This is a genomic window from Nonomuraea zeae (assembly GCF_005889725.1).
GTDB lineage: Bacteria > Actinomycetota > Actinomycetes > Streptosporangiales > Streptosporangiaceae > Nonomuraea > Nonomuraea zeae.
In genome coordinates this window covers 1-54085 of record NZ_VCKX01000048.1, presented here as the reverse complement: position 1 = coordinate 54085, position 54085 = coordinate 1, and the positions used below count along the sequence as shown (strand labels likewise).

Below are 54085 nucleotides of genomic sequence, written 5' to 3'. Positions count from 1 at the left end.
GGGCCGGGGCGGGCGCGGGCTCCTCCTCCGCCAGCACGCGGGCGTGCGCCTCGCGCAGGTCCTGGCCGGGCTCGATGCCGAGCTCGTCGACCAACTGCCGCCTGATCGTGGTGTAGGCGTGCAGCGCCTCGGCCCGCCGGCCGCCGCGGTGCAGGGCGAGGATGAGCTGCTGCCACAGGTCCTCGCGGTAGGGGTGGCCGCCGATCAGCTCGCGCAGGTCGTCGATGGCGGAGGCGTGCTCGCCGGCGGCCAGCTTCATCGCGACGAGGTCCTCGGCCGCGCTGAGCCTGGCCTGGGTGAGCGAGCGCAGCCGCGTGTCCCACAGAGGGCTGGCGGGCAGGTCGCAGACGGGCTCGCCGCGCCATAACGCGAGCGCGCCGCGCAGCAGCCCGGCCGCCTCTTCGGTACGCCCGCAGGCCCGCGCCCTGGCGACCAGGTCCTCGAACAGCAGGACGTCGAGCCGGGCCGGCTCCACCTCGATCGCGTAGCCGGAAGGGTGCGCGGCGATGCTCGCCCCGGCCGCGCCGAGGACGCCGCGCAACGAGCTCACGTACGTGCGCAGGTTGGCCGTGGCGGAGGAAGGCGGGTTCCGCGGCCACAGGACCTCGATGAGCACTTCCGTGCCGACCACCTGGTTCGCGTCGAGCAGCAGCGAGGTCAGCAGCAGCCGCGGTTTGTTGCCCGCGATGCGCAGGATCCGGTCCCCGGCACGGACCTGTAGGGGGCCGAGAACACCGAAGTTGGGCTGATCAACCACTATGACCGCACCTACTCCTTAGCTGGAGGTATTGCAACCATTTGTCGGGTTGTCCGATCGAGCTGGCTGTGTCTTTATACCGATTTTGGATGTTCTTTGTACGCCGTACTCGCAATCTTGACCCCCAGCAAGCGCACTTCGAGAAGATCCACGCAGACCATGACCGGCGCCGGGCGAATCATGTCCGGGAGCCGTTAGGAAAGGATCCGTATGAGGCCCAGCAGGGTGCTTACGGTGGGGTTCGTTCTTATGTGCGGGCTCGTGGCCGGTCAGGCCGCCTCCGCCGCGCCGACGCCGGCACCGAGCGCGACGCCGACGGCCGCGCCTACGTCGACCCCGCATCCGAATGACCCGCCGAACACGGTTGACCCGCCCGCGGTGACGACCTTGGCCGCGCCGAGCTTCCAGTTGCCTTTCCCCTGTGGCCAGAGTTGGACCGGCAACTCCAGCGGGAGCAGCGCCCACCAGTCGTATGAGATCGACTTCAACCGGGGCAGCACCGCGAACGCCGACCTGGGCGACACCGTCTCCGCCGCCGCGGCGGGCACCGTCGTCATCTCGGCCCACCAGGGCTCCACGAACGGTTACGGCAACCTGGTCAAGATCGACCACGGTGGCGGCTGGACGTCGTACTACGCCCACCTGAACTCGCGTTCGGTCGCCGCCGGCGCCAGCGTCAAGCAGGGCCAGAAGCTCGGCACCCTCGGCAACACCAGCAAGCCGGGCAACAACATCAGCCCCCACCTGCACTTCGAGGTGCGCCAGGGCACGAGCTACCCCGCCAACATCCGCAAGGCCGTCTTCAACGGCGTCACCTTCGGCTACCCGAACCAGACGCTGACCTCGAAGAACAGCTGCGGCGGCGCCACGAACCCGCACACGGCCGCGTCGGTGTGCGGCAGCGGCTACAAGGTGGTCGACTCCGCGGCCCTGGGCACGGCGGGCACGGCCTACCTGCTCTACAACTCGGCCAACGGCAACAACTGCGTGGCCACGATCAAGAAGACCTCGCTGGGCAAGGCCACCGCCACCAGCGCCTATCTGGAGGTGCAGGGTAAGACCCGCGCCACCGACAGCGGCAACTTCGCCTACTACGCGGGTCCGGTTCGCGCGGCCGCGGCCGGCAAGTGCGTCAAGTGGGGCGGCAAGGTCGGCACGTCCGCCTATAACAGCCCCTTCGAGCACTGCGGCTAGAGCTTCCTGAGCGTGCGGGCGGTCGCCGGGCGGCCGCCCGCTCCCACACCCCCCGACCTGAATTCCTGAGGAGAGAACTGTGCTAGCCCGCCTGCGCCGCTCGGCCGTGCTGCTGACCGGCGCGCTGATCCCCGTCTCGCTGCTCATGGGGCAGCCGGCCGCGACCGCGTCCGCCGCCGACCCCATGGCCGGCGCGTTCGCCAAGGCGGCCACCACGTACGAGGTGCCGCGCGACCTGCTGGTCTCGCTCGCCTACGCCGAGACCCACCTGGACGGGCACGACGGCGAGCCCAGCGCCAGCGGCGGCTACGGCGTGATGCACCTGGTCGCCGCCCGCACGCTGGAGCGCGCGGCCACGATCACCAAGCAGCCCGTCTCGGCGCTGAAGAGCGACGACGCCGCCAACATCGCCGGCGGCGCCGCAGTCCTGCGCGCCTACGCCGACGAGCTCGGCCTGACCGCCACCGCCCGCAAGGACGCCGGCAAGTGGTACGAGGCCGTCGCCAAGTACGGCAACGCCACCTCGGCGGACGTGGCCCGCCTGTACGCCGACACCGTCTACGACCTGCTGAACGAGGGCGTGCGCGCCACCACCCCCGGCGGCGAGAGCATCACGGTGCAGCCGCGCGCCATCGAGCCCGCCCGCGGCCCCTACGCCAAGGCCAAGGACCTGGACGGCCCCACCACGCTCGCCGCCGCCACCGACTACCCGTCGGCCACGTGGGTGCCGGCCAGCACCTCCAACTACGCCGTCTCCAGCCGGCCCACCAGCGACGCGATCGACCGCATCGTCATCCACGTGACGCAGGGCTCCTACGCCGGGACCATCTCCTGGTTCCAGAACCCGGCCGCCAAGGTCAGCGCCCACTACGTCGTACGCTCCTCCGACGGCGCCGTCACCCAGATGGTCAGGGAGAAGGACCGGGCTTGGCACGCCGGCGACTACAACCGGCGCTCGGTCGGGATCGAGCACGAGGGCTTCGTCGACAACGCGTCCTGGTTCACCGACGCGATGTACCGGTCCTCGGCCGCGCTGACCCGCAACATCGCCGACCGCTACGGCATCCCCAAGGACCGCACCCACATCGTGGGGCACAACCAGGTCCCTGGCACCGACCACACCGACCCGGGCGGCTACTGGGACTGGACCAAGTACATGCAGTACGTCACCGGCTCGGGCGGCGGCACCACCAACCCGCACACAGCCGAGTCGGTGTGCGGCAGCGGCTACACGGTGATCGACTCCGCGGCGCTGGGCACGGCGGGCACCGTCTACCTGCTCTACAACACCGCCAACGGCAACAACTGCGTGGCCACGATCAAGAAGACTTCGATCGGCACGGCCAGCGCGACCAGCGCCTACCTGGAGGTGCAGGGCAAGACCCGGGTGACCGACAGCGGCAACTTCGCCTACTTCGCGGGCCCGGTGAAGGCCGCCGCGGCCGACAAGTGCGTCAAGTGGGGCGGCAAGGCGGGCTCGTCCGTCTATGACAGCCCCTTCGAACACTGCAGCTGAGAGCCCCGTGAGCGCGTGGGCGGGTCGCCGGACACGGCGGCCCGCCCACGCGGCGCGTCAGGGGCCGGTGCGGCCGCCGTCACCACGTGGCGGCCAGGCGCTCGGGCGCGGAGTCGTCCGGCACGGCGCCGGGCACGTGGGCCAGGTCGGCCTCGATGCGGGCGGCGGCCTGCCTGAGCTCGGGCAGGACGTCGCTCAGCAGGTCGGCGGCGGCGGCGCGGCTGGCGTGGGTGGCCACGTTGACGGCCGCCACGACCCGGCCGTCCCCGGCGCGCACCGGCACCGCGATCGACCTCACCCCCTCCTCCAGCTCCTGGTCGACCAGGGCGTAGCCGTCCGCGGCGGCCCGGCTGACGGCCGCGGCGAGGTCCTCGTGCGAGGTGATCGTGTGCCGGGTCAGCGGCAGCGGCGCGATCGCGGCCAGCCGCTCCGCTGGCCGGCCGGCCAGGAGCACGCGGCCCATGGAGGTCGCGTACGCGGGGAAGCGGGTGCCGACCGTGATGTTGACACTCATGATGCTCACCGTGGGCACGCGGGCCACGTAGAGGACGTCGTCGCCGGACAGCACCGCGGCCGAGGCCGACTCGTGGATCCGGCCCACCAGGTCCGCCAGGTGCGGCTGGACGATCTCGCGCAGGGTCAGCCCGGACAGGTGGGCGTAGCCGAGCTCCAGCACCTTGGGCAGCAGCACGAAGCGGCTGCCGTCGGCGGCGGCGTACCCCAGGCGCTCCAGGGCCTGCACCGCCCGCCGCACGGTGGCGCGCGGCAGACCGGTCACCCGTGAGGCGTCGGCGAGGGTCGCGCCGCCGCGCGCCGAGCCGAGCGCGACCAGCACCGCGAGGCCGCGCGCGAGCGACTGCAGACGTCCGTCGCCCGGCTCGGCCGCCACGCCCGTTCCGGCGACCGCCGCCGCCGTTGCCATTGCCGCCGTCGCGGCACGCTCGCCCGCCGCGTGAAGGTCCGACGCCGCGTGAACGCCCGGGGCCGCGCCCGAGCGCGCGTCCGGTGGTGTGGCGAGGGTCGCTTCCATGGCCGCCACCGCCTCGCGCATCCGGGGCAGGGCGTGGGCGACCAGGCCGGCGATGGTGTGCCTGCTGGTGTGGCTGACCACGCTCAGCGCGCAGACCGCCGTCCCGTCCCGATCCCGTACGGGCAGCGCGACCGCGATCAGCCCCGGCTCCACGAGCTGGTCGTCCTCGGCCCACGGCGCGTCCGGGTCGAGCAGGGCCAGGCCCGCCGCGCACCGGGCGGCCGGCAGCAGGTCCCCGACCCGGAAGACGATCGACATGGTGCGCCGCCGGGCGAACTGGGCGATGAACCGCACCCCGTCCCCGTCCTGGACGGCCAGCGACACCGACTCGTCCAGCTCCCGCGCCAGCCGCTCGGCCGCCGGCGCGAGGACGTCCCGGAGCCCGCCGCAGGCCAGGTACGCCTCGCCCAGCTCCATCAGGCGCGGCGCCAGCAGCACGTCGCGCCCCTCGGCACGGACGTAGCCCAGGTGGACGAGGGTGGCCAGCACGCGATCGACGGTCGACCTGGCCAGGCCGGTCGCGCGGACGAGGTCCGTGGCGCGGGCCCGCCGCCCGCTCGCGCGTACCACGTCCGCCGCCCGCACCGGGGCGGCCGCCGCGTCCGGACCACCGGCGGCCGGCTCCGGGCCGGCGGCCAGCACGCGCAGGACGGTCAGCCCGCGCTCCAAGGTTCCGGCCGCTTCCATCCGCGCCTCCAAGATCGAAGGAGCTTTTGACAGAAGCGCCTTCAGGTACACATACTCGACCACACGATAGTGAACTAAAGTTCGCTGAGCGAACACATCGGGTGAACGGAGTGTCGTGCGGAAAGACAAGCTGGTCGCCACGGCCGGGGAGGCGCTGGCCGGCGTGCATGACGGCGCCTCGTTCGCGGTCGGCGGATTCGGCCTCAGCGGCATCCCCAACGTGCTGATCCAGGCCCTCTACGACACCGGCGTGCAGCGCATCGGCGTCGTGTCCAACAACTGCGGGGTGGACGGGGGCGGCCTCGGCATCCTGCTGGCCGCCGGGCGCATCGCCCGCGTGACCGCCTCCTACATCGGCGACAACAAGGAGTTCGCCCGGCAATACCTGGCCGGCGAGCTGGAGGTCGAGCTGACCCCGCAGGGCAGCCTGGCCGAGCGGCTGCGCGCGGGCGGCGCGGGCATCCCCGCCTTCTACACCCCGGCCGGGGTCGGCACCCCCGTCGCCGACGGCGGCCTGCCGCTGCGCCACCACCCCGACGGCTCGATCGCCCAGGCCTCGCCGCCGAAGGAGGTGCGCGAGTTCGACGGCAGGCAGTACGTGCTGGAGCACGCCATCACCACCGACTTCGCGCTGGTGCGGGCGGCCAAGGGCGACCGCTACGGCAACCTGGTCTTCAACAAGTCCGCCCGCAACTTCAACCCGCTCGCGGCGATGGCCGGGCGGATCACGATCGCCGAGGTGGAGGAGCTGACCGAGCTCGACCCCGACGAGGTCCACCTGCCCGGCGTGTTCGTCCAGCACGTCGTGCCGCTCACCCCCGAGCAGGCCGCCGACAAGGCCATCGAGAAGCGTACGACGTCCGTCCCGCGGACGCCGGAGGGGAGCACGGCATGAGCTGGACCCGTGACGAGATGGTCGCGCGGGCGGCCGCCGAGCTGCGCGACGGCGACTACGTCAACCTCGGCATCGGGCTGCCCACCCGCATCCCCTCCTTCCTGCCGCCGGGCGTGGACGTGGTCCTGCACTCGGAGAACGGCATCCTGGGCGTCGGCCCCTACCCCGCCCCCGACGCGCTCGACCCCGACCTGATCAACGCGGGCAAGGAGACGGTGACCGTGCTGCCGGGCGCGTCGTTCTTCGACTCCGCGCTGTCGTTCGGCATGATCCGCGGCGGGCACATCGACGTGGCGGTGCTCGGCGCGATGCAGGTCTCGGCCCGCGGCGACCTGGCCAACTGGATGGTTCCTGGCCGGCTGGTCAAGGGCATGGGCGGGGCCATGGACCTCATCCACGGCGCGCGCAAGGTCATCGTGATCACCGACCACACCGCCAAGGACGGCTCACCCAAGATCGTCAAGGAGTGCACGCTGCCGCTCACCGGACAGGCGTGCGTGCACCGGATCATCACCGACCTCGGCGTGCTCGACGTCACCGCCGACGGGCTGAGGCTGGTCGAGACCGCGACCGGGGTGAGCGCGGCCGAGCTGCGCGACCGTACGGAAGCGGAGGTCCTGTCATGAGGACCGGCAGCACAGGCTCGCGCACGAAGACCGGCACCGGAGCAGGGGTTCCCGCATGAAGACCGTCTACGTGGTCGACGCCGTCCGCACCCCCTTCGGCCGGTACGGCGGCGCGCTGTCCGCCATCCGCCCCGACGACCTCGCCGCGCACGTCGTCAGGTCGATCGCCGAGCGCAACGACGTGGCGGCGCCCGACGAGGTCGTCCTCGGCAACGCCAACGGCGCCGGCGAGGAGAACCGGAACGTCGCCCGCATGGCCGCCCTCCTCGCCGGCCTGCCGGTCACCACGCCCGGCGTGACCGTGAACCGGCTGTGCGGCTCCGGCATGGAGGCCGTCATCCAGGCTTATCGCGCCATCGCGCTCGGCGACGCCTCGGTCGTGATCGCCGGCGGCGTGGAGTCGATGACCCGCGCCCCCTGGGTGCTGCCCAAGCCGGACAAGGCGTTCCCCGCGGGCGGGCAGGAGCTGATCTCCACCACGCTCGGCTGGCGCCTGGTCAACCCGGAGATGCCCGCCGAGCACACCGTGCCGCTGGGGGAGGGCGCCGAGCTGATCGCCGAGCGCCACGGGATCGAGCGCGCCGAGCAGGACGCGTACGCGCTGGCCAGCCACAAGAAGGCGGCCAAGGCGTCCTTCGAGCGGGAGATCGTCCCGATCGGCGAGGTGACCAGGGACGAAGGCATCCGCGCGGACAGCTCGATGGAGGCGCTGGCCCGGCTCAAGCCCGTCTTCCGCAAGAGCGGCGGCACCGTCACCGCGGGCAACTCCTCCCCGCTCAACGACGGGGCGGCGGCGCTGCTGCTGACCGACGAGGCGGGGCTGCGCGGCCGCGAGCCGCTCGCCAGGATCACCGCGAGCGCGGTCAGCGCGCTGGAGCCGCGCTACTTCGGGCTCGGCCCGGTCGAGGCCGCGACCAAGGCGCTGGCCAAGGCGGGCAAGTCCGCGGGCGACCTGGCCACCGCCGAGCTCAACGAGGCGTTCGCCGCCCAGGTGCTCGGTTGCCTGGCCGAGCTGCCCGACCTTGATCCCGCGATCGTCAACCCGGACGGCGGGGCGATCGCGCTCGGCCACCCCCTCGGCGCCTCCGGTGCCCGCATCACCGGTACGGTCGCCCACCGGCTGGCCGCGGCCGGCTCGGGCACCGGCCTGGCCTGTCTCTGCATCGGCGTCGGCCAGGGCCTGGCCGTCGTACTCGAAAGGTAGCGTCATGCCCGAACCCCTCACCCAGGCCGACATCGACGTCGAGATCGCCGCGCTCCAGGCGGCCGGCGGCGGCGACCACCCCGCCCGCGACTACGCCCCCTACCGCAGCACCCTGCTGCGCCACCCCAAGCAGCCGCTGGTGGCGCTGAAGGACCCGGAGGCGGCCGAGCTGTCCGGGCCGGTCTTCGGCGTCACCGACGTGACGCCCCACGACTCCGACCTGACCGTGCAGCACCTGAGGGAGCCGCTCGGCGAGCGGATCACGGTGACCGGCCGCGTACTCGACCGCGACGGACGCCCGGTACGCGGCCAGCTCGTGGAGATCTGGCAGGCCAACGCCTCCGGCCGTTACCTGCACCAGCGCGACGACCACCCCGCGCCGCTCGACCCCAACTTCACCGGCGTCGGCCGCTGCCTCACCGACGGCGACGGCGTCTACCACTTCACCACGATCAAGCCCGGCCCGTACCCGTGGCGCAACCACGTCAACGCCTGGCGGCCCGCGCACATCCACTTCTCCCTCTTCGGCACGGCGTTCACCCAGCGCCTGGTCACCCAGATGTACTTCCCGGGAGACCCGCTGTTCCCCTACGACCCGATCCTGCAGTCGGTCACCGACGAGCAGGCCAGGCAACGGCTGGTCGCCGCCTACGAGCACGACCTGTCCAAGCCCGAATGGTCGCTCGGCTACCGCTGGGACATCGTGCTGGACGGCCCCGCGGCGACCTGGATCGAGGAAGGCCGATGAACAACCCCACCCCCTCTCAGACCGTCGGGCCGTTCTACGGCTACGCCCTGCCCTTTCCCGGCGGCGGCGACCTCGTCCCGCTGGACGGCGACGCCATCCTCGTCCACGGGTGCGTCTACGACGGCGCGGGCGCCCCGGTGCCCGACGCGCTGCTGGAGTTCTGGCAGGCCGATCCGTCGGGACGGCTCGGCGGCGCCCCCGGCAGCATGCGGCGCGACCAGGTGAACGGCGCCGTGCTCGGCAGGCACGGCATGGACTTCACCGGCTTCGGCCGGGTCGGCACCGACGCCGACGGCCACTGGGCGCTGCGCACCCTGCCGCCGGGCAACGGCTACATCAGCGTCTGCGTGTTCGCCCGCGGCCTGCTGCACCACCTCTACACCCGCATCTACCTCGGGACGGACCGCTTCCTCGACTCGCTGCCCCCCGAGCGCAGGCAGACTCTGGTCCCCGTGACCGAACGCCCGGGCGTCCACCGCTTCGACATCCACCTCCAGGGCGACAAGGAGACCGTCTTCCTCGACTTCGGCTGAGCCGCTCCCATACCGACTGTGGTCCAGGTCTTGACGCCGTCCTTCCCTTCGCGGGCCCGCCGTACGGGCAGGTACCCGCAAGGGGGAAGGCATGACGGCGAAGACGAAGAAACCGGCGAAGGCGGCGGCCAGGACCGGTGAGGTGCACGACCTGCGCTCGGCGCTGGAGCGGCTGCGGCACTATCCCAGCCAGCTCATCGAGACGGACCATCCGGTCGATCCGATCGCCGAGCTGGCGGGCGTCTACAAGCTCGTCGGCGCCGGCGGGACCGTGGTGCGGCCGACCAGGACGGGCCCGGCGATGCTGTTCAACGACGTGTCGGGCTTCCCCGGGTGGCGTGTCCTCGTCGGGTTGATGGCCAGCCGGGAGCGGGTCGGGCTGCTGCTGGACGCTCCGGCGCGCCGGCTCACGCAGCGGATGGCGCAGGCGTACCGGAACGCGATGAGCCCCGTGGACGTCGGCGCGGAGCACGCGGTCTGCCAGGAGGTCGTGCACCGGGCCGGCGACCCGGGCTTCGACCTGCGCAAGCTGCTGCCCGCCCCGACCAACACCGAGGAGGACGCCGGCCCGTACTTCTGCCTGGGCCTGGTGCTCAGCAGCGACCCGACCGGCCAGGCCGGCACCGACGTCACCATCCACCGGCTGTGCGTGCAGGGCAAGGACGAGCTGTCCATCTTCTTCGCCCCCGGGCGGCACATCGACGCCTTCCGCAAGAAGGCCGAGGCCCAGGGCAAGCCCTTGGCGGTGTCGGTCAACATGGGGCTCGATCCGGCCGTCCACATCGGCGCGTGCTTCGAGGCGCCGACGACTCCGTACGGCTACGACGAGCTGGCCGTGGCGGGCGGCCTGCGCGGCAAGCCGGTCGAGCTGACCCGCTGCCTGACCGTGGACCAGCGGTGCATCGCCAACGCCGAGGTCGTCATCGAGGGCGAGATCCTGCCCGATGTCCGCATCGCCGAGGACCGCAACACCCACACCGGGCACGCGATGCCGGAGTTCCCCGGCTACAACGGCCCCGCCAACCCGGCGCTGCCGGTGCTGAAGGTCACCGCCGTCACCACCCGCCGCGACCCCATCCTGCAGACCCTCGTCGGCCCGGGCGAGGAGCACGTGAGCCTGGCCGGGCTGCCCACCGAGGCGAGCATCTACAACGCCTGCGACAAGGCGCTGCCCGGCTTCGTCAGCGAGGTCTACGCCCACTCCTCCGGCGGCGGCAAATTCCTGACCGTCATGAAGTGCAACAAGCAGAGCGCCTTTGACGACGGCCGCGCCCGGCTGGCCGCGCTGATCGCGTTCGGCACCTACACCGAGCTGAAGAACGTCATCCTGGTCGATGAGGACGTCGACATCTTCGACACCAACGACGTGCTGTGGGCCATGCAGACCCGGATGCAGGGCAACCTCGACATCATCGCCATCCCCGGGGTCGCCGGGCACGTCCTGGACCCGTCGCAGACCCCCGAGTACGACCCGCGCCTGCCGGCCAAGGGCGTCACCTCCAAGACCATCTTCGACGCCACCGCGCCGTACGAGCTGCGTGCCAAGATGTTCGCCCGCGCCCAGTTCCGCGAGGTCGATCCACGGCCCTTCGCGCCCGGCCTGTTCGGCGACGACGGGCAGGCCACCTCCAACGGCGCTGCTTCTCCGGACGGCCCCGCTTCTTCCGGCGGCGCTTCTCGCGACGGGACCGGCCACGACGGGGTCGCACCGGCGGCACGGGCCGAGTCCGGCCACCCCGGCTGATCGCCGCACTCCGCGACCCACCGCACCCACTCCGCGACCACCACTTGGAGCGACACACCATGCCAGAACAACGACGCATGCTGCTGGCCGTGACCGGCGCCGGCGGCACCCGCCTGGCCGGGCGGCTGCTGGCGGCCCTGGCCGGCGACTCGCGCGTCGGTCACGTGGACCTGATGATCTCGGCCAACGGCCGCAAGCTCATCGCGCACGAGCACGCCGCCGCCGAGAACGCCGACCCGGTCGAGCTGATGCTCGGCGGCCCGTCGGAGAAGGTGACGCTCTGGGACCCGGAGATCGACGCGGCCGGGCCGCCGTCCTCGGGCAGCTACCGCTGCTGGGGCATGATCGTCCTGCCCTGCGCGCTGGGCGCCGCCGCCAGGATCGCCCAGGGGGCGGCCAACACGCTGATCGAGCGCGCGGCGGACGTGTGCCTGAAGGAGCGCCGCCCGCTGATCCTGTGCGTGCGCGAGACCCCGCTCAACCTCATCCACCTGCGCAACATGGTGCAGCTCACCGAGGCGGGCGCGGTCGTCTACCCCATGATCCCGACGTACTACAACGTGCCGCAGAGCATCGAGCAGATGGACGAGGAGTTCGTCGCGCGCCTGCTCGGCTTCGCCGGCCTGGACCAGACCGACTACTACGAGTGGACCGGCGCCGCCGGCTCGGCCGCCTCCCGCGACCGCGCCAGGATCGGGAACGGGGCCACGTCGTGACCGCCGCCCGCGCACGATCGGGGGCCCGGCCGTGCGGTTGATCGTCGCGATGACCGGGGCCAGCGGCGCCCCGCTGGGCGTGCGCCTGCTGGAGCTGCTGCGCGAGTACGACGACGTGCACACCCACCTGGTGCTGAGCCGGTGGGCGCGGGCCACGATCGAGCTGGAGACGCCGTACGACGTCCGCGAGCTCGCCAAGCTCGCCGACGTCGTGCACGGGCCGGGGGACCAGGCGGCGCCCATCTCCTCCGGTTCGTTCCACACTGACGGCATGGTCGTCGTGCCCTGCAGCATGAAGACCCTCGCCGGCATCCGCACCGGCTACGCCGACGGGCTCATCGCCCGCGCGGCGGACGTGTGCCTGAAGGAGCGCCGCCGCCTGGTGCTCGTGCCCCGCGAGACCCCGCTCAACGAGGTGCACCTGGACAACATGCTGGCCCTGACCCGCATGGGCGCCACCATCCTGCCGCCTGTGCCCGCCTTCTACACCCGGCCCGCCTCCTTGCAGGACCTGGTGGACCACCTCGCGACCCGGATCCTGGACCAGTTCGGGCTGCCGGTGCCGGACGCCCGCCGCTGGACCGGCCTGCCCGACGCCCGGGGCCCGGAGGACGCACCCTGATCCCGGAGGACGCGCCATCAGCCGGGTCGGCCTGGCCCGCGCCGTCACGCTCGCAGGAAGTCCTCCACGATCGCGGCGAACTCTGCCGCCTGATGCTCCAGCGGGATCACACCGTCCTCGATCACCGCCTGCATGCTGCCGGGAAAGTACGCCGCCAGCCGCGCCAGCTCCGGCAGCGCGAACGGGTCCTGCCCCGCCCCCACGAGGAGCACCGGGCAGCGCACGAGCCCGGCGCGCTCCTCCATGCGGTACGCGCCGACGGCCTCGTGCCCCTTCTCCACCTCGGGCAGGACGGTGAGCGCGTCGCGGACGAACCGGTTGAGCAGCCGCCACGGATAGTACGGCGCCCGCGCGTTCCACAGCTCGGCCAGATGTGCCCCGTCGGGCTGCTCACTCGCCGCGTCGATCGGCGTCCGGCCCTTGCGGCGCAGGCGGCTCTCGTGATCCACCAGCGGCGTCGACGACAGCACCAGCCGCGACACGCGCTCGGGCGCGCCCGCCGCCACCTCCAGCGCCACCACGCCGCCGGTGTGATGCCCCGCCACGGCCGCCTCGGGCAGGCCGAGCGCGTCCATGAGGGCGAGCACGCCGGCCGCGTACGCCTCGATGGTGTGGCGCGGGGGAGGGGCGGAGTTGCCGAAGCCGAGCGTGTCCATCGCGATCGCGCGGCGGGTGCGGCCGAGCAGCGGCAGCACCTCCCGGTACTCGTCCCAGGAACGAGGGGTCTGGTGCAGCAGGAGCACGGGGTCGCCGGTGCCGCAGGAGGCGTGGTGGATCTGGCCGAACGGCGTGTCGGCATACCCGAACCTGATCATCGTGGCGCCTTCCGTGCAGGCGGCGGCATCCGCTAACAGCTTCCCGGATGACCACGCCCGCGATCAACCCGGAAGCCGGTCCGACACCGCTGATCGACCCGGAAGGACGGCGCCCGCCTCCCTGTGAACCGACCCGGAAGGCGGCCCGCCTCCTGGGACCAGCTCGGGAGGCGGGCCGCCGCCGGCGCGGGGACGGCGTGGACGGTCAGGCGCGGGCGGCGTCCTCCAGCGCCTTGATGTCGATCTTCCGCATGCCCAGCATGGCCCGCATGACCCGCTGCGCCTTTTCCGGATCGGGGCTGGACAGCAGCTCGGGCAGCACCCGGGGGACGATCTGCCACGACAGCCCCCACCTGTCCTTGAGCCAGCCGCACCGCGACTCCTCGCCGCCCTCGGTGAGCTTCGCCCACAGCTCGTCCACCTCCTCCTGCGACCCGCAGTCGACGAAGAGCGAGATCGCCTCGGTGAACTTGAACTCGGGCCCGCCGTTCAGCGCGATGAACCGCTGCCCGGCCAGCTCGAACGCGACCATCATGGCCGTCCCCGCCGGCCCGGGCCCGGCGTCCCCGTACCGCTGGACCTCAAGGAGCCGCGAGTCCTCGAACAGCGAGGTGTAGAAGGCGGCGGCCTCCTCGGCCTGGTTGTCGAACCACAGGTAGGTGGTGATCTTCTGCATCGTGACCTCCGTCAGGTGAGCGGGAAGCCCGGCTTCCCGTGTTGTCACCAACGCGTCGAACGCACCCGGCCCACATCGACACAACGAATCAAGATTTTTCCAGAATTCGCCAAGAGAGCCGGGCCAGGCGTGATGACGTGCGCAAACACCCGGCACGCGCCACCACGCCGCCGCTACCCGTGAGGTCTGTCCTCCAGCGGGTTCCGATGCCCGGCGGCTTTGGCGGATACTGCGGGAATGCGGTTGCTGGAGCGGGAGCCGTCGCTGGCGGCGCTGGCGGAGTACGCGGCAGAGGCGCGCAACGGCGCCGGGCGGCTCGTCCTGGTCTCGGGAGAGGCAGGCGTCGGCAAGTCGGCGCTGGTCGCCCGCTTCCAGCAGGACCTCCAGGACGGCGGCACCAGACAGGGCCACCAGCAGGACCTCCAGGACGGCGGCACCACACAGGACGGCCAGCAGGACCTCCCGGACAGTCGCCACATTCAAGAGCCACCGGACGGCCGCGCCCGGGACGACCTGCGAGACGCCCGCTGGTCATGGGGCATGTGCGACGGCCTGTTCACCCCACGCCCGCTCGGCCCGCTCTTCGACGTGGCCGACCAGCGCGGCGGCGCGCTGCTGGAGCTGTGCCGCACCGGAGCCGGCCGCGACGAGCTGTTCCGGGGCCTGCTGCGCGAGCTGACCGAGCCGGGCACGCTTAACGTGATCGTGGTGGAGGACATCCACTGGGCCGACGAGGCCACGCTGGACCTGCTCCGCTTCCTCGGCCGGCGGATCTGGAACGCTCCGGTGCTGCTCATCGCCACCTACCGGGACGAGGGCCGGGGAGCCGACGACCCGCTGCGCGTCACCCTGGGCGATCTGGCCGCGCAGCGGTCCACGAGGCGGATCGAGCTGGCGCCGCTGTCGGCGGAGTCGGTGGCGGTGCTGGCCCGCGGAAGCGGCTGGGAGGCCGCCGCCCTGCACCGGCTGACCTGCGGGAACCCGTTCTATGTGACCGAGGTCGTGCAGGCGGGGCTGACGCAGGTGCCGCCGTCGGCGCGCGACGCGGTGCTGGCCCGGGCGACGAGGCTGGGCGGCGACGTCCGGCGGGTGCTGGACGTGGCGGCGCTCACCGGGACCAGGGTGGAGCCGCGGCTGCTGGAGTCGGTGACCGGCTGCCCGCCGTCCGCGCTGGACGAGCTGCTCGGGTGCGGGCTGGTGGTCGAGGACGGCCAGTGGCTGAGGTTCCGCCATGAGATCGCCAGGCTCGCCGTGGCCGGGGCGATTCCGGCGCATCGCGTCCGCGCGGTCCACGGCCGGGTCCTGGCCGCGCTGGCCGATATGGGATGCGACGACGACGCCCGGATGGCCTTCCACGCCGAAGCGGCCGCGGACGCCGCCGCGGTCCTGCGCCACGCCCCCGCCGCCGCCCGCCGCGCGGCGTGGCTGACCTCGCACCGCGAGGCCGCGGCGCAGTTCGCGCGGGCGCTGCGGTTCGCCGGCGAGGCGGACGCCGCGACGCTCGCCGCGCTCTACGAGGGCCTGGCCGACGAGTGGGCGCTGCTCGACCGGTGGCCCGACGCGGCGCAGGCCGGCGAGCAGGCGCTGGCGCAGTGGCGGAAGACCGGGAACCGGCTGCGGGAAGGCGACGCGCTGCGCCGGCTGTCACGCGTCCTGTGGAACCTGTGCCGCGCCGACCAGGCGGTCGCCGCGGCCGAAGCCGCCCTGTCGGTGCTCGAACCGCTCGGGCCGAGCGTCGAGCTGGCCTGGGCCTACGCCACTTTCGCCAACCGGCGCATGCTGCTGGGCGAGCACGAAGCGGCCGTCTCCCTGGGGGTGCGGGCGAAGGCGATCGCCGAGCGGCTCGGCGCCACCGACGTGCTCAGCGACGTGCTCAACACCCTGGCGGTCTGCGCCGCGGCCACGGGCGGCGCCTGGGCCGGGCAGCTGCGCCGGGCGCTGGAGATCGCGCTGGCGGGGCGTCATCAGGACCAGGCGGGCCGGGCGTTCGCCAATCTCTGCGGTACGCATGTGAGCGAGCGGGAGTTCGCCGAGGCCGAACGGTACGTGACCCAGGGCCTGCCGTACTGCGACGAGCACGACCTCACCGCGTACGCGACGCACCTGCGCAGCGAGCACGCCACCATCATGGAAAGACGAGGACAGTGGGCCGAGTCGGCGGCGCTCAGCACGGAGCTCCTCGCCACCGACGCCATGTCCTCCTCCTGCAACCGGCTGTGCATCCTGCGCAAGCTCGGCGTGCTCCGGGCCCGACGCGGCGAGCCCGGCGTCTGGGAGTTCCTGGAGGAGTCGGCCGAGATCGCCGACCGCACCGGCGAACCGCAGCAGATCGTGCCCGTCCGGCTGGCCTGCGCCGAGGCACACTGGCTGGAGGGGAGCCCGGACCGTGCCCGCGACCAGGCCGAGCTGGCCGCGGACGCGTCCGGCGGATGCGACCACTGGGATCGCGGCGCCGCCGCCGTCTGGCTGCTGCGCACCGGCTCGGCCCGCTCGGTGCGCGGCGAGGTCGCCGAGCCGTACCGGCTGCACCTCGACGGCCATCTGACGAAGGCCGCGCAGGTCTGGATCGACCTCGGCTGCCCGTACGACGCCGCCCTGACCCTGGCCGACGTGCCGCGCGAACCGGCGCTGCGCCAGGCCCTTGACCTGCTCACCGGCCTCGGGGCGGCGCCCGCGATCCGGCTCGTCCGGCAGCGGCTGCGCGAGCTCGGGGTCCGATCGCTGCCTTCCGGGCCGCGGGCCACGACGAGGGAGCACCCGTACGGGCTGACCGAGCGCGAGCGTCAGGTGCTCGCCCTGCTCTGCGAACGGCACTCCAACCTAGAGATCGCCGCCGCGCTGTTCATCTCGGTGAGAACCGTCGGGCACCACGTCTCGTCCATCCTGGCCAAGCTCGGCGCACCGACCCGGAACGCCGCCGCCGACCAGGCGATCGAGCTCGGCCTAATTTAGGTATCGCGCCGCCGAACATAGGCAATGGCGACCGATCCCCCGCCCTTGCCCCCATCCGTACGGTCGGGGAACCGAGCATGGTCGAGGAGGGGGCATGGAAGCACGTATCAGCCGCGCCACGGGAGGAGCGGCGCCGGCCGGACGGGGCGAGGGGACCGCCACGACAGATCTGATCGCCGAGCTGCTGCGGTGCCTGGCGGACCTGTTCCAGGCCGCGGACCCGGGCGCGGGGAGCCGCCTGCTGGAGATCCGGGCACTGCTGGCGCAGCGCGACGACCTTCCGGCCCGGCCGGTCGACCCGGCGGCGCGAGCGGGCGACATGGTGGCCGGCCGGGTGCACGAGGCGCCGGTCGTGTCCTGCCGCCGCCGGGGGCGGCGCTGGCGCATCGAGCTGGCCGGCCGGACGGCGGACGTCCGCGACAGCGTGGGGATGAACCACCTCGCGGTCCTGCTGGCCAACCCCTGCCAGGAGATTCCGGCGCTCGAACTGGCCACGGGCTCCGCGCTCACCGACCGGCCGGCGGCCCAGGAGGCGGCCGGTGGCCAGCCGCTGCTCGACGATCTGGCCAAACGCCGGTACAAGCAGCGCCTGTCGCAGCTGCAGGCCGAGATCGAAGAGTTCGAGACGATGAACGACCTGGAACGAGCGGCCGCGGCGCGCGCCGAGCGTGACTGGCTGCTCGACGAGGTCGCCGCGGCCACCCGCCTCGGCGGGCGGGCCCGCCACTTCACCGGCAACGCCGAACGGGCGAGGGTCGCGGTGGGCAAGGCCATCAGGCGCACGCTGGACGTCATCGAGGAGGCCGACCCGCTCATCGGCGGCGAACTGCGCGCGACCGTACGGACCGGCATGCGCTGCTCCTACCGCCCCGCCTGACGCGCGACCGGCCCTGCCTGACCCGCGACCGGGCTGTGTGACACGACCGGGCCCCGGTCCCCGGCCCGGAGTTCGGGCTGGGGCCGGGGCCCGGGGTGGGACGCCTCAATCAGTGAGCCGCTTCGTACTGCTCCACGACGGTGGAGGCGATCCGGCCCCGCTCGCTCACCGGCAGGCCCTGAGCCTTGGCCCACCGCCTGATCTCCGTGGACTTCTCGCGGCTCATGGCACGCGATGAAGCGGCTGCCCCGCGCCGGCCGCGATGACCGCGCTCGGCACGGACGGCACGCGCCTTGGTGATGAAAGGCGCCAGGGCCTTCTCGAGCTTCTCCCGGTTCCGGCCGGACAAGTCGATCTCGTAGTTGGTGTCGTCGAGAGCGAACGTCGTGGTTCCCTCGGCGTCACTGCCGTCGATGTCGTCGATAAAGGATTCAACGATGCGCTTCGCCATGATGCTCCATTAGGTCAAGGTTGCAGGTACTGTAGCGCCCTTCAGCACATCATGCATCACTTGGGCTAACGCGCCGTCGAAATCGAACTGCGCGCGCCGCGTCGTCCTCCGCTCTTGTGCCGCAGTTCTGGCCGTTCCCTGGATTGCCGTTGAAGATGATATTCCGCGACAGCGCCGATGCGGGCGGAGATTCGTCTGTTGAAATGAAATTCAAGGAATGCTCAGCGTCCGGCAGTGGCGATGCCGGAGATCCGCGCGGCGAGGTCGGCCAGGTACGCCTGCCAGCCCCCGTCCCCGGGATCCGGCACGACGACGATGACGTGGTCGATGCCCAGGGCGGCCAGCCCGGCGCAGAGCTCGGCGCTCTCCTCGACGGTCCGGCCGTCGGGGATGCGCATGTGCAGGGTCTTCTCGATGTCCTCGTAGGGGCGGCCCAGGCGTTCGCAATGGGCGCGCAGCACGGCCAGCTTGTGGCGCACGTCGGCGCCGTACAGGAAGTTGCAGGCGTCGGCGTACTGGGCGACCAGGCGCAGGGTCTTCTTCTCCCCGCTGCCGCCGATCAGGATGGGCGGGCGGGCCTGCGGCGCGTTGAGCGTGCGCCCCAGCTGGTAGTGCGCGCCCTCGTACGGCCCGTCGTCCTCGCCCCACATCCGCCGGGCGATCTGCAGCGTCTCCTCCAGCCGCGTGAACCGCTCGGCCAGCGGCGGGAAGGGCAGGCCGAGCCCGGTGGCCTCCTCCTCGTACCAGGCGGCGCCGATCCCGAGCACGGCCCGGCCGCCCGAGAGCGCGTCCAGCGTGCTGACCTGCTTGACCAGCAGGCCGGGCGCCCGGTAGACGGCGCCGGTCACCAGGGCGCCCAGCGTGACCCGGCTGGTGAGGGCGGCGGCATAGGACAATGCGCCGTACGCCTCCAGCATCGGATCCGTCACGGCGCCGAAATTCGGGATCTGGAAGAAATGGTCCATCACCCAGAAGCTGTGCAGCCCCGCTTCGTCGGCGCCGCGGGCGACGGCCGCGAAACGCTCGGCGATGGCGGCGTCGCCGCCCGGCCAGATGAATCGAGGGCAGGACAAACCGAGTTTCATGAGTGGCTCCTTGAGTGGGCGCGCGGACCGCGGGACGCTTCTCCGGCGGTTTCCGGCAATGAAAAACCCTCTCGCCCGGGCGTCGCGCCCGAAGCCGAGAGGGCTTCGTATGGAGTGATTATCTCATGCCCGGCGGGTCACGGCAGATCCGCCCATGTGACGAGCCCGTGGCGGTGGGCGTAAAGGGCCGCCTGCAGCCGGGTGCTCAGCCCGAGCTTGGCCAGGATCCGCTCGACGTGGACCTTGACCGTGCCCGGCGCGACGACCAGCGCTTCGGCGATCTCGGCGTTGCTGTTGCCGGCGGCCAGGTGGCGCAGCACGTCGCTCTCGCGTGGCGTCAGCGTGGCCAGCTCGTCCGTGCGCGGGCGGGGTGAGGTGGCCGCGAACTGCTGCAGGAGGCGCGGGGTGACCTGCGGGTCCACCAGGCCCTGCCCCTCGTGGGCGACTCGTACGGCGTCGAGGATCAGGCTCGGGTCGCTCTCCTTCAGCAGGAAACCGACCGCGCCCGCCTGAAGGGCGCCGAACAGGTACTCGTCCAGGTCGAACGTGGTCAGCGCCACGACGGCGGGCACCGGGTCGAGGGCCAGGAGCTCGCGGATGGCGGCCAGGCCGTCCATGCGCGGCATGCGGATGTCGGTGAGGACCACGTCGGGCCGCAGCCGCCGGGCCAGCGCGACCACCTCGAAACCGTCCGAGGCCGTCGCCACGACCTCGACGCCCGGCTCCGACGACAGCAGCAGGCGCAGGCCCTCCCTGGTGGGCGCCTGGTCGTCGGCGACGATCACCCGAATGCTCATCACGGTCCTCCCCACTCGTCCATCGCGCTCCCCGTTTGGAAGCGACCCGTCACCGCCTGCTCCCCAGCCAGAAGCGACCCGTCACTGCCCGCTCCCCAGGGGGAAGCGGGCCGTCACCCGCCACCCGTGGGGTGCTCGCGGTCCCGCCGTGAGCGTGCCGCCCAGCAGCTCCGCCCGCTCCCGCATCCCCCTCAGCCCGCCGCCCTCGGGCCGGGCGGGCTCGCCGGGATCGGCCCGGCCGTCGTCCTCCACCACGGCCGTCACCTCCCCCTTCCCGTGGCCGACTCGCACCACCGCGCGGGTGACCCCGGAATGCCGCATGACGTTGGTCAGCGACTCCTGCACGATCCGGTACACCGCGTGCCGGACCTGCGCGGGCACCGGCTCGCGCAGCGGGTCGCCGGCCAGCCGCACGCGAAGGCCCTGCTGGGACAGGCGCTCGGCCAGCGCGCGCAGGTCGGTATGCGCCGGATCGTCGCGCAGCAGCCCCAGCAGCCGCCGGGTCTCCCCGAGCGCGGTGCCGGAGATGTCGGCGATCACCTGCAACGCCCGATCGGCGTCGGCGGGGGAGGCCCGCCGGGCGCCCACGGCCTGCAGCCGGATCGCGCTGAGGTGGTGGCCGACGACGTCGTGCACCTCGCGCGCGATCCTGGCACGCTCTCGACCCTGCTGGACGAGCACGGCCTGCCTGGCCTGGTCGTGCCGCAGGCGCAGGATGTGGCCGAGCGCGACCGGGGCGAGCCCGGCCGCCACCGAGACGGCCAGCCGGGACGGGTGGGACACCGTCTCGCCGAGCATCAGGTCGAGCGTGACCAGCCAGCACGTCGCGGCGACTGCGGGCAGCGCCCGGCCCCGCTCGCGGTGGTAGGCGGCCGAGCCGAACGCCGCCAGCGTCACCCAGACCCCGAGCTCCGGCAGGTGCAGGAGCCTGGCCAGCAGGACGGCCGCGCACGTGGCGAGCGCGGCCGTCAGCGGCAGGCGGCGGCGCAGCGTCAGCGGCGCGCACATCGCGCAGACCAGCGCCACCCACAACGGCGGCAGCCCGCCGAGGCCCGCGCCGCCCAGCAGCGGGAACCCTACGATGACCAGGGCCGTCAGGGCGGCCAGCACGGCGTCCTGCGCCACCGGCGGCCTCACCCGCCACGCTCGCGTCGCCCGCCACGCTCGCGTCGCCCGCCACGCTCGCGTCGCCCGCCACGCTCGCGTCGCCCGCCACGCTCGCGTCGCCCGCCACGCTCCCGGGGTCCGCCGTGCTTCGATCACGTTCTGCTCACCCCCGGGGGATCCTAGCCACCAGGTCGCCGGGGCAGCGCGCCCCGGACGGCGGCAGCGTCCCCGCGGTCAGGTAGTCGTGCACGTGCTTGCGCAGGCAGGTCCCGGTCAGCCCGGCCGCCCCCTGCATGAGGTACGCCGCGTGCCCGTCCCCGTGCCTGACCACGCGCGCCAGCGGGAGCTGCGCGGCCAGGTGCTCGGCGCCGAGATGCGGTGTGTTGCCGTCCGTGTCGCCGATCGCGGCCAGCACCGGAGGCGCGCCCTCCGCGCGCAGCGGATGCGGCGGGTAGGCGGGATCCCCGCCCATGCCCACGCAGCGGCCCACCTGGTAGCGGCCCTGCACCCAGCCGATCCGCGGCGCGGCCGCGCGCAGCCGCGACTCGACGGCCAGGAAGTCGCGGTAGCCGGGCGGATCCGGCATGAAGTCGTGGCAGAGCATCGCGCCCTGGGTGTGTCCGGGCCGCTCAGGGGGGAGCGGCCGCAGCTCGGCCAGGTCCGTCGCGTCACCGTCGAGGGCCCTGCGCAGCGCCGTGGCCAGGCGCGGCCAGGCGGGCGGGGTGAGCCCTTCGGTCACCGCGACGAGGAACGCCTGCTCGTTCACCGTCTGCCCGCCCGCCGGCAGCGGGGCCCGGCGGACGCGCGCCAGCAGGTCGTCGAAGACCTCGATCGCGTCGTCGCCGCCGAGCGCGCACCCGGCCGCGCACCAGTCGCGAAAGCGGGTGAGCTGCTGCTCCTGGGTGCGGGCGTAGGCCATCAGCCACCGCTCCAGCGACGGCTGGGCATGGTCGGGGATCCCGTCGAGCACCATCCGGCCGACCTTGGCGGGGAAGAGCTCCAGGTACGCCTGGCCGTACACGGTGCCGTAGGAGTTGCCCAGGTAGCGCAGCTTCGGCTCGCCGAGCGCGACGCGCAGCGCCTCCAGGTCGTGGGCCACCTGCCAGGAGGTCAGGCCCGCGTAGGCGGGTCCCATGGCCTTGCGGCAGGAGGCGTCGTAGGCCGCGTTCGCCGCGGCGTGCGCGCGCCAGCCCGCCTCGCCGGGCGCCAGGACCAGCCCGTCGATGCCGGGCTGCGGCACCGGGCACTCCACGAGCGCGTCGCTGCCCTGGTCCCCGAAGCCCCTGGGGTCGATCAGGACCACGTCGAACCAGGTGGTCAGCTCCGACACCACCGCGGGCATCGAGCGTACGGGCTGGATGGTCGCGCCGCCGCCCGTGTTGACCACGATCGAGCCGAGCTTGCGCGCGGGGTCGTGGGCCGGCATCCGCGCGGTGTCGACCTGGGTCTTCCGGCCGCCGGGCCGCCTCCAGTCGACGGGCACGGTCAGCTTGGCGCACTCCAGCCCGTCGCCGCACTTGCTCCAGACCGGCGCCGGGGCGGCGGCGGCCGGAGCCTGAAGGGTGGCCGCCAGCGCCGTCCCCGCGGCGAGCCAGGCCAGCGTTCTGTTCCAGATGCTCATGAACCGAATCTCGCGTGCGCGGCCCGCCGCCGCGTCTGCCGTACGGCATATCTTCGCCGCCGGGCCGGTCAGCTCACGCAGTCCTGGGTGAGCAACCCCAGGGACAGCTGCTCCAGCCGGCCCTTCTCGTCGGGGAAGAACGCGTAGTAGGCCTTGCGGTTGCCGGGGACGGAGACGTTGGGGATCCCGCCCGCCGAGAACCTCAGACGCGGATAAGCCCGCTTGACCTGCTTCATCGTCGAGCCGACGCCGATGCCCTCCGGGGTCTTGACGCCCTTCGGCGCGAAGATCACGGCCACGCCGCGCTTCCTGGAGATGTACAGGCCCGCGGTGCCCTTGCGGGTGGGGCGCGACTTCAGGGCCCAGGCGGAGCAGGACCCGGTCCTGGCCCCCCACCTGGGCACGATCTTCCCGGTGGCCCTGGCCTGTTTCAGGCTCATCCCGAGCCTGACGTCGCCGTAGCCGTACGGGCCCAGCGTGGTCGTCCCGGCGAGCGCGGGGGCGCCGGTGAGGAGCACCGCCCCGCCCGCCAGGACCGCGACGAGCACATGTCTCATGACGTCTCTCCTGCCACCGTGAACCGGACCTCTGTTTCGAGTGCCGTCCGCGACGAGAAGTTCGGCGTCCTGCCCGGCCGGTATGGGCTCCTCACATCGGGTACTCCAGGACGGCGGTCGCGACGGCCTCGGGCGTCATCGGGATCCGGTCCAGCGCGGGCCCGGCGGCCCCGGTGGCGGTGCGGACCGCGTCCCTGATGGCCGCCGCGATCGCGGCCGGCGCCGACAGCAGCGGCGGCTCGCCCACCCCGGTCAGCCCGTACGGCGAGTCGGGCCGCGGCAGTTCGAGGATGTCGAGCACGGTCGGCGGCATGTCCATCGTGGTGGGGATCAGGTAGTCGGTGAACGACGGGTTGAGGATCCGGCCGTCGCGCAGCCGGATCTCCTCCATCACGGCCAGCCCGAGCCCCTGCGCGATGCCGCCGTGCATCTGGCCCTCGACCGCCGCAGGGTTGATCGCCTTGCCGACGTCCTGCGCGCAGGCGATCTCCACCACGCGCACCGACCCCAGCTCGGGGTCCACGTCCACGACGGCACGGTGGGCGGCGAAGGCGTAGGCCACGTGGGCGTCGCCCTGGCCGGTCTCCGGGTCCAGCGCCTCGGTGGCCCGGTGGCGGTAGACGGCGGTCTCGTCCACGTCGCCCATGGCCAGCAGCTCCACGAGCGCGACGGAGCGCCCCGACGGCGCGGTCACCGCCTCGCCTCCGTACGCGAGGTCCACCGCGGGCTCGCCGAGCAGGACGGCCGCGCGGTCCAGCAGCCGGGCGCGGACGGCCACGCAGGCGGCGCGCACGGCGCCCCCCGAGATCCACGTCTGCCGCGAGGCCGAGGAGGTGCCGGCGTCGCCGACGGCCGTGTCGGCGGGCAGGATGGTGACCCGCCCGGCCGCCAGCTCGGTCCGCGCGATCTGCGCCTGCACGGTGACGAGCCCCTGGCCGACCTCGGCGGCGGCGGTGTGCACCTCGGCGACCGTCTCGCCCTCGTGGGCGAACAGGCGCACCCGGGCCGTGCCGTAGTCGTCGTACCCGGCGGACTTGCAGATGTTCTTCACCGACAGCCCGTATCCGACGCCGCGCACGAGCCCGTCGGCGCGGGTGGAGTTGGAGGTGCCGCCGGGAAGGAGCCGGGGATCGTCGCCCGCGGGCGGCGGCACGGGCTTGCCCGCGACCCGGCGCAGCAGCTCGGCGACCGGCGCGGGCCCCTCGACCCGCTGCCCGGTCGCCATGACCGAGCCGGTGCTGACGGCGTTGCGCAGCCGCAGCTCCACCGGGTCCAGGCCGAGGGCCGCCGCCAGCTTGTCCATCTGCGACTCGTGCCCGAAGCAGACCTGGACGGCGCCGAAGCCGCGCATCGCCCCGGCGGGCGGGTTGTTGGTGTAGACGGCGCGGCAGTCCACCTCGACGGCCGGCACCTCGTAGGGGCCGATCGCGAAGCAGCCCGCGTTCCCGGTCACGGCGGCCGACGTGGAGGCGTACGCGCCGCCGTCGAGCAGGATGTCGGCCTTGACGTAGAGCAGCCGGCCGTCGCGGGTGGCGCCGTGCTCGTAGCGCATCCGCGCCGGATGGCGGTGCACGTGGCCGGCGAACGACTCCTCACGCCCGTAGCTCATCTTCACCGGCCGGCCCAGCCGCAGCGCCAGCAGGCAGGCGTGGGCCTGCACGCTCAGGTCCTCCCTGCCGCCGAACGCGCCGCCGACGCCGGACAGCGTCAGCCGGACGTGCTCCTTCGGCAGCGCCAGGCAGTCCGCGAGCTGGTCCTGGTCCACGTGCAGCCACTGCGTCGAGCAGTAGAGGTCGACGCCCTCCTCGGCGGGCACGGCCAGGCAGGACTCGGGGCCGAGGAAGGCCTGGTCCTGCATGCCCACCTCGTACTCGCCGGTCACGACCACGTCGGCGGCGGCCGGGGTGCCGCGGCGGATGCGCAGGTGGCGTACCAGGTTGCCGCCCTCGTGCAGGGCCGGGCCGTCCAGCGTGCGCTCGGGGTCGGTGATCGCGGGCAGCTCCGCGTACTCGACCCGGACGAGCCCGGCCGCGCGGCGGGCCAGCTCGGGCGTGTCGGCGGCGACCACGGCGACGGGCTCGCCGGCGTAGCGCACCACGTCCTCGGCCAGCACCGGCTGGTCGCGCGTCTCCAGCCCGTACCGGTTGACGCCCGGCACGTCGGCGGCGGTGAGCACCGCGTGCACGCCGGGCAGCGCGAGCGCAGCCGTCGCCTCCACGGACAGGATCCGCGCGTGCGGGTGCGGGCTGCGGACGGTCGCGCCCCACACCATCTCGTCGTGCCACAGGTCGGAGGAGTAGGCGAAGTCGCCGCGTACCTTGGACATCGCGTCGGGACGGCGGGCCGAGGCGCCCACGCCGCCGGCCGCGACGGGCAGCGTCATGGTCATCGGGACCTCCCGGCGGCCAGGCGCACGGCGTCGAAGATCTTCTCGTAGCCGGTGCAGCGGCACAGGTTCCCCGCCAGGGCCTCGCGGATCTCCGGCTCGTCCGGGTCCGGGCGCCTGGCCAGCAGGTCGTGCACCGCGACCAGCAGCCCCGGCGTGCAGAACCCGCACTGCACGGCGCCCGCGTCCACGAACGCCTGCTGCACCGGATGCACCTCCTCGCCGTCGGCCAGCCCTTCGACGGTCACCACGGCGGACCCGTCCGCCTGCCCGGCCGCGACCAGGCAGGCGCACACCGGCGTGCCGTCCAGGTAGACCGTGCACGAGCCGCACTCGCCCTGCTCGCAGGCGTTCTTTGAGCCGGGCAGCCCGGCCCGCTCGCGCAGCAGGAACAGCAGGCTCTCGCCGGCCTCCACCCCGTCGAGGCTCCTCCGAACCCCGTTCACCCGCAGATCGACCCTCACCTGTTCAGCTCCTCTGCTGTTCCTGCCAGGCCCACGCCAGCGTGCGCCGGGCGAGCACGGCGACGGCGTGCCGGCGGTAACCGGCGCTGCCGCGTACGTCGTCGATGGGCGCGGTGGCCCGCGCCACGAGCTCGCCGAACCGGATGCGGACCCGGCCGGGCAGCGCGCCGCCGCCCGGCCAGTCCAGCTCGGCGGCGGCGAACTCCTCGGCCTCCGCCGCCGCGACCGGCGTGGGGGCCGCCGAGCCGACGGCGCAGCCGACGCGGCGGCGGGCGGGATCGAGCGTCAGCGCCACGGACGCGACGGCGATCACCATGGCGTTGCGCGGCCCGAGCTTGGCGAACTGCTCCGCGCCCGTGGCGACCGGCACCCGCACCGCCGTCACGATCTCGTCGGCGGCCAGCACCGAACGCCCGGGGCCGGTGAAGAACTCCCTGGCCGGGACCGTGCGCGTGCCCCGCACCGAGGCGACCTCGACCGAGGCGCGGGCCGACAGCAGCGGCGGCAGCGCGTCCCCGGCGGGGGAGGCGGTGCCGAGGTTGCCGCCCACGGTCGCCCTGTTGCGGATCTGCGCGGAGCCGATTGTCCGCGCGGCCCGCGCCAGGCCCGGCAGCTCGGCGCCGAGCTCCTCGACGATCCGCGTGTACGGCACGCCCGCGCCGAGCGTGATCGTGTCGCCGTCGCGCGACCACTCGCGCAGCTCCGGCACCCGGGAGATGTCGATCAGCGTGGACGCCGGCCGGTGCCCGAAGTTGAGCCCGACCATGACGTCCGTGCCGCCCGCGAGCAGCGTGGCCTGCGGGTACGCGGCCTTCAGCTCGATGGCCTCCCGCAGGTCGGCGGCCCTTCGGAACTCGGCGCCGGGAGATTCCGCGCTGGGCAGGTCCGTCACGCGGGCACCTCCTCCTTAGTCTCCGCGCTGTGCCGCTCGGTCAGGAACAGCGCCGCCACCGTCCCCGCGGCGCCCGCCGCGGTCATGTAGACGGCGATGGCCAGCCAGGAGCCGGTGCCGCCGTACAGCCAGGTGGCGATGATCGGGGCCAGGCCGCTGCCGAACACTGTGCCGAGCGTGTAGCCGACCGACATGCCCGTGTAGCGCACGGCCGGCGGGAAGACGTGGGCGAAGAAGGCCGGCATGGTGCCGTAGTTGGCGGCGTACGGGATGAACAGCAGCACGAAGCCGGCCAGCATCAGCCCGAACGAGCCGCTCTGGAACAGGGAGAACCACGCGTACGGCAGCGCCGCCATCGCCACGATGCTCACCCAGAAGATGCGCTTGCGGTCCACCCGGTCCGACAGCCAGCCGAAGAACGGGATGGCGACGATGGTGAACACGTTGACCAGCAGCACCAGCTGCAGGATCATGTCGCGGTCCAGGCCGAGCTGCTTTTCCCCGTAGCTCAGCGAGTAGACGGTCGCGATGTAGAAGGTGACGCCGGCCGGGATGTAGGCCAGGCACATCAGCAGCACCCGCGGCCAGTGCTTCGACAGCACCTCCGCGATGGGCGTCTTCCTGACCTCGCCGCGCTCCCTGACCTCCTGGAAGTCGGGGCTCTCCGCCAGCTTCAGCCGGATGAGCAGGCCCAGCCCGACCAGGACGGCGCTCAGCAGGAACGGCACCCGCCAGCCCCAGGAGAGGAAGGCGTCGTCGGACAGCTGCGAGGTGAGCAGGAACACGAGGTTGGCGAGCAGCAGGCCCCAGGCGGCGCCGGTGTTGACCAGGGCGCCGAAGAAGCCGCGCCGGGTGCGGGCGGCGTGCTCGACGCTCATCAGCACCGCGCCGCCGTACTCGCCGCCCAGCGACAGGCCCTGCACGACGCGCAGCGCCACCAGCAGGATCGGGGCGGCCACGCCGATCGTCTCGTACGTCGGCAGCAGGCCGATGCACAGCGTCGCGCCGCCCATCAGGCACAGGGTGACGACGAGCATGGACTTGCGGCCCAGCCGGTCGCCGAAGTGCCCGAACAGCGCGCCGCCGATGGGCCTGGCCACGAACGCCAGCGCGAACGTCGACAGCGACAGCAGGGTGCCGACCACGTCGTCGTAACTGGGGAAGAAGAGCTTGTCGAACACCAGCACGGCGGCGGTGCCATAGATGAAGAACTCGTACCACTCGATCGTGGTCCCGGCCAGGCTGGCCAGGACGACCCGGGTGGAGCTGGACGGTTGTGCCATGGCGGTTACTTCCTCAGGAAGCGGGTGACGGTGTCACGAAGCACGGCGGCCTCGTCGCGTACGGCGGACAGCCGCACGAAGTCGTCGCCGAGGAGATCTCCCTCGGCGGGTACCCCGAACATGACGGTGGGAATGCCGCGCTCGGACGGCCCTCCCGCGTCGAAAGAACCCCCGTAGAAGCCGTGCCGGGACTCGCCGAAGCGCTCCCGGACGGCGGCGTCGAGCGCGCCCAGCACCTCGCGGCGCTCGGGCGGCAGGTAGGCCGGCAACATCGTGACCCCCGGCCTGACCTGGCACCCCTCCAGGCCGGCCAGCGCCTCGGCGATCTCCGCGGCGGCCTGCGCCGGGTCGGTGCCCGGCAGCAGCCGCCGGTCCACGGTGATCCGCGCCGAGGCCGGCAGCGTGTGCGGGGCCAGCGGCTCGTAGCTGACCAGGTACGGCACGACCTGCTCGCGGCCGAGCTCCGGATGCTCGGCGCGCGCCCGTACGACCGCGTCGAGCTCGCGCAGCCTGACGACCGCGTCCGCGACGATGTCGATCACCCTGCCGTTCCCCGGACCCCCGTCCGGCGGGTTCGACGAATGCGCGGCCCGGCCCTGGACGTCGACGATCACGTCCACCCGGCCCCGGTTGCCGAGCGACACCTCGAACCCGGTGCAGAAGAGCTGGACGACCAGGTCGGGGCGCCGGGGGAGGGCGTCGAGGATGGCGCGGGAGCAGTCGTGGCTGCTGCGGCCCTCGTTGTTGACGCACAGCAGCAGCGTGCCGTGCAGCTCGGCGCGTTCGGCGACGAGCCATCGGGCCAGGTCCAGCAGGCACGCCTGGTGCGCCTTGTTCTGCGAGACGCCCTGGCCGAACAGGCACGGCTCGTCCACGCCCAGCTCGATCGGCGTGCGGATGCGTCCCGACCAGGGATCGGTCATGAGGTTGTGGTGCTGGGTCGGGGTGTAGGCCATGAGGGCCAGCGTGGGGCCGTCGCCGTCGCCGAACCGGACGGCGAACTGGTTGGCCGGCAGGTCGATGACGTCCGTCGCGCCCGTGGCCAGGAACGCCGGGCGCAGGTGGTCCTGCACGTAGCGCACGAGGATGGGGTCGTCGGGCTCGATGAGCGTCCGCGAGCCCAGAGGGACGGCGGAGGGGACGCGGGCCAGCGCGGCCAGCGCGTCCACGACGTACTCGCCGGTCACCGCGGGCTCGCCGGTCGCCGGGGGCCGGCCGGTGACCGCGGGCCGGACGGTCGCCGCGGGTGGGGCGCCGCTCACGAGAGCTCCCGCAGGCGGGGGAGCACGTCGCCGCCGAAGCTCTCGATCAGCTCGCTCGGCAGCGTGTAGTTGCCGACGTGCCGCAGGTAGAAGCCGGTGACGCCCAGCTCGACCGCCCGCCTGGCCCGCTCCACGATGTCGTCCACGGTGCCGAACAGGCAGAACGTCTGCGCGAACCGGACCGCCATCTCGTCGGTGACCCACTTGGAGGCGTGCCGGATGGCCAGCTCCCAGTCCTCGGCGTGCACCATGTCCGGATAGACCTCGGGCACGTGCGGCGGCGGCGCCAGCTCGATGCCGGCGATGCGCAGGAAGTCCTGCCCGCCGATGGTGGCCATGTGCAGGCAGATCGGCTTGAGCACGGCCGCGTCGCGTTCGAGGTCGTCGGTGACCTTGCAGAAGGCGCCGGCGGTGAACTCGAAGGGCCGCGGCGACCCGGCCAGGCCCGTCCGTACGGCCTTCGTCGTCTGGTCGAGGGTCTCCGGCGAGATGCCGGCCAGGGTGACCACGCCGTCGGCGATCTCGCCGGCCAGCTCCAGCGTGCGCGGGCCGCTCGCGGCGATGTGCACCGGCACCGCGCCGCCCGCGTCCCGCAGGCGCAGCCGCCGCTCGCCGTACTCCCATTCGCCGCCGCCCAGCAGGGCGCGGATCTGCTCGATGGCCGCCTGGAGCTCGGCTCGCTTCGACGGGCGGATGCCCATGGGCTTCACCGAGCTGTCGCCGGTGCCCAGGCCCAGGATGACGCGGCCCGGCGCCAGCTCCGCCACCGTGTTGATGCCGGAGGCGACCACGGTCGGGTGCCGGGTGACGACGTTCGTCACGGCGGTGGCCAGGCCGATGCGGTCGGTCCTGGTGGCGGCGACGGCCATGGCCGCGTACACGTCGCGCCACAGCAGCTGCGAGTCGGCGATCCAGGCGACGTCGAACCCGTAGTGCTCGGCGCGCCGCACCTCCTCGGCGATCTGGTCCGCCCTGGTGGCCGGGGGGAAGCGGACACCTACTTTGATCAACGAGATCACCCTCTTCCGGATTAATCCGGCAACGTAGTCTGCTGTCTGACATCAGTCAACGGGTGTGGCAGAATATCCCGGTGAGCACCGAGCAGACACGTGACCCCGTTCGGTACGAGCCGCTCGCTCGCACCCCCCTGCCAGACGTCATCGCCGAGCAGCTGCTGGCCGAGATCGACTCCGGCGCGCTGCGGCCCGGCGACCGGCTGCCCTCGGAGCCCGAGCTGGCCCGCCAGCTCCAGGTCGGCCGCAGCTCATTGCGCGAGGCCATCCGCAAGCTCCACACGCTGGGCGTGGTCGAGGTCGTACGGGGGCGCGGCACGTACGTCCGGCACCGCACGGAGGCCGAGCCGACCGAGCAGTTCGTCCACTGGAGCGCCACCCAGGGCCCGGCCATCGCCGAGGTGCTGGAGGTCCGGATCGGGCTGGAGCTGGCCGCGTCCGGGCTGGCCTGCGTGCGCGCCACCCAGGCCGACATCGACGAGGTGGCGGCGCGCTGCCGCGAGCACGAGTCGGCCCGGCGCAAGGGCGACGTCGCCGTGCTGGTGCGCACCGACGAGGCGGTGCATGAAAGTCTGATCCGGGCCGCGCACAACGACCTGCTGCTGCAGATCTACACGGCGCTGGTGCCGCAGATGGCCGAGTTCCGCGCCCACACGCTGGCGCTCCAGCGCGCCGACGAGCGCTTCGACCCGCACCACCGGGCCATGCTGGCCGCGCTGGTCAAGCGGGACGTGGCCGGGGTGCGCGCGGCCACCGTGCAGCACGTGGGGGCACTCTACGTCGAGGTCAAGGCGGCGGGCACGGTCGAGACGGGCCGGCCGCCCGCGGGCCGGATGCTCGACTTCGCCACGATCGTGGCCAACTTCACCTGACACCCGGACCGCCGACCCGTACGCGCGCCCGCCGTGGCGGGCACGCGCGCGTACGGGGATCAGATCACTGCGCGGCGGAGAGATCCTCGGCCGGTCGGCGGGCCAGCAGGTGCGCCTGCGGCCACCCCCGGGTGGGGTCCTCCGCGGGCGCGGTGGTCAGCCGTGCCATCTCGGTGAACCCCGCCTTGACCAGCAGCTCGGCGACGCGATCCGGCGAGTAGCGGTAGGCGAGGCACACCCGGTGGTCGAACGCCTCCGCCACCTCGGCCGGGTCGTCGTGCGCCTGGAAGCTCACCAGCAGGTGGCCGCCGGGCGCGAGCACCCGGTGGAACTCGGCGAAGATCTCCGGCAGCCCCTCCGGCGGGGTGTGGATGATCGAGTAGCTGGAGAGCACCCCGGCGAGTGAGGCGTCCGCCACGTCCAGGGCTGCCATGAGCCCGGTCTCGAAGCGCAGGTCCGGATAGGTGTCCCGGGCGATCGCCACCATCTCCGGCGACAGATCGACCCCGAAGGCGCTGACGCCCAGGTCGCGCAGATGCGCGGTGATGTGGCCGGGCCCGCAGCCCACGTCCGCCACCAAGCCGTCACCCGAGGTCCGCACCAGCTCGGCGAACACGGGGATCATCGCGTGGAGGAGCGGCACGGCCCGGTAGGTCCCGGGGATGCTCTCCGCGTAAAGCGTGGCGGCGCCGTCGTAGGCGGTGCGGGTGGAGGTGAGGAAGGCCGGCTCTGTCATGGACGGCCATGTTAGGTCCCCCCGCGAGTGGTCGGCGAAATGACCAAGGAAGTAGATCTTGCCCTACACTCGCTACGCCTATGGGATCTTGGTCCCGGCCTGGCGTCGCCGCGGCGGGCCGTCCCTGACGACGAGGTGCTGATCCGTGGTTACGCATGAACAGATGGTCGAGCTCTTCGGTCCCGAGGCCGTGCGGCTGACGGAGGTCGAGCACCTCCGTGACAAGGGGCTCTCCGCGACGGACGCGCGGATCCTGGGCCAGATCGGGCTCCCGGTACGCGCGGACCTGGCGTTCACCACCGCCGTCGCGGGCGACCCCCTGCCGGGCTCCTCCATGGTGTTCAAGACGGGCGGCGGGGACGTCGACGTGCTCATCCTCGGCGGGACGTCCGGCGAGGGCGGCATGCGGTACTTCCTCGATCTGCGCGGCGGCGTCGTCGGCCTGCTCTCGCTCGACGGGGAGCCGCAGGCGGAGAAGGTCAACAGCGACCTGGAGAGCTTCGTCGAGTTCCTCTACCGGCTCAGGGTGCGCCAGCGGGCGCTGAACGGCGAGACCGAGGAGACCGCCCGGGGCTACACCGAGCGGCTGTGGCTCTCCCTGAAGGAGCTGGACCCGGCGGCGTTCACCGAGGCCGAGGGCTGGTGGCCGATGGTGCTGGACACCCTGATGGACCGGGACCTGATCGCTGAGACGCGGGCGTTCCTCCAGCAGCGCCGCGCCGAGGTCGCCGGAGAGCTGTCCGGCGGATCGGCCGATCGGGCTCGCCGGACGCAGCGCGACGGCTTCGACCAGGCGCTCAGCCGGTTGGCGAGCGAGGGCTGGCGGACCGTGGACGCGGCACGGTTCGCGGCGGAGAGCGAGACCAGCGGGCTGCTGAGCCTGCCGGCCGACCTCGGCGACCACTTCGCGCCGGACGGCTCCCTGGCCAAGGACGTCGGCATCGCGTGGCGGGGCGGGCTGCCGTCGAACGTCCAGTCGGCGTTCGCGCGGGAGGGCCTGGTGGTCCGCGTCCCCGGGCAGGCGGAGCGGGACGACGAGGACGCGCTGCTGGAGCTGGACCCCGAGGAGCTGGGCCGGCAGGCCGACGCGGCGATGGAGGCGCTGTTCGCTGCGGTCCACGGGCTCAACAAGCCCGAGGAAGGGGTCGTGACGTGCCTGGCCACCGACCGTTCCTCCGACCTGTGCGAGATCGTACGGGCCTTCGAACGGCTCGCCGAGCACGGCTACCTCGCCGAGCCCGACCTGTGGCCGACCGCCTCCGGAGCCTGGCAGCACGTCCACGAGACGACCGCGGAGGGGCAGGCGCCCAAGGCGGTCTTCTGGATCACCCAAGCGCACACGTCGTGCTTCGACCCCCGCGGCGACCTGGTGGAGGAGCTGGCGGTGCAGTGGGCCGGCGATCGGGAGCTGATCGCGAAGGTCCTGTCCGGCTCCGGGCTCAAGGTGACGATTCCGCCGGACGACAGCGTGGCGTTCCTGATCTCGCCCGCCACCCGGCGCCGCCTGCTCCGATGAGGAGCGGCTGACCCGCGGGCCTGTCGGACAGGGCCGACTGCTCAGCGGGGCGACCGGGTGCGGGACTCGGCGCGCTGGACGAGGGCGGCGATGCGGGTGGCCAGCTCGGGCCACAGCGCGCGGGGCAGGTCGTGCCCCATGCCGTCGATGACGACGAGCTCCGCGCCGGGGATGACCTCCGCGGTCGCCCGCCCGCCGCTGACGTCGCACAGGACGTCGTCGGCGCCATGGACGACCAGGACAGGCAGGTCGAGCGAGCGCAGCAGCGCCGTCCGGTCTCCGGAGGCGATGACCGCCACGGACTGGCGGATCATGCCGGTCGGGTCGAACGCGCGGTCGTAGGCGAGCCCGACATGCTCGCGCAGCGCGGCCTCGTCGGGCTCGAAGCCGGGTGAGCGCACCACCCGGGAGGCCTTGAGCCACTGCTCCACGACCTCCTCCCTGGTCGTCGCCGGCGGCCCGGCCAGCGCGGCCAGCGCCTCCGGCCGCGCCTGGCCCACCGACCGGTCGCCGGTGGAGGACATGATCGAGGTCAGCGACCTGATCCGGCCGGGGTGCTCGATCGCGACGGTCTGGGCGATCATCCCGCCCAGCGAGACGCCCACGAGGTGCGCGCTGTCCAGGCCGAGCGCGTCGAGCAGGCCGACGGTGTCGCCCGCCATGTCGGACAGCGTGTAGGAGGCCGAGGACAGGTCGCCGGCGAGCGCGGCGGGCAGGTCGGGAGCCGGCGCGTCGTGGAAATGGGTCGACAGGCCGACGTCGCGGTTGTCGAACCGGATCACGTGCAGGCCGTGGGCAACGAGTTCGGCGCAGAATTCCCCGGGCCAGGCGATCATCTGCCCGCCGCCGCCCATTACCAGCAGCACGGGCGGCGCCGCGGAATCGCCGAAGCGCTCGTATGCCAGCTCCATTCCCGAAGGGCCGGCGTTCAGGGCCTTTTCCGCGTTCATGCGTGACTCCATCTCCTCCAGGAATGGCAGAGGAGACCGTACCAGTAGGCGCAGGAAGAGCCGCGGAAGAAAACGACCTCGAATGCCCGGTGGTCATCGTTCGTCAAATTCCGGCAGTGTGTCATTCCAGGAAATCACCAGAAAAGGAATCGTTCGGTGTGCAGCGCTTCCGCGATGGTCCGGCGGGCCGCCGGGCGCGCGGGCACACTAAGATCGCATCCATGCGCCACGCCGACGGTCCGATGGTCGCCGACTTCTGGTTCGACCCGGCCTGCCCGTACACGTGGATCACCTCCCGCTGGCTGCTCGAGGTGGCGAAGGTGCGGCCGGTCGAGGTGCGGTGGCACGTGATGAGCCTGTCGGTGCTCAACGAAGGCCGCGACGACGATCCGGAAGGCGATCCCGAGGGCTACCTGTGGGTCCCGGTCCGGGTCTGTGCCGCGGTGCGGAAGGCGTACGGGCAGGAGGCGCTGGGCCGCTTCTACACCGCGCTGTGGAGCGCGGACGGCGAGCAGCGCGACTGGATCGGCGACCTGCGCGCGGCCCTGGCCGCGGCGGGGCTGCCCGAGGGGCTGGCGGAGGCGGGCCTGTCCACCGAGTACGACGACCTGGTACGGGAGTCGCACGCGGAGGGGATCGGGCTGATCGGGGAGCACGTCGGCACCCCGGTCGTCGCGGTCACCGGCGGGGGAGGGGAGCGGGTCGTGTTCTTCGGGCCGGTCGTCTCCGTCCTCCCGCGCGGCGAGCAGGCCGGGCGGCTGTGGGACGGCACCCTGCTGGTGGCCGGGACGCCGGGCTTCCACGAGCTCAAGGGCCGCCCGCACCAGGAGCCCGAGCCGGCATGAGACCCCCGTCAGGTGGAGGAACGGGCCACCAGGTCGGGACGGAAGATGACGTGGCGGTGCTCGTGCCCGGCCGGCTGGTTCGCCTCTTCGAGCAGCATCAGGGCGGCGGTGTGACCGAGCTGCACGCGCGGCTGCCTGATCGACGACAGCGGCACCGCGGCCGCGGCGGCGAAGTCGATGTCGTCGTAGCCGAGGATGGCCACGTCCCCGGGGACGCGCAGGCCGCGCTGCGTCAGCTCCTGCAGCACGCCCAGCGCCACCAGGTCGTTCGCGCAGAAGACCGCGGTGGGCCGCGCGCCGGCGGGCAGGTCGGCGATCTGCGAGCCCGCGGTGCGCCCGGTGGCGATGGTGAGGTCGGGCAGGGGGATGACGGTCAGCGTGTCGGCCGGGGTGAGCTCGGCGGCCAGCCCCTGGTGCCGGTCCTCGACCTGGCGGACGGTGAAGGGCCCGCCCGCGTACGCGATGTGCCGGTGCCCGCGTTCGCGCAGGTGCTGGCCGGCCAGGCGCCCGCCGAGGACGTCGTCGACCGAGACGGCGCAGCCGTGCTCGTGCCGGGTCGAGCTGTCGAACAGCACCACCGGGATGCCCCTGGCCATCAGCCGGCCCAGCCGCTCCTGCTGGCCGCTGTCGTTGACCGGCGTGATCAGCACGCCCAGCGGCCGCTGCTCCTCGAACGTCTCCAGCAGCCTGGCCTCGCGGGCGGCCTCCTTGCTGCTGTTGAACACCATCACCGTCAGCCCGGCGCTCTGCGCCGCCGACTCCACGCCGCGCAGGACGTCGATGAAGAACGGGTTGGCCAGGTCGAGCGCGACCACGCCGATGCTGCGGCTGCGCCCGGCCCGCAGCTGCCTGGCCGAGCCGTTGCGGACGTAGCCGAGCTGGGAGACCGCGTCCTGCACTCGCTGCCGGGTCTCCGGCGCCACCATCTCCGGCCGGTTGAGCACGTTGCTGACGGTGCCGACGGACACGCCGGCCAGCCGGGCGACCTCTTTGATGCTCGACATCGTTCCTCGCGTCTGGTGATTGCGGCATGACGATGCGGCTTGAATCGTGTTAATGCCCCCTGTGGCAAACGTTTACCAGTTAGAGGCCTGATCATCGGCAGTCACACTGGCCCTGGTCTGCAACAGGCTCCAAAACGATTTACATAATATGATCAGGGCTCAAGGTGAGCAAGCGGCCACTAGCGCTTGGGCCAGTGCCAGGGCGGCTGGTCCAGCGGCTCCTGGCCGGCCACACCGGTTTCGCCGTGGTCCTTGACCAGCTCGACCGTACGCGCTCCCGCCTTGCCCAGCGCGGCCACCAGCGGGCGGCTGTGCGTGACGGCGACGATCTGCGTACGCGCGCTCGCGGCGGCGACGAGCCCGGCCAGCGGCGCGATCAGGTCGGGGTGCAGGCTCGTCTCCGGCTCGTTGAGCACCAGCAGGGCCGGCGGGCGGGGCGTCAGCAGCGCGGCCACCCAGAACAGGTAGCGCAGCGTGCCGTCCGACAGCTCCGCCGCGCCCAGCGGGCGCAGCAGGCCGTGCTGGCGCAGCCGCAGCTCGAACCGCCCGGCCTCGGCCGCGATCGCCAGGCCGCTGCCGGGGAAGGCCTGGTCGACGGCCGCGTCCAGCGCCTCGGCGTCGCCGATCTCCCTGATGGTCTGCAGGGCCGCGGCCAGGTCGGCGCCGTCGTGGCCGAGGACGAGGGTGCGGGTGCCGATCCTGGCGGCGCGGGCGGGCGCGCCGGCGTCGGTGCGCAGCTGGTCGTAGAAGCGCCAGGAACGGATCCGATCGCGCAGCTCGAGCAGCTCGGGCGCGTGCTGGGGATCGGAGATCTCGCTCAGCATGCTGTCGTACGGCTGGATCGTCCCCGGCACGCGCCACCAGCCGCCGTCGGCGTCGCGCACTCGTACGGCTCCGCGCCCGCGCTCGGCCAGGACCGCGGCCGGGCGCAGCACGGGCCCGCTCCAGACGGACTCCACCTTGATCTCGGGATCGAGCTGGAAAGCGGTCCTGCCCGTCGAGGGGGGTGGCAGGCCCAGGTCCATGGCGTAGCCGAAGTCGTCGCCCGCGAACCCGAGCCGCAGGCTCACCGGGCCGGTGCGAACCGTCCCCTGCACCGGATACCGGCCCTCGCGCACCGCCCGGCCGACCTGCTCGGGCCCCGCCCAGAGAGTGGAGGGCAGGCCGCCCTGCCGGGCCAGCGCGGCGACCGCCCCGTTGCGCGCGGAGTCGGCCAGCAGCCGCAGCGCCCGGTAGAGGCTGGACTTGCCGCTGCCGTTGGCGCCGGTCACGACGGTCAGCGGGGCCAGCGGCACGACCAGGCGGCGCAACGAGCGGTAGCCCTCCACCGCAAGCGTGCTGATCACGTACACATCCTCGCACCCCAGCCACCGGGCAGCGCTCAGCCGACGCCAGCGGCGGCCCGTCGCGGCGGGGACCCCGGCACGGTCAGGCTGCCCGCCGGTGCCGGCCACGAGCCGGGACGTCGGCGGGGGCGGTTCACGTGCCGATCAGTTCGAGAGCGGTGATCGCGGCCGGGGACAGCATCGGCTCCTCCAGGCCGGACAGCGGCATCCAGGCGGCGGCGGAGGTGGATCCGTCGACCTCGGTGACCCGCAGCGGGCCGGGTCCGACCTCGGCGAGGTAGAAGAGCCCCATCACCTGCCAGCCCGGGCCGAGCCGGTGGGAGGTAAAGGTCCGCGCCTCCACCAGGCGGGCGCCGAGGAGCTCCAGGCCGGTCTCCTCGCGCAGCTCGCGGGCCAGCGCCTCGCGCGGCTGCTCGCCCGGGTCGATGCCACCGCCCGGCAGGTGCCACAGCCCGGGCGCGAAGACGGCCGTGTTCGCGGAGAGCCGCGTCAGCAGCAGACGATCCTGTACGACGGCGATCGCGTACGCCGAGACGCGCGTGCGTACGTGCTCTTCCACGAGGTGCCTCCGGACCTGTTCGGCAACGGCTGCGAGGAATCTATCCGCCGCGCGCACGGAGGTCGCGGCCGGGCCGTCGGCGACCACGTCGGCGACCTCCTCGGCGATCTCGTCGGTGGCCTCGTCGGGGACCGGGGCCCGTCGGGCGGTCAGGGCCCCTAGGGATTCCCCTCGGCCGCACCCTGACGCGGGCCGCCACGACGCCCGCGTACATTCCCCGGGAGTGACCCAAGGAGGTCGATCATGCTCATGTCCCGGATCGCCGGCTGCACGGCCGTGACGCTGCTGTTCCTGGCTCACCTGACGGCACCCGCCGCCGCCTCCGCGCGATCGGCCGCGATCGACGTCGTACGGGTGTCGGCGCACACGGGGAAGAACTCGGCGAGCGAGAAGAGGCAGCAGGCCACGTGCCCGCACGGCAAGCGGGTGGTCGGCGGCGGTGCAGCCATCGAGGGCGGCTCCAGCGGGCAGGCGCCTGACGCCCGGGCCCACGTGGTGCTCACCAGGCTCCAGCCGGTCCCGGCGCGCCACCACGGCGGGCGGTCGTCGTTCGAGGCCGCGGCACACGAGGACGGCGACGGCTTCCCGGGCGCCTGGCGGCTACGGGTGTACGCGGTGTGCACCGGCCCGCTGCCCGGCCTGACGTACCGGCAGGCCGCCGCCCCGCCGGCCTCCGCGATCACCGCCGCCGAGATGGTGTCCTGCCCGGCGGGCAAGGTGGTGCTCGGCGGCGGCGGCCGCATCGACGGCGGCGGGGGGCAGGTCGCTCTTACCGAGCACGGGCTGCAGACGGACAACGCGTTCGCCACCGCGTACGAGGATGAGAACGGCTTCGCCGGCCGCTGGAAGCTGACCGCCTACGCCGTTTGCGCCGACCCGCCGCCCGGCCACGACGTGCAGATCGCGGGCCGGCCCCAGATGAGCTCGGCCAGCTCGAAGACGGCGGTCGTGGCCTGCCAGGACCCGGCCCAGCGGGTGCTCGGCGCCGGCATCGGCAACGGCGGCAAGGAGAACCAGGTGCTCCCCACGGCCCTCGTCCCGCACGCCGACCAGAAGGGCGCGACCGGCACCGCGACGGAGGACCGGACGGGCTTCGCCGGGGCATGGGACCTCGACATGTTCCTCGTCTGCGTCGACTGACCCTGAAGGGTGGACGTGGCGGGGCCTCGTGGTCGAGTGCCGCGAGTTCCCGGTGCCGGCGGCCGATGGCGTAGCCGGTCAGTCTTTCTCGAACCGAGGGTTACATTTCAGTGCCTTTCGGTGCTCCACTTATCGGATGATGACGTTCCGTGTCAGTCTGGCTCCATACTGTGCAACTCAGGAGGAGTGAGCAGATGCCCTTCGACGACTACCAGCGGGAGAGCTCGCGGCGGATAGACCAGCAGCGGGAAATGGTCCGGCGCTCCAACGACGAGTGGTCGCGCAGACGCGATCGCGATGACTGGCATGCCCGCCGCAACAGTGACCAGGACGACCTGAGCCTCGGGACACAGCTCGTCCTCGCCGCCGTGGCCCTCGTCGTCTTCTTCCTCGTCGTATACCCGCAGTTGCCCCACCACTGACGGCCGGACCAGTGGCGGAGGGGCGCCTGGGCGCGGTGGTGGCGGCCGGGCCCGGGCGCCACCTGGCCGCCCACGTGCCGGGCATGGCATTTTCAGGAGCGGCAGGCTCGCCGAGGCGGTCGCCTTCCGCCAGTCGCCGGCCGGGGCTGTGGTGAAGAACGTCCATCGTCGTCTGGAGGCCCGCTTCTGACGCTGATCATCCGGCCGGCGTCCGCTCGGGCCCGCCGGCGTGGGGCGTCGGCGGGGCGGTGAGGAGGGCGAGCGCCGTCGTGCGCAGGTCCGCCAGCGCCGCGGCGGCCAGGCCGTCGTCGAAGGCCGGATCGGTGAGGCGCTGCTCGATGTCGGCCAGCACCATGACGATGTGCAGGTGCAGGACGCGCAGGCGCTCCCCCGTCAGGGCGGGCAGGCATTCGAGGAAGAGGCCGAAGAGCTCGCTGGCGCCGGGGTGGTGATCGCTGGAGTAGGGCCAGGACCGGTAGCCGCCCGACAACACGTACCGGCTGGCGAAGCGCAGGTACCAGCTCGCGCCCCGATGGGCGAGGACGTGTTCGGCCAGCGGGGCCACGTACGCCTCGACCAGAGCGGGCAGGTCCCGTTCCAGGCCGCCGGTGCGCAGGCCGGCGATGAGCTGGAGGCGCCGCAGGTTGAGCGGCGCCATGCGGTACTCGTACAGGGCGTCGATCAGGCCGGCCTTGCCGCCGAAGTGGTACTGCACGGCCGAGTGGTTGCGCTGGCCCGCCGCCACGGAGATCTCCCGTAGTGACACCGTGAAGCCGCGCTCGGCGAAGAGCCGCTCGGCCGCGCGGAGGATCTGCTCTTTCGCTCGCATTCTTGTCTTTCCCTACCAAATCACCATAGTATCGCCCTCGATTAAGACGCCTTGTCTTAATTCGTTCATCGTAGTGGTGTGTCGGTGAGGAGATCGGGTGATCTGGGTGGACGAGAGGATCGGCGGGTGAACGCGGCCATGCTGTCCGTCGTCGCGATCCTGATGCTCGGGCTCGGCCTCGGGCTGACAGTCGCGGACTTCCGGCGGGTGCGCCGATACCGGCTGACGATCGCCGTAGCGCTCGCCTGCCAGCTGCTCGTCCTGCCGCTGGTGTGCTTCGCGATCGTCAGCCTGCTCGGCCTGCCGCCCGCGCCCGCCGTCGGGATGATGCTCGTCGCCGCCGCGCCCGGCGGCCCGCTCGCCGGGGTGTACTCGCACCTGTTCGGCGGTGACGTGGCCTTCAACCTGACGCTCACCGCCGTCAACTCCGTCCTGTCGGTGGTCAGCCTGACCGCGATCACCAACCTGTCGCTGGGATACTTCCTGGCGGGGCAGGACGGCATCGGGCTGCACGGGGTGGAGATCCTGCAGGTGTTCGCGGCGGTCCTGGTGCCGATCGCGATCGGCATGGCCGTCAAGGCGAGGTGGGAGCGGTTCGCCGGGCGCGCCGAACGCGTCTTCCGGGTCCTGGCCGGGCTCGCCCTGGCCGGGCTGATCGTGGCCGGGTTCGCCGGCAACCTGTCCCCGCTCGTCCAGAACCTCACGACGGTCTTCCCAGCTGTCGTCCTGTTCGCCCTGGCCAGCCTGACGACCGGCTACCTGGCGGGCCGGCTCACCCGGGCCGGGCGCGCGCCGTCGATCGCGGCCGGCATGGAGATCGGCTTCCACAACGCCGCGCTGGCGCTGAGCATCGCGCTGAGCCTGTCCGGCGACGTCGCCCTGGCCGTCCCCGCCGGCATCTACGGCGTCACCATCATGATCGTCGCGGCGGGCTTCGGCTACCTGCTCGACCGCGTCCTCGTCCCGCGTACCACCACCGCCGAGCCGGCCCCAGCCCCAGGAGCGCACTCATGACCGCTGAACCGATCTTCCCCCGGGTCCCCCGCCCGGCACCGGACGCGCCGAACGTCCTCGCCATCGTCCTGGACGACACCGGCTTCGCCCAGCTCGGCTGCTTCGGCTCCGACATCGCCACCCCCAACATGGACCGGCTGGCCGCCGGCGGGCTGCGCTACAACCGCTTCCACGTGACGGCCCTGTGCTCGCCGTCGCGGGCCTCCTTCCTCACCGGGCGCAACCACCACGCCGTCGGCATGGGCTTCCTCGCCGACATCCCGCTGGACCACCACGGCTACACCACCCGCATCCCGCGCTCGGCCGCGACCCTGCCGCGGATCCTGCGCGACCACGGCTACTCCACCCTGGCCGTGGGCAAATGGCACCTCACGCCGCGCTTCGAACGCTCGGCGGCCGGCCCGTTCAGCCACTGGCCGCTCGGCCTCGGATTCGAGCGCTACTACGGCTTCCTCCAGGGCGACGCCAACCACTACGCCCCGAACCTCGTCCAGGACAACCACTACGTCGACCCGCCCACCACCCCCGAAGAGGGCTACCACCTCACCGAGGACCTGGTCGACCGCGCCATCGCCTACCTCGACGACCAGAGCTACGCCGCGCCGGGCAAGCCCTTCTTCCTGTACGCCGGCCTCGGCGCCATGCACTCCCCGCACCACGTGACCCCCGAATGGGTCGAGCCCTACCGAGGCCGCTTCGACCACGGCTGGGAAGCCTGGCGTACGGAGGTCTTCCAGCGCCAGGTCGAGTCCGGCGTCGTACCGCCCGGCACCACCCTGACCCCGCGCCCGGACTGGGTGGCCGCCTGGGACGACCTCACCCCCGACCAGCGCCGCATGTACGCCCGCCAGCAGGAGGTCTTCGCGGGCTTCCTCACCCACACCGACGCCCAGATCGGCCGCCTGCTCGACCACCTGGAGGAGACCGGGCGGCTCGACAACACCATCGTCGTGCTCTTCTCCGACAACGGGGCCAGCGCCGAGGGCGGCATCGACGGCAGCGTCAACGAGCACCGCTTCTCGGCCGGCGTCCGCGAGTCCCTTGAGGACAACCTCGCCCATTACGACGACTGGGGCGGCCCCCGCACCTACAACCACTACGCCTGGGGCTGGGCGTGGGCCGGCAACACCCCGTTCCACCTGTGGAAGCGCTACACCTGGCTGGGCGGCACCCGCACCCCGCTCATCGTCCACTGGCCCGCCGGGATCAGGGCCGGCGGCGCGGTGCGCGACCAGGTCATCCACGTCAACGACCTGTTCCCCACGCTCCTGGAGGCCCTGGGCATCGAGCCGCCCGAGACGGTCGACGGGGTCGAGCAGCAGCCGATCGACGGGGCCAGCTTCGGCGCCAGCTTCGACGACGGCGGCGCGCCCTCGCCGCGCGACACCCAGTACTTCGAGATGCTGGGCTCGCGCTCCCTCATCCACGGGCACTGGAAGGTGACCACCGACCACGTCTCCAAGGGCGTCCTCGACGAGGAGGAGCTCTTCACCGGCAGCCGGAGCTTCGACGAGGACCACTGGGCCCTGTTCGACCTGTCCACGGACTTCGCCGAGGCGGCCGACGTGTCCGCCGAGCATCCGCAGGTCGTCGCTGAGCTGCGGCGGCTGTGGGACGAGGAGGCCGCGCGCAACCACGTGCTGCCACTCTTCGACGGCCTCGTGGACCGCTTCGGCGCCCTCATCGGCCCGGCCTGGCCGGCGGGCGACGACCGTACGTTCCGCCCCGGCGCCGCGCCGATCTGCGACGAGTCCCTGCCCATGCTTTTCGGCGGCTTCCGCATCACCGCCGAGGTCGAGGCGGGCGACGCGCCGGACGGCGTCCTGCTGGCACTGGGTGACTGGAACGGCGGATTCGCCCTCCACGTCACCGGTGGCCGACTGAGCTTCGCCTTCGCCCGCGCCGCGGGAGTACTCGAGGTCGTCGCCGACCGTCCCGTCCCGCGCGGCCGCCAGAGCCTGGGCGTCGCGCACCTCCCCGGCCCCGGCGCCCCCGCCTTCCACCTGTTGCACGGCGACACGGTGGTGGGCAGCCTGACCTTCGACGGACTCCTGCCCTTCGCCCTCCAGCACGGCGGCGCCGGCCTGCGCCTGGGCCACGACGCCGGACTGCCGGTCTCCGACCGCTACCGGATCCCGGCCCGCTGGAACGGCGACCTGCACTCCGCCCGCATCCAAACCCCCGGCCACGCCCAGCCCGACCCCCTGGCCGAGCTCCGTGCCGCCCTGCACGCCGACTGACCGCGTCAGGAAGACGTCTCGGTGTTCAAGACCTTCGAAGACTTACTACGGCGAGGGCACCGCCACCGAGGAGATCACCGACTTGCACGGCGGGGGCAAGCGCCGCGTCGGTCTCGTGTACTCGCCTTGCACGGCGGGGGCAAGCGCCGCTGCGGTCTCGTGTACTCGCCTGGATCAGATGAACGGGCCGACAAGGCCGGCGAACTCCTCAGGGGAGACGACCCGGACGCTCAGGCTCTCCGCCTTGCTCCGCTTGGAGCCCGCTTTCTCTCCGGCTACCAGCAGCGAGGTCTTCGCCGAGACGCTGGAGGATGCCTTGCCCCCTGCGCGCTCGATCAGCTCGTTCATCTGGTTACGGGTCAGCGCCTCCAGCGCTCCGCTCATGGCGCCGGTCACCACGACGGACATCCCGGCCAGCGGGAGCTCGGACCCTCCACTGTCCTTCCCCGTGGTGCCGGGCTCGGCAGGTGGCGTCCACCCCGGCTCTGTCATGGTGACCCCGGCCGAGACCAGCTTGTCGATGAGGTTGGCGAGCTCGATCAGCTCAGTGACCACGACCGGCGCCTTCTCCGGGCCGATGCCCTCCACCACCTGGATCGCCTCGGCGTCGGCCATGCGGATGGCGTCCATGCTGCCGAAGTGCCGGGCGATGCGGCGGCTCATGGACCGGCCGGTGCCGCGTACCCCGAGCGCGCAGAACACCCGGGCGAGCGGCTGACCCTTGGCCCGCTCGAAGGCGGCCAGCAGGTTGTCGGTGCTGGTTTCGCCCATGCGCTCGAGACCGAGCAGTTGTTCGCGGGTCAGCGTGAACAGGTCGGCGAAGTCGATGATCAGACCGGCGTCGAGCATCTGCTTGATGCGATTTTCGGCCAGACCCTCGATGTCGAGTTGGTCGCGGCCGACGGCGTAGACGATGGAGGCGATGGCCCGGCAGCCGCGCCCGCGCACACACCGCCACCGCTCCTGCGAGGTGTCGATGGCGTCGCCGCACGACGGGCAGACCTGCGGGATCGGGATCGGCTGCTCCTCGCCCGTGCGCAGATGGACGACCGGCGCCTCGACCCGCGGGATGACGTCGCCCGCTTTGTAGACGGTCACGCTGTCGCCCAGCATCAGGCCGCGCCGGCCGATGTCGGCGGCGTTGTGCAGGGTGGCGTAGGTGACGGTGCTGCCGTCCAGCTTCACCGGCTCCAGCACCGCGCGCGGGGCGATGATGCCGGTGCGGCCGGTGTTCCACTCCACATCGATCAGCTTGGTGATCTTCTCGACGGGCGGGAGTTTGTACGCCACCGCCCACCGTGGCGCCCGTGAGCTGAACCCGGCCTGGGTCTGGTCGGCGGCCAGGTCGCACTTGACGACGATGCCGTCGATGCCGAACGGCAGCGCGGCGCGGGCGGCCGCGATCTCCTCCACGCGCTCCTGGACCCGCTCGAGACTGTCGGCGATGATGCCGGCGACCGGCGTGGCCGCCGTGGTCTGCACGCCCTGCGCGGCCACCCAGTGCATGATCTCGCTGTGCGGCAGCTCGCGCAGCCGCACGGCCGGCTGGGAGACGTCGTCGGGCTGCGGCAGCGCGCCATAGCCGAAGAACGTGAGCTCGCACACGTAGGGCCGGTCCTGGGCGCGCAGCGTGCCGGCGGCGGCGCTGCGCGGGTTGGCGAAGGTGGTGCCGTCGTGCGCCTGGCGCTTGGCGCAGGCGTCATCGAACTGCGAGGTCGTCATCATCACCTCGCCGCGCAGCTCGACCGTGACCGGCTCGGCCAGCCGCTCGGGCAGGCCGACGATGGTGCCGATGGCGTGGGAGACGTCTTCGCCCGCGGTGCCGTCACCCCGCGTGACCAGCTGGGCCAGGCGCCCGTTGCGGTAGCGCGCCGAGATCGCCAGCCCGTCGAGCTTCGGCTCCACGCTCCACGCCGTCACGGGCCTGCCGAGCCTGCGCTCCAGCGAGGCCGCCCAGTCGGCGAGCTGCTCAGGGCCGAACACGTTGTCAAGACTGAGCATCGGCACGGTGTGCGGCACATCGCCCACCACGGCACCGCCGGCCACCTTGCCGGTCGGCGAGGACGGCAGCACCGACTCGGGGTGCACCTCCTCGTAGGCCTGGATGCCGCGGACCAGTTGGTCGTAGGCGTCGTCGTCGAGGGTCGAGGTGCCGTCGGCGTAGTAGGCGGCGGCCGAGTCGACGGCCAGTTGCACGGCCTTCGCGTAGGCCGTGTCGTCAACCAGGGCGGCGATGGGGGGTGTCTCGGTCATGGCTCCATCATGCCGATCGCCACCGACACTTCCGCCCTGTCAATCAGGCTGGAGCTGGTACAACATCCTGAACCCGTCTGTCTCCAGGACCTGCGCGGCCCTGACGAGCCGCGGTGCCCGCGGTGCCCGCGGTGCCCGCGAGTCCGGGTCAGCTGTGCGAGCTGGTGGGGTCGTCGGCGGCGCGATATGTCTTCAACGCCTGCTGGAGCCGGGTCTCCTCCTGGCCGAGTGCGGATGCCAGCAGCTTCAGGCCCATGCCGATGCCTTCGACCCTCTGGCTTCGCGCCTGCCAGTACGCGCGGCCGTAGTCGTCGTCACTCAGGGCGGCGTGGGCCGCGCTCGCCGACGTCTCGTACCGGACGTCGACGCCGGACACGCGGCCGGCCATGTCGCCCGCCCCGCGCGCCAGCTGGTGCAGCTGGCTCCGGCTGTAGACCACGCCGTCGAACTCCACGAGCCAGCAGCATAGCGGGTACGGGGTCGCCATCGACGGTGGCCGGCCGAGGTCGGCGCTGCCCGGCATGCAGCGGCCGCGCTGATCTTCCGAGCCCTTCGCCGGCCCGCCGACCGCTCGCGAGCGGCCGGCACCTCCTGGACGATGCGGTTCTTCCATGGTGCGAGACCAGGACTGCGAAACCCGGCGCATCCACTAAGTGAGAAAGGATATGTCTTGGAGATCTTTGAGGCTAATGTTGCTGATGTGGGGGCGCCGATGGCATCGAACGAGCACTGGCGGCTGCTTGAGCAGCTCGTCCAGGAGGTCAACCAGCAGACCGAGCAGCTCAAGCAGATGCAGGCGAGCGCAAAGGAACTGTCGGCGACGGCCACGTCCCAGGACGGCATGGTGAGCGTCACCGTCGGCCCTCGCGGCGAGGTGCGGGCGATCGAGTTCGACCCGCGAATTTACCGCAAGCTGTCGCCGTCGGAGCTGTCCGCCTCGATCGTGGAACAGATCAGGCACGCGACCTTGCAGGTCTCCCGCGAGATGAAGGAGCTGATGGAGCCCCTCGTACCGAACCTTCCTTTCGAGGACCTGTTCGGGGAGGAGACGAGCTTCGAGTCTTTCCTGCCGCAGCCCGGGACGCCGTGACCCGATACGCCCAGCCCGCGATGGTCAGCCGCCGATGGCGGGAACAGCCGGTTGAGGACGGTCGATCGAGGAAGCTGACGACGCTCTGATGGGACTCGATCTCAGCCTGGTACCCGACGTGGTCAGGCCGTTGGCGCCGGCGCTGACGGGCGGGGCGTTGCCTGAGGCCGACGTCGGCGGGCTCATCGCCGAAGCGCAGGTGACGGAGACGCTGGCCGACCTCCTGGCCGAGATCAAGGCGGACGACGCCGGTGCGGTCATGCGACTGCTGCGCGACGGGGTCTGGCAGGGAGCCGCCAAGGAGACGTTCGAGAAGGTGTTCACCGCCCTCGGCGGAGGGGAGGAGGCGACCGGTTCTCCGGAGACGCTGCTCGACCTGCTGGAGCAGGCGCTGCGCGACGAGGCGCGATCCCTGCGCGAGCACGGCGTCCGGATGCAGCACACCGAGTGGATGATCTACGCGTCGCTGGCGCTGCTCGGTGTGATGATCGTCCGGCTGCTGGTGTGGATCTACGTGAACGGCCCCGCCGTTCTCGGGCTGATCCACCACCATACGCTGCTGACCCAGGTGAGCATCCGGACGCTCAAGCAGCTCATCCTGCTCAACATGCTGAGGTTCGGCGGCATCATGGGCGGCCTGGACTTCGGTGTGCAGGTGGCGCAACAGATCTGGGGCGACCGCGAGGCAGGGGATTTCGATGTCGCGTCGCTGGCCATGTCGGCAGGCAGCGGCGCCCTGACCGGCCTGCTGTTCGCGGGTGCGAACGCGGGACTGTCACGCCTGCTGAGCCGGCCGCTGGTCTACGTCGCCTCCAAGGCGGAGTTGGCCGTACGGGACAGGATCGTGGCGCTCGGGCAGAGCATGTACGGGCAGGCGCTGCTGGGCGGGGTGGCCGGCACCGCCGGTGCGACGCCGGGGCTCGCGCTCAGCGGGCAACTCGACACCTCGCACCTCGCCTACACCTTCATCTCGGGTGTCGCGGGCGGCCTGGACGTCCCGGCCGGGGCCCGGGTGAGCTACACCCCCATGCTGGCCGTCGCCGAGCTCGGCGGCCATTCGCCCGGAGCGGGCGCTCGCGGCGCGGGCGACCCGCCGGGGGCGGGTCATCCCGCGGCCGAACGGCATCAGCCGCCCGCGGGCCATGGCAACGTCGGCAGTCTTCCGGGGGGACGGCAGGACGGCCCGTCCGCCGGACGGCACGACGGCACGGCCCTCGCGCAGTACGCGTCGCCTGGGCATCACCATGGCATCGACACCGTTTCCGACGGACCGCGGACGTCCGAGGCGGGCACTGGTGGCCTGCCTGAACGGACACGGCCGCCCGAATCGGGCGGCGGCCAGCTTCCGCCGCCCCGCGGCGAGACGATCGTGGGCGAGGTCCTCCGGCGCCGTGACACGCTGCTGCCTGCCCCCACCGCAGACAGATCGGCCGGGAACGACGGGATCTCCGCCCACCCGGCGCCCCGTCCTTCCGCTGAGCGCCCTCCGTCCAGCACCGCCATCCCCGCCGAACGGCCCGCGTCCAGTGGTGGCGTCCCCGCCGAACGGCCCGCGTCCAGTGGTGGCGTCCCCGCCGAACGGCCCGCGTCCAGTGGTGGCGTCCCCGCCGAACGGGCTCCGGCGAGCGGGGCCGCCACGATGCGGGCCGACGCTGTGACTCCCGGCGCTCTTCCCCGGAGCTCGATGCTCCCGGCCACCGTTCCGGCCGCCCACGCGATCCCGTACATGACAGAGGCCGTCGAACAGGACGGCACCGGGCGGGACGCGGCTGGGGACGCCCAGGGCGCGGCTCCCCGCCCGGCGACACCCCAGCAACGGGACCAGCCCGGGGAACAGCAGGGAGACGACGGCAGCTCCAACGCGACGGACCGACAGCGGTCCGCCGTCTCCAGAACGCTCCCGGATCCCACAGAGGCGACGGCATCCTCCGGCCCGCCTGCGGTCACCACCCGCCCAGGCCATGGGGATCGCCCCGCCGATGTGGTGTTCCCCGGCGCCCCGCCACACGACGCCCCGATCCTGCCGGTCCGCCCCCCATCCTCGACGGCCGGGGACCACCCGCCCGCACAGGGCGAGCACCCGTCGGCCGTTTCGCGGGCGGAGCAACCACGTCTCCCGGAGAGCCCGGCCGCACCGGCCGCCCTGTCCAAGGCCCTGCCCGCCGACCCACGCGTGATCGGGGCGCCTCCGGAGCGGGTGGCGAGCTTGCTCAGCCGGGACGGCGCCTACGACCCGATCAGCGTCCACGCCTGGGCCGCCTCCGACAGGGTGGCCGTGGAGCGGCTGATGGACACGATGGGCTCCGCCACGAAGGACATCCTCGGCGCAGGCGGCGAGCACAAACTACGGGATGCGCTCGGCGACCCCGGCCGCCTCCTCGTCCACACCGAGTACCAGGCGATGGGCAAGACCATCCGCTCCTGGCGGGCGGTCGAGCAGAGCGCCCTGCCGGCCTTCGTCAAGGGCAACGAGATGATCGGCCCACGGCGCGTCCTCCTCCAGCTGCCGTTCGACTCGCCCGGAGCGCTGCACCTGGCCAGGCAACTGGGCGTCCAGCGCCTGATCAGGATGTGGGGCTTCGGCGCCGGCGAGTTGCTGCCTCCGCGGCTGGCCATGAACATGGCCGCGCTCGACGAGTTCGGGCTGAAGGGCGTCGTCGACCTGGAGACGTTCGGCGGGACCGGCCGCGGCAACACCGCCAGGAGGGATTACGGCCGCCATGGGGAGGTGCTGCGCGACTTCCTGCGCCGGCAGTACGCGGAGACCCAGCGCGAGCTGGCCCGCCACGGCATCGAGGAGCTCGCGCTCTACCGCGGAGTGGTCTTCGAGCGGGGGCATGCGATGCCGAGCCTGGCCGGCGCCGCCACCGGCGACGTGGTGGCGGCGCCGCCGGGACTGCCGCTGCAGGCATGGAGCGCCCTGCCCGGGGTCGCCAAGCGGTATACCGGCGTGGGGGACGGGGCGGTCATGGCTGGGGTGTTCCCCGCCTCCCGCGTGCTGGCCACCCCGTGGACGGGCATGGGCCAGCTCCCCCTCCACGAGTTCGTCCTGCTCGCCGGGCCCGGCGAGGTCAGCGTGCTGCGGCCTCCGCACGTCGGCGAACCCGACCCGTCGTATGCCGACCTCCCTCGCGGCTGGCGGATCAGGAGCTCCGGCGACGAATGGACACAGTGCGACCAAGGACACCGGCACTGGGGAACCGAAGGCGCGGCGGGCCTGCTGCCCTTCCACCGAGGCCCCGGGGGTGAGGTCCGCGTCCTCATGCAACTGCGTTCGCCGGAGACCCACCACGGAGGGCTTTGGGGGCCGGTGGCGGGCGCCCGTCACCACGGTGAGCAGCCCGTCGAGACCGCGTTCCGCGAGGCCGGCGAGGAGATGAGGCTGGACCTGGGCCAGGTGAACGTACGCGGAATCCACCACGACGATCACGGCGGCTGGGCGTTCGACACCGTCATCGGCGAGGTGCCTTCCCTCATCGATGTGTGGCCTGCCTCTCCGGAGTCCATCGACGTCGCCTGGATACCGCTGCGGGAGGTGCAGAACCTCTCCCTGCATCCCGATTTCGCCGCTTCCTGGCCCGAGGTACGCGCCCGACTCGACCGGGTCCTGACCGACGCCGGCCCGGGTCCGGCCCTCGCGTCCGCCGTACCGGCAGGTCCCGCCGCCATGGCGCACCATGTGCCGCACCGTCCGGTGCCCCATCCCCGGGACGTCGGGCTCTCCGACGGCTTCTCCCCGATAGCGGACCCCAAGCCGCGCAACTTCGCCGAGGCCGCGGCCATCTTCCACCGCTGGGCACCCGGCGCCGGGCACGGCCCCGGTGGCGGGCACGGTGGCGGGCACGGTGGCGGGCACGGCGGCGGGCACGGTGGCGGGCACGGCGTGCCCGGCCGGGACGGCGGTCCGCCGAACCGGATCGAACGGCTGCTCAACGGCCGCCGCGACGACGGTGGTCCACCGCGCCCGGGACTCGTGGAGCGAGGCCGGCGTCTGATGCAGGAGCTGCCCGTCAACGACCAGAGCGACGCGACCGCGGCGGCGCTGGGCGCGATCAGCGGGTCCCTCGGCTCGGAGAACCCGAGAAGGGCCATCGGCGATATGGCCATGCGGTTGTTCGGCGACCGCCTGGAGATCGACGCCCTGGTCGAGCTCCACCACGCCGCCGAGCGGCAGGGCATGTCACCCGGGACCGCGCGCGACGGATCCGATCTGACCGGCATCCTGGCCAGAAGCATGGAGGAGGATCGCCATCGCTGGCTGGGGCATCGGCACCGAGCCCTGCTGCCCTCCTCCAACGCCGCGGAGGCGCGCGCGGCCGGGCTCCTGGTGGAGATGATGGGCTCACCCGTCAGCCACGGCGGGGTCAACGCCTTCACCCGGCCGCTGCTCAGCTCCTCCGGCCCCCAGACCGTCCGGGAGGTGCTCCCGTTCGTGCACGCGGCGCACGCGAACGGCTACCTACCGCCGGGGACGCGCTCAAGTGACGCCTTCCACCAGGCCATGCAGCGGTTCCGGCAGGACGACCCGGCGCTGTGGAACGGCCTGCTGGTCGCCCAGAGATATCTGCTGGGCGAGGTCGGCGCGCAGGATGCACGGCTGCTCTCAGCCCTGAACGACATCGTCACCCACCCGGACACGGGCATGGGGCGGCGCGTCGTCCTCCCGCTGGAGCGCCTGGCCGGCGAGGTCGGGCAGGGGCGTTCGGTCGAGCAGCTCGTCCGCCTCGCCGAAGACGCGCACGCGCACGGCGCCGACCCGGCGCGGGCGGCGGGCCATCGCGAGCTCCTCGATCTGCTGACCACCCATCGGGCTCGGGAACCGCACCTGTGGGACGGGCTCGGGCTCGCGACGGAGCACGGCATCGTGCGGGCGAGCGACGCCGAGGCGCGAGCCCTGGCCCGCCTCGCCGAAGTCACGGGCCCCGGCCCGGCGTCGGAGATATGGGTGTTCCATCCGCTGCGCCGCCTGGCGGACGAGGCCGGGCTCGGCCATTCGGTGGAGCGGCTGGCACAGCGGGCGGTCGAGGCCGGGCAGGCCGGCTTCGACCTGTTCGGCCCGGTCGACCGGCGGCAGGTGCTTGACGCGCTCAAGCTCCCCAGGCTCGCGAACGGGATGCCGGATCCGCGCGGAAACGCTCCGGGCTTGCACGACCTGGCGCCGGCGGTCGTACGGGACGCAAGGGAGAGCGCGAGCCGTGAGCACGCGCAAGCACGGGAGGAGTACCGCCGGACCCGTCCCGGCCTGCGTCGCTCCGTGTCGCTGATCACGGGGCAGGACCCGCTGCAGGTGGCTCGGCGGGAACGGCTCGCCTCGCTGGAGGCTCGCGCCGAGGCGTGGCAGCGGTGGCCGGAGCAGCCGGAGGTGTCGTTCACGCGGGATTTCGGGGCGTTCAGAACGGCCTACGACCAGGCGGTGGAACGCGGCCTCAGAGGTGAGGCGGTGATCCCCTACCTGCACGAGAACGCCACCGGATCCCTGGCGGCCAGGGATGGCGGGCGCGGCTTCGGGCTCGAGATCGAATACGACGTGCCGGCCGGTGCCAGGTTCGACACCGTGATGGGCATCCCCCGGGCCCTGTACGAAGCCGGTCTGACCGCCGACCCCGGCGTGCACGCCTACCACACCTCGAAGGACACGGGTTACCGGACGGGCAAGCACGGCGGACGGGGACTGTGGCGGCTCGAATCGGACGCCACCGTGATGGGCGAGCTGGTCTCCCCCATCCTGTACGACGAGCCCGAGACGTGGGATCACCTCCGTCTCGCCTGCGAGATCATCCGATCCCACGGCGGCACGGCCAGCGTGCGCACCGGCGGGCACGTCCACGTGAGCACGCATGACTACGACCACATCGTGGCGAACTACACCAGTGTGCTGAACTACGTGAGCCATCACACCGACACCCTCTACCGGCTCGGGCACAACCCGGCCGCGGAGAGCCACCGGGGCCAGAAGTGGTGCCGGCCCAACCCTCTGCCCTCCACGGGCTACCAGTCGATCAGCCAGGTCCGCGGCCTCCACGGGCGCGAGGCGGCGCTGAACACGTTCGGTGTGGAGGGCAAGCCGACGGACCACATCGAGTTCCGGATGTGGGACGGCTCACTCGACCCCGCCGTGATCCAGGCGCGGGTGAAACTGTCGCTCGCGCTGGTGGAGGCCGCCTTCCGGAACGCGACACTGGACGATCAGCCGAACGGGGGGCGCCACGACACCCTCGGCACCCATGCCGCTCCGCGCCCCCTCGGTTCCATGCCCGACATCACCGAGGAGGGCAGCAGCTCCTTCCGGCTTCTGATGGACGAGGTATTCTGGCGAGCCGCCGACAAGGAGCAACTCACCGCCTTGTACGCGGTCACCCGCTGGGCGACCGCCGGCAAGGAGGCCAGGAGCGAACAGGACGCCGGTCGATGACCATGATCATCCGTAATGTCGCGGCGGCGGAGTCGCCTCCTGCCGCACCGGTCAACGCGGAAGGCCTGCCGTACCGCTACGAGATGATCCACGCGGGCGACGCACTCCGGGGCTATGCCGACGAGCCGGCCGAGCTCGTCGAGATGCTCCTCCCCGGCTACTCCGAGCTGCCCGGCGACGGCGATCGGGCGGCAGCTCGGCTCGGCCTCGCCCTGAACGTACAGGTAAGGCTGCAGGCTCAGCTCGCGGTTGGACGGCTTGGCGCCTGCAGCGAGGCGGAGCGCGCCATACTCCTCGGCGGCCGGCACGAGCCGCCTTCCCCCTCCCGCTGGACGGCCCCGACCCTG

At 72.6% G+C, this 54085-nt stretch carries 46 protein-coding genes; 22 read left to right on the top strand and 24 right to left on the bottom strand.

All coding sequences use genetic code 11. The annotated features are described in order from the left end of the window. A partial coding sequence (locus ETD85_RS17870; RefSeq protein ID WP_240779210.1) for an AfsR/SARP family transcriptional regulator occupies window positions 1-757 on the bottom strand: 757 nt, incomplete at its 3' end. Window positions 758-1135: 378 nt separating this feature from the next. On the opposite strand from ETD85_RS17870, the gene ETD85_RS17865 reads away from it, so the two are divergent. Together ETD85_RS17865 and ETD85_RS17860 are read left to right on the top strand one after the other, a co-directional pair. After that, window positions 1136-1951, top strand: coding sequence for a M23 family metallopeptidase (locus ETD85_RS17865; RefSeq protein ID WP_240779209.1), 816 nt, complete (start codon window positions 1136-1138; stop codon window positions 1949-1951). Between the two features lie 79 nt (window positions 1952-2030). Beyond that, window positions 2031-3467, top strand: a complete 1437-nt coding sequence (locus ETD85_RS17860; RefSeq protein WP_138690849.1) for an N-acetylmuramoyl-L-alanine amidase — start codon at window positions 2031-2033, stop codon at window positions 3465-3467. A 79-nt stretch (window positions 3468-3546) separates the two neighbouring features. Here the strand turns inward: ETD85_RS17860 and ETD85_RS67285 are convergent, their stop codons facing one another. Then, window positions 3547-5184, bottom strand: a complete 1638-nt coding sequence (locus tag ETD85_RS67285) for an IclR family transcriptional regulator domain-containing protein (RefSeq protein ID WP_138690848.1) — start codon at window positions 5182-5184, stop codon at window positions 3547-3549. A gap of 115 nt (window positions 5185-5299) precedes the next feature. On the opposite strand from ETD85_RS67285, the gene ETD85_RS17850 reads away from it, so the two are divergent. From ETD85_RS17850 to ETD85_RS17815, 8 genes are all read left to right on the top strand, one after another. Next, entirely contained in the window at window positions 5300-6079 is a 780-nt protein-coding gene (locus ETD85_RS17850; RefSeq protein ID WP_138690847.1) for a CoA transferase subunit A, read from the top strand. Continuing rightward, window positions 6076-6705 carry a CoA transferase subunit B gene (locus ETD85_RS17845; protein ID WP_138690846.1) on the top strand — a complete coding sequence of 210 codons (630 nt, stop codon included), beginning with the start codon at window positions 6076-6078 and terminating at the stop codon, window positions 6703-6705. Before ETD85_RS17850 ends, ETD85_RS17845 begins: the two co-directional genes overlap by 4 nt. A 55-nt stretch (window positions 6706-6760) precedes the next feature. Beyond that, window positions 6761-7909: a thiolase family protein gene (locus ETD85_RS17840; protein ID WP_138690845.1), complete on the top strand. Its 1149-nt coding sequence runs from the start codon at window positions 6761-6763 to the stop codon at window positions 7907-7909. 4 nt (window positions 7910-7913) lie between these two features. Then, window positions 7914-8657, top strand: a complete 744-nt coding sequence (pcaH, locus tag ETD85_RS17835) for a protocatechuate 3,4-dioxygenase subunit beta (RefSeq protein ID WP_138690844.1) — start codon at window positions 7914-7916, stop codon at window positions 8655-8657. Then, a complete protein-coding gene (gene pcaG / locus ETD85_RS17830; protein ID WP_138690843.1) occupies window positions 8654-9190 on the top strand; it encodes a protocatechuate 3,4-dioxygenase subunit alpha in 537 nt (178 codons plus the stop codon). Before pcaH ends, pcaG begins: the two co-directional genes overlap by 4 nt. A gap of 91 nt (window positions 9191-9281) precedes the next feature. After that, entirely contained in the window at window positions 9282-10934 is a 1653-nt protein-coding gene (locus tag ETD85_RS17825; RefSeq protein WP_138690842.1) for a UbiD family decarboxylase, read from the top strand. A gap of 59 nt (window positions 10935-10993) precedes the next feature. Then, window positions 10994-11650 carry a UbiX family flavin prenyltransferase gene (locus ETD85_RS17820; RefSeq protein ID WP_138690841.1) on the top strand — a complete coding sequence of 219 codons (657 nt, stop codon included), beginning with the start codon at window positions 10994-10996 and terminating at the stop codon, window positions 11648-11650. Between the two features lie 31 nt (window positions 11651-11681). Then, on the top strand, window positions 11682-12272 hold the full coding sequence (locus ETD85_RS17815) for a non-oxidative hydroxyarylic acid decarboxylases subunit B (protein WP_138690840.1): 591 nt from the start codon (window positions 11682-11684) through the stop codon (window positions 12270-12272). A gap of 44 nt (window positions 12273-12316) precedes the next feature. Here the strand turns inward: ETD85_RS17815 and ETD85_RS17810 are convergent, their stop codons facing one another. Together ETD85_RS17810 and ETD85_RS17805 are read right to left on the bottom strand one after the other, a co-directional pair. Then, on the bottom strand, window positions 12317-13087 hold the full coding sequence (locus ETD85_RS17810; protein ID WP_138690839.1) for an alpha/beta fold hydrolase: 771 nt from the start codon (window positions 13085-13087) through the stop codon (window positions 12317-12319). 205 nt (window positions 13088-13292) lie between these two features. Next, window positions 13293-13763, bottom strand: a complete 471-nt coding sequence (locus ETD85_RS17805) for a VOC family protein (RefSeq protein ID WP_138690838.1) — start codon at window positions 13761-13763, stop codon at window positions 13293-13295. A gap of 237 nt (window positions 13764-14000) precedes the next feature. Here ETD85_RS17805 and ETD85_RS17800 point away from each other — a divergent pair, with 237 nt between their 5' ends. Then, a complete protein-coding gene (locus ETD85_RS17800) occupies window positions 14001-16715 on the top strand; it encodes a helix-turn-helix transcriptional regulator (protein ID WP_138690837.1) in 2715 nt (904 codons plus the stop codon). A gap of 94 nt (window positions 16716-16809) precedes the next feature. Further along, window positions 16810-17592, top strand: coding sequence for a hypothetical protein (locus ETD85_RS17795; RefSeq protein WP_138690836.1), 783 nt, complete (start codon window positions 16810-16812; stop codon window positions 17590-17592). Window positions 17593-17701: 109 nt separating this feature from the next. Here ETD85_RS17795 and ETD85_RS17790 read toward each other — a convergent pair whose 3' ends face one another. From ETD85_RS17790 to ETD85_RS17730, 12 genes are all read right to left on the bottom strand, one after another. Next, window positions 17702-18043: a histone-like nucleoid-structuring protein Lsr2 gene (locus ETD85_RS17790; protein ID WP_138690835.1), complete on the bottom strand. Its 342-nt coding sequence runs from the start codon at window positions 18041-18043 to the stop codon at window positions 17702-17704. A 221-nt stretch (window positions 18044-18264) separates the two neighbouring features. Next, a complete protein-coding gene (locus tag ETD85_RS17785) occupies window positions 18265-19128 on the bottom strand; it encodes an LLM class F420-dependent oxidoreductase (RefSeq protein ID WP_138690834.1) in 864 nt (287 codons plus the stop codon). A 137-nt stretch (window positions 19129-19265) separates the two neighbouring features. Further along, the gene (locus tag ETD85_RS17780) at window positions 19266-19925 is read right to left on the bottom strand and encodes a response regulator (RefSeq protein WP_138690833.1); all 660 of its coding nucleotides are present in this window, start codon (window positions 19923-19925) and stop codon (window positions 19266-19268) included. Window positions 19926-20006: 81 nt separating this feature from the next. Continuing rightward, entirely contained in the window at window positions 20007-21050 is a 1044-nt protein-coding gene (locus ETD85_RS17775) for a sensor histidine kinase (protein WP_138690832.1), read from the bottom strand. 145 nt (window positions 21051-21195) lie between these two features. Beyond that, window positions 21196-22653 carry an alpha/beta fold hydrolase gene (locus tag ETD85_RS17765; RefSeq protein ID WP_138690831.1) on the bottom strand — a complete coding sequence of 486 codons (1458 nt, stop codon included), beginning with the start codon at window positions 22651-22653 and terminating at the stop codon, window positions 21196-21198. A 68-nt stretch (window positions 22654-22721) separates the two neighbouring features. After that, window positions 22722-23210, bottom strand: coding sequence for a hypothetical protein (locus ETD85_RS17760; RefSeq protein ID WP_138690830.1), 489 nt, complete (start codon window positions 23208-23210; stop codon window positions 22722-22724). A 91-nt stretch (window positions 23211-23301) separates the two neighbouring features. After that, window positions 23302-25593: a xanthine dehydrogenase family protein molybdopterin-binding subunit gene (locus tag ETD85_RS17755; RefSeq protein WP_379507926.1), complete on the bottom strand. Its 2292-nt coding sequence runs from the start codon at window positions 25591-25593 to the stop codon at window positions 23302-23304. A 2-nt stretch (window positions 25594-25595) separates the two neighbouring features. Continuing rightward, complete coding sequence (locus ETD85_RS17750; protein ID WP_138690828.1) at window positions 25596-26060, bottom strand: (2Fe-2S)-binding protein; 465 nt, start codon at window positions 26058-26060, stop codon at window positions 25596-25598. A gap of 4 nt (window positions 26061-26064) precedes the next feature. Next, window positions 26065-26952, bottom strand: a complete 888-nt coding sequence (locus tag ETD85_RS17745) for an FAD binding domain-containing protein (RefSeq protein ID WP_379507919.1) — start codon at window positions 26950-26952, stop codon at window positions 26065-26067. Further along, a complete protein-coding gene (locus tag ETD85_RS17740) occupies window positions 26949-28235 on the bottom strand; it encodes an MFS transporter (RefSeq protein ID WP_138690827.1) in 1287 nt (428 codons plus the stop codon). Before ETD85_RS17740 ends, ETD85_RS17745 begins: the two co-directional genes overlap by 4 nt. A 5-nt stretch (window positions 28236-28240) precedes the next feature. Beyond that, entirely contained in the window at window positions 28241-29497 is a 1257-nt protein-coding gene (locus tag ETD85_RS17735) for a peptidase dimerization domain-containing protein (protein WP_138690826.1), read from the bottom strand. Further along, on the bottom strand, window positions 29494-30507 hold the full coding sequence (locus tag ETD85_RS17730; protein WP_206058376.1) for an LLM class flavin-dependent oxidoreductase: 1014 nt from the start codon (window positions 30505-30507) through the stop codon (window positions 29494-29496). Before ETD85_RS17730 ends, ETD85_RS17735 begins: the two co-directional genes overlap by 4 nt. A gap of 80 nt (window positions 30508-30587) precedes the next feature. Between ETD85_RS17730 and ETD85_RS17725 the strand changes: the two genes are divergently transcribed. Next, complete coding sequence (locus tag ETD85_RS17725; protein WP_138690825.1) at window positions 30588-31382, top strand: FadR/GntR family transcriptional regulator; 795 nt, start codon at window positions 30588-30590, stop codon at window positions 31380-31382. Between the two features lie 64 nt (window positions 31383-31446). Here the strand turns inward: ETD85_RS17725 and ETD85_RS17720 are convergent, their stop codons facing one another. Further along, a complete protein-coding gene (locus tag ETD85_RS17720) occupies window positions 31447-32118 on the bottom strand; it encodes a class I SAM-dependent DNA methyltransferase (RefSeq protein WP_138690824.1) in 672 nt (223 codons plus the stop codon). Window positions 32119-32263: 145 nt separating this feature from the next. Between ETD85_RS17720 and ETD85_RS17715 the strand changes: the two genes are divergently transcribed. Beyond that, the gene (locus tag ETD85_RS17715) at window positions 32264-33634 is read left to right on the top strand and encodes an SUKH-4 family immunity protein (RefSeq protein ID WP_138690823.1); all 1371 of its coding nucleotides are present in this window, start codon (window positions 32264-32266) and stop codon (window positions 33632-33634) included. A gap of 41 nt (window positions 33635-33675) precedes the next feature. Here ETD85_RS17715 and ETD85_RS17710 read toward each other — a convergent pair whose 3' ends face one another. Beyond that, on the bottom strand, window positions 33676-34584 hold the full coding sequence (locus ETD85_RS17710) for an alpha/beta fold hydrolase (protein ID WP_138690822.1): 909 nt from the start codon (window positions 34582-34584) through the stop codon (window positions 33676-33678). Between the two features lie 221 nt (window positions 34585-34805). Between ETD85_RS17710 and ETD85_RS17705 the strand changes: the two genes are divergently transcribed. Next, entirely contained in the window at window positions 34806-35429 is a 624-nt protein-coding gene (locus ETD85_RS17705; protein ID WP_206058375.1) for a mycothiol-dependent nitroreductase Rv2466c family protein, read from the top strand. An 8-nt stretch (window positions 35430-35437) separates the two neighbouring features. Here ETD85_RS17705 and ETD85_RS17700 read toward each other — a convergent pair whose 3' ends face one another. From ETD85_RS17700 to ETD85_RS17690, 3 genes are all read right to left on the bottom strand, one after another. Continuing rightward, window positions 35438-36433 (bottom strand): LacI family DNA-binding transcriptional regulator, encoded by a 996-nt coding sequence (locus tag ETD85_RS17700; protein WP_138690821.1) that lies wholly within the window; start codon window positions 36431-36433, stop codon window positions 35438-35440. Window positions 36434-36612: 179 nt separating this feature from the next. Continuing rightward, entirely contained in the window at window positions 36613-37779 is a 1167-nt protein-coding gene (locus ETD85_RS17695) for an AAA family ATPase (RefSeq protein ID WP_138690820.1), read from the bottom strand. A gap of 133 nt (window positions 37780-37912) precedes the next feature. Continuing rightward, a complete protein-coding gene (locus ETD85_RS17690) occupies window positions 37913-38338 on the bottom strand; it encodes an NUDIX hydrolase (RefSeq protein WP_138690819.1) in 426 nt (141 codons plus the stop codon). Between the two features lie 243 nt (window positions 38339-38581). Here ETD85_RS17690 and ETD85_RS17685 point away from each other — a divergent pair, with 243 nt between their 5' ends. Continuing rightward, window positions 38582-39478, top strand: coding sequence for a hypothetical protein (locus tag ETD85_RS17685; protein ID WP_138690818.1), 897 nt, complete (start codon window positions 38582-38584; stop codon window positions 39476-39478). Between the two features lie 194 nt (window positions 39479-39672). Then, entirely contained in the window at window positions 39673-39900 is a 228-nt protein-coding gene (locus ETD85_RS17680) for a hypothetical protein (RefSeq protein ID WP_138690817.1), read from the top strand. 196 nt (window positions 39901-40096) lie between these two features. Here the strand turns inward: ETD85_RS17680 and ETD85_RS17675 are convergent, their stop codons facing one another. After that, window positions 40097-40729, bottom strand: a complete 633-nt coding sequence (locus ETD85_RS17675; protein WP_138690816.1) for a TetR/AcrR family transcriptional regulator — start codon at window positions 40727-40729, stop codon at window positions 40097-40099. A gap of 126 nt (window positions 40730-40855) precedes the next feature. Here ETD85_RS17675 and ETD85_RS17670 point away from each other — a divergent pair, with 126 nt between their 5' ends. Together ETD85_RS17670 and ETD85_RS17665 are read left to right on the top strand one after the other, a co-directional pair. Beyond that, on the top strand, window positions 40856-41743 hold the full coding sequence (locus ETD85_RS17670; protein ID WP_206058374.1) for a bile acid:sodium symporter family protein: 888 nt from the start codon (window positions 40856-40858) through the stop codon (window positions 41741-41743). Beyond that, complete coding sequence (locus ETD85_RS17665; protein WP_138690815.1) at window positions 41740-43983, top strand: arylsulfatase; 2244 nt, start codon at window positions 41740-41742, stop codon at window positions 43981-43983. The genes ETD85_RS17670 and ETD85_RS17665 overlap by 4 nt, the downstream gene beginning before the upstream one ends. Before the next feature lie 174 nt (window positions 43984-44157). Here the strand turns inward: ETD85_RS17665 and ligA are convergent, their stop codons facing one another. Together ligA and ETD85_RS17655 are read right to left on the bottom strand one after the other, a co-directional pair. After that, entirely contained in the window at window positions 44158-46236 is a 2079-nt protein-coding gene (gene ligA, locus ETD85_RS17660; protein WP_138690814.1) for an NAD-dependent DNA ligase LigA, read from the bottom strand. Between the two features lie 148 nt (window positions 46237-46384). After that, complete coding sequence (locus ETD85_RS17655; RefSeq protein WP_138690813.1) at window positions 46385-46690, bottom strand: hypothetical protein; 306 nt, start codon at window positions 46688-46690, stop codon at window positions 46385-46387. A 258-nt stretch (window positions 46691-46948) separates the two neighbouring features. Between ETD85_RS17655 and ETD85_RS17650 the strand changes: the two genes are divergently transcribed. The 3 genes from ETD85_RS17650 to ETD85_RS17640 form a co-directional block, all read left to right on the top strand. Further along, window positions 46949-47326 (top strand): YbaB/EbfC family nucleoid-associated protein, encoded by a 378-nt coding sequence (locus ETD85_RS17650; RefSeq protein WP_138690812.1) that lies wholly within the window; start codon window positions 46949-46951, stop codon window positions 47324-47326. A gap of 88 nt (window positions 47327-47414) precedes the next feature. Beyond that, entirely contained in the window at window positions 47415-53738 is a 6324-nt protein-coding gene (locus ETD85_RS64680) for an NUDIX domain-containing protein (RefSeq protein WP_206058373.1), read from the top strand. Then, a partial coding sequence (locus ETD85_RS17640) for a hypothetical protein (RefSeq protein ID WP_138690811.1) occupies window positions 53735-54085 on the top strand: 351 nt, incomplete at its 3' end. The genes ETD85_RS64680 and ETD85_RS17640, both read left to right, overlap by 4 nt.

Bases quoted from the DNA above. Each gene is read 5' to 3' on its own strand.
- ETD85_RS67285 (WP_138690848.1), bottom strand. From the start codon at position 5,184: ATGGAAGCGGCCGGAACCTTGGAGCGCGGGCTGACCGTCCTGCGCGTG.
- ETD85_RS17845 (WP_138690846.1), top strand. From the start codon at position 6,076: ATGAGCTGGACCCGTGACGAGATGGTCGCGCGGGCGGCCGCCGAGCTG.
- ETD85_RS17840 (WP_138690845.1), top strand. From the start codon at position 6,761: ATGAAGACCGTCTACGTGGTCGACGCCGTCCGCACCCCCTTCGGCCGG.
- pcaH (WP_138690844.1), top strand. From the start codon at position 7,914: ATGCCCGAACCCCTCACCCAGGCCGACATCGACGTCGAGATCGCCGCG.
- pcaG (WP_138690843.1), top strand. From the start codon at position 8,654: ATGAACAACCCCACCCCCTCTCAGACCGTCGGGCCGTTCTACGGCTAC.
- ETD85_RS17825 (WP_138690842.1), top strand. From the start codon at position 9,282: ATGACGGCGAAGACGAAGAAACCGGCGAAGGCGGCGGCCAGGACCGGT.
- ETD85_RS17820 (WP_138690841.1), top strand. From the start codon at position 10,994: ATGCCAGAACAACGACGCATGCTGCTGGCCGTGACCGGCGCCGGCGGC.
- ETD85_RS17810 (WP_138690839.1), bottom strand. From the start codon at position 13,087: ATGATCAGGTTCGGGTATGCCGACACGCCGTTCGGCCAGATCCACCAC.
- ETD85_RS17805 (WP_138690838.1), bottom strand. From the start codon at position 13,763: ATGCAGAAGATCACCACCTACCTGTGGTTCGACAACCAGGCCGAGGAG.
- ETD85_RS17800 (WP_138690837.1), top strand. From the start codon at position 14,001: ATGCGGTTGCTGGAGCGGGAGCCGTCGCTGGCGGCGCTGGCGGAGTAC.
- ETD85_RS17795 (WP_138690836.1), top strand. From the start codon at position 16,810: ATGGAAGCACGTATCAGCCGCGCCACGGGAGGAGCGGCGCCGGCCGGA.
- ETD85_RS17790 (WP_138690835.1), bottom strand. From the start codon at position 18,043: ATGGCGAAGCGCATCGTTGAATCCTTTATCGACGACATCGACGGCAGT.
- ETD85_RS17785 (WP_138690834.1), bottom strand. From the start codon at position 19,128: ATGAAACTCGGTTTGTCCTGCCCTCGATTCATCTGGCCGGGCGGCGAC.
- ETD85_RS17780 (WP_138690833.1), bottom strand. From the start codon at position 19,925: ATGAGCATTCGGGTGATCGTCGCCGACGACCAGGCGCCCACCAGGGAG.
- ETD85_RS17765 (WP_138690831.1), bottom strand. From the start codon at position 22,653: ATGAGCATCTGGAACAGAACGCTGGCCTGGCTCGCCGCGGGGACGGCG.
- ETD85_RS17760 (WP_138690830.1), bottom strand. From the start codon at position 23,210: ATGAGACATGTGCTCGTCGCGGTCCTGGCGGGCGGGGCGGTGCTCCTC.
- ETD85_RS17755 (WP_379507926.1), bottom strand. From the start codon at position 25,593: ATGACGCTGCCCGTCGCGGCCGGCGGCGTGGGCGCCTCGGCCCGCCGT.
- ETD85_RS17740 (WP_138690827.1), bottom strand. From the start codon at position 28,235: ATGGCACAACCGTCCAGCTCCACCCGGGTCGTCCTGGCCAGCCTGGCC.
- ETD85_RS17720 (WP_138690824.1), bottom strand. From the start codon at position 32,118: ATGACAGAGCCGGCCTTCCTCACCTCCACCCGCACCGCCTACGACGGC.
- ETD85_RS17710 (WP_138690822.1), bottom strand. From the start codon at position 34,584: ATGAACGCGGAAAAGGCCCTGAACGCCGGCCCTTCGGGAATGGAGCTG.
- ETD85_RS17705 (WP_206058375.1), top strand. From the start codon at position 34,806: ATGCGCCACGCCGACGGTCCGATGGTCGCCGACTTCTGGTTCGACCCG.
- ETD85_RS17700 (WP_138690821.1), bottom strand. From the start codon at position 36,433: ATGTCGAGCATCAAAGAGGTCGCCCGGCTGGCCGGCGTGTCCGTCGGC.
- ETD85_RS17685 (WP_138690818.1), top strand. From the start codon at position 38,582: ATGCTCATGTCCCGGATCGCCGGCTGCACGGCCGTGACGCTGCTGTTC.
- ETD85_RS17680 (WP_138690817.1), top strand. From the start codon at position 39,673: ATGCCCTTCGACGACTACCAGCGGGAGAGCTCGCGGCGGATAGACCAG.
- ETD85_RS17675 (WP_138690816.1), bottom strand. From the start codon at position 40,729: ATGCGAGCGAAAGAGCAGATCCTCCGCGCGGCCGAGCGGCTCTTCGCC.
- ETD85_RS17665 (WP_138690815.1), top strand. From the start codon at position 41,740: ATGACCGCTGAACCGATCTTCCCCCGGGTCCCCCGCCCGGCACCGGAC.
- ligA (WP_138690814.1), bottom strand. From the start codon at position 46,236: ATGACCGAGACACCCCCCATCGCCGCCCTGGTTGACGACACGGCCTAC.
- ETD85_RS17650 (WP_138690812.1), top strand. From the start codon at position 46,949: ATGGCATCGAACGAGCACTGGCGGCTGCTTGAGCAGCTCGTCCAGGAG.
- ETD85_RS64680 (WP_206058373.1), top strand. From the start codon at position 47,415: ATGGGACTCGATCTCAGCCTGGTACCCGACGTGGTCAGGCCGTTGGCG.